The organism is Streptomyces sp. NPDC048506 (assembly GCF_040651315.1).
Taxonomy (GTDB): domain Bacteria; phylum Actinomycetota; class Actinomycetes; order Streptomycetales; family Streptomycetaceae; genus Streptomyces.
In genome coordinates this window covers 57,672-114,066 of record NZ_JBEZIX010000025.1, presented here as the reverse complement: position 1 = coordinate 114,066, position 56,395 = coordinate 57,672, and the positions used below count along the sequence as shown (strand labels likewise).

General features: G+C 70.5%; 54 protein-coding genes, 1 tRNA gene, 1 pseudogene and 1 riboswitch (2 of these 57 only partly in view). Of the genes and pseudogenes, 32 read left to right on the top strand and 24 right to left on the bottom strand.

Annotated features, from left to right (window positions below; genetic code table 11):
- The 7 genes and pseudogenes from AB0C96_RS21570 to AB0C96_RS21540 form a co-directional block, all read left to right on the top strand.
- Window positions 1–412, top strand: partial view of an FAD/NAD(P)-binding protein gene (locus AB0C96_RS21570; protein WP_362919286.1) — the 3' end only. 1,694 nt of this gene lie to the left of the window's left edge; only the last 412 of its 2,106 coding nucleotides appear in the window; its start codon lies off the left edge, out of view; it ends in the stop codon at window positions 410–412.
- A 78-nt stretch (window positions 413–490) separates the two neighbouring features.
- Window positions 491–955 (top strand): DoxX family protein, encoded by a 465-nt coding sequence (locus AB0C96_RS21565; protein ID WP_362919285.1) that lies wholly within the window; start codon window positions 491–493, stop codon window positions 953–955.
- Between the two features lie 222 nt (window positions 956–1,177).
- Window positions 1,178–1,825, top strand: coding sequence for a VTT domain-containing protein (locus AB0C96_RS21560; protein WP_362919284.1), 648 nt, complete (start codon window positions 1,178–1,180; stop codon window positions 1,823–1,825).
- Between the two features lie 61 nt (window positions 1,826–1,886).
- Entirely contained in the window at window positions 1,887–2,516 is a 630-nt protein-coding gene (locus AB0C96_RS21555) for an N-acetyltransferase (RefSeq protein ID WP_362919283.1), read from the top strand.
- Window positions 2,517–2,732: 216 nt separating this feature from the next.
- Window positions 2,733–3,908 (top strand): class I SAM-dependent methyltransferase, encoded by a 1,176-nt coding sequence (locus AB0C96_RS21550; protein ID WP_362919282.1) that lies wholly within the window; start codon window positions 2,733–2,735, stop codon window positions 3,906–3,908.
- Window positions 3,909–4,045: 137 nt separating this feature from the next.
- Entirely contained in the window at window positions 4,046–4,552 is a 507-nt protein-coding gene (locus AB0C96_RS21545; RefSeq protein ID WP_362919281.1) for a hypothetical protein, read from the top strand.
- A 46-nt stretch (window positions 4,553–4,598) separates the two neighbouring features.
- Window positions 4,599–5,485: pseudogene (locus AB0C96_RS21540) on the top strand (helix-turn-helix domain-containing protein).
- A gap of 22 nt (window positions 5,486–5,507) precedes the next feature.
- On the opposite strand, the gene AB0C96_RS21535 reads toward AB0C96_RS21540, so the two are convergent.
- Entirely contained in the window at window positions 5,508–6,083 is a 576-nt protein-coding gene (locus AB0C96_RS21535; protein ID WP_362919280.1) for a helix-turn-helix domain-containing protein, read from the bottom strand.
- Between the two features lie 196 nt (window positions 6,084–6,279).
- Between AB0C96_RS21535 and AB0C96_RS21530 the strand changes: the two genes are divergently transcribed.
- From AB0C96_RS21530 to AB0C96_RS21510, 5 genes are all read left to right on the top strand, one after another.
- Complete coding sequence (locus AB0C96_RS21530; RefSeq protein WP_362919279.1) at window positions 6,280–6,738, top strand: cupin domain-containing protein; 459 nt, start codon at window positions 6,280–6,282, stop codon at window positions 6,736–6,738.
- 63 nt (window positions 6,739–6,801) lie between these two features.
- A complete protein-coding gene (locus AB0C96_RS21525; protein WP_362919278.1) occupies window positions 6,802–7,458 on the top strand; it encodes a nucleoside/nucleotide kinase family protein in 657 nt (218 codons plus the stop codon).
- Between the two features lie 56 nt (window positions 7,459–7,514).
- On the top strand, window positions 7,515–8,225 hold the full coding sequence (locus AB0C96_RS21520; RefSeq protein ID WP_362919277.1) for a MarR family transcriptional regulator: 711 nt from the start codon (window positions 7,515–7,517) through the stop codon (window positions 8,223–8,225).
- Entirely contained in the window at window positions 8,222–9,070 is an 849-nt protein-coding gene (locus AB0C96_RS21515; protein WP_362919276.1) for an alpha/beta hydrolase, read from the top strand. Before AB0C96_RS21520 ends, AB0C96_RS21515 begins: the two co-directional genes overlap by 4 nt.
- A gap of 164 nt (window positions 9,071–9,234) precedes the next feature.
- A riboswitch (cobalamin riboswitch) is annotated at window positions 9,235–9,459 on the top strand.
- A gap of 27 nt (window positions 9,460–9,486) precedes the next feature.
- Window positions 9,487–10,665 carry a HoxN/HupN/NixA family nickel/cobalt transporter gene (locus tag AB0C96_RS21510; RefSeq protein WP_362919306.1) on the top strand — a complete coding sequence of 393 codons (1,179 nt, stop codon included), beginning with the start codon at window positions 9,487–9,489 and terminating at the stop codon, window positions 10,663–10,665.
- A gap of 12 nt (window positions 10,666–10,677) precedes the next feature.
- On the opposite strand, the gene AB0C96_RS21505 is transcribed toward AB0C96_RS21510, so the two are convergent.
- From AB0C96_RS21505 to AB0C96_RS21485, 5 genes are all read right to left on the bottom strand, one after another.
- Complete coding sequence (locus tag AB0C96_RS21505; RefSeq protein ID WP_362919275.1) at window positions 10,678–11,178, bottom strand: VOC family protein; 501 nt, start codon at window positions 11,176–11,178, stop codon at window positions 10,678–10,680.
- A 172-nt stretch (window positions 11,179–11,350) separates the two neighbouring features.
- Window positions 11,351–11,902, bottom strand: coding sequence for a DoxX family protein (locus AB0C96_RS21500; protein ID WP_362919274.1), 552 nt, complete (start codon window positions 11,900–11,902; stop codon window positions 11,351–11,353).
- Window positions 11,903–12,558: 656 nt separating this feature from the next.
- Complete coding sequence (locus AB0C96_RS21495; RefSeq protein WP_362919273.1) at window positions 12,559–13,113, bottom strand: hypothetical protein; 555 nt, start codon at window positions 13,111–13,113, stop codon at window positions 12,559–12,561.
- A 71-nt stretch (window positions 13,114–13,184) separates the two neighbouring features.
- Complete coding sequence (locus AB0C96_RS21490) at window positions 13,185–14,825, bottom strand: alpha/beta hydrolase (protein ID WP_362919272.1); 1,641 nt, start codon at window positions 14,823–14,825, stop codon at window positions 13,185–13,187.
- 3 nt (window positions 14,826–14,828) lie between these two features.
- On the bottom strand, window positions 14,829–15,008 hold the full coding sequence (locus AB0C96_RS21485) for a hypothetical protein (protein WP_362919271.1): 180 nt from the start codon (window positions 15,006–15,008) through the stop codon (window positions 14,829–14,831).
- Between the two features lie 41 nt (window positions 15,009–15,049).
- Between AB0C96_RS21485 and AB0C96_RS21480 the strand changes: the two genes are divergently transcribed.
- Together AB0C96_RS21480 and AB0C96_RS21475 are read left to right on the top strand one after the other, a co-directional pair.
- Entirely contained in the window at window positions 15,050–15,271 is a 222-nt protein-coding gene (locus tag AB0C96_RS21480) for a transposase (RefSeq protein ID WP_362919270.1), read from the top strand.
- A gap of 311 nt (window positions 15,272–15,582) precedes the next feature.
- Window positions 15,583–15,942 carry a hypothetical protein gene (locus tag AB0C96_RS21475; RefSeq protein ID WP_362919269.1) on the top strand — a complete coding sequence of 120 codons (360 nt, stop codon included), beginning with the start codon at window positions 15,583–15,585 and terminating at the stop codon, window positions 15,940–15,942.
- 455 nt (window positions 15,943–16,397) lie between these two features.
- Here the strand turns inward: AB0C96_RS21475 and AB0C96_RS21470 are convergent, their stop codons facing one another.
- Both AB0C96_RS21470 and AB0C96_RS21465 read right to left on the bottom strand, forming a co-directional pair.
- Window positions 16,398–17,819, bottom strand: a complete 1,422-nt coding sequence (locus AB0C96_RS21470; RefSeq protein ID WP_362919268.1) for a DUF234 domain-containing protein — start codon at window positions 17,817–17,819, stop codon at window positions 16,398–16,400.
- A 637-nt stretch (window positions 17,820–18,456) separates the two neighbouring features.
- Window positions 18,457–18,528: transfer RNA gene (locus AB0C96_RS21465), tRNA-Val, on the bottom strand.
- A gap of 265 nt (window positions 18,529–18,793) precedes the next feature.
- On the opposite strand from AB0C96_RS21465, the gene AB0C96_RS21460 reads away from it, so the two are divergent.
- The 7 genes from AB0C96_RS21460 (at window position 18,794) to AB0C96_RS21430 (ending at window position 25,674) form a co-directional block, all read left to right on the top strand.
- Entirely contained in the window at window positions 18,794–20,056 is a 1,263-nt protein-coding gene (locus AB0C96_RS21460; protein WP_362919305.1) for a hypothetical protein, read from the top strand.
- A gap of 280 nt (window positions 20,057–20,336) precedes the next feature.
- Window positions 20,337–21,086: a DUF4383 domain-containing protein gene (locus AB0C96_RS21455; RefSeq protein WP_362919304.1), complete on the top strand. Its 750-nt coding sequence runs from the start codon at window positions 20,337–20,339 to the stop codon at window positions 21,084–21,086.
- Between the two features lie 346 nt (window positions 21,087–21,432).
- Window positions 21,433–22,137, top strand: coding sequence for an FCD domain-containing protein (locus AB0C96_RS21450; protein WP_362919267.1), 705 nt, complete (start codon window positions 21,433–21,435; stop codon window positions 22,135–22,137).
- A gap of 171 nt (window positions 22,138–22,308) precedes the next feature.
- Window positions 22,309–23,454: a galactonate dehydratase gene (dgoD, locus tag AB0C96_RS21445; protein ID WP_362919266.1), complete on the top strand. Its 1,146-nt coding sequence runs from the start codon at window positions 22,309–22,311 to the stop codon at window positions 23,452–23,454.
- A gap of 285 nt (window positions 23,455–23,739) precedes the next feature.
- On the top strand, window positions 23,740–24,360 hold the full coding sequence (locus tag AB0C96_RS21440; RefSeq protein WP_362919265.1) for a bifunctional 4-hydroxy-2-oxoglutarate aldolase/2-dehydro-3-deoxy-phosphogluconate aldolase: 621 nt from the start codon (window positions 23,740–23,742) through the stop codon (window positions 24,358–24,360).
- On the top strand, window positions 24,357–25,430 hold the full coding sequence (locus tag AB0C96_RS21435) for a sugar kinase (RefSeq protein ID WP_362919264.1): 1,074 nt from the start codon (window positions 24,357–24,359) through the stop codon (window positions 25,428–25,430). Before AB0C96_RS21440 ends, AB0C96_RS21435 begins: the two co-directional genes overlap by 4 nt.
- Before the next feature lie 25 nt (window positions 25,431–25,455).
- Window positions 25,456–25,674, top strand: coding sequence for a zinc ribbon domain-containing protein (locus AB0C96_RS21430; protein WP_362919263.1), 219 nt, complete (start codon window positions 25,456–25,458; stop codon window positions 25,672–25,674).
- Between the two features lie 156 nt (window positions 25,675–25,830).
- Here AB0C96_RS21430 and AB0C96_RS21425 read toward each other — a convergent pair whose 3' ends face one another.
- The 3 genes from AB0C96_RS21425 to AB0C96_RS21415 all read right to left on the bottom strand — a co-directional run bounded on the left by AB0C96_RS21425 (window position 25,831) and on the right by AB0C96_RS21415 (window position 28,528).
- On the bottom strand, window positions 25,831–26,490 hold the full coding sequence (locus AB0C96_RS21425) for an O-methyltransferase (protein WP_362919262.1): 660 nt from the start codon (window positions 26,488–26,490) through the stop codon (window positions 25,831–25,833).
- Between the two features lie 248 nt (window positions 26,491–26,738).
- Window positions 26,739–27,398 (bottom strand): response regulator transcription factor, encoded by a 660-nt coding sequence (locus AB0C96_RS21420; RefSeq protein ID WP_362919261.1) that lies wholly within the window; start codon window positions 27,396–27,398, stop codon window positions 26,739–26,741.
- Window positions 27,389–28,528, bottom strand: coding sequence for a histidine kinase (locus AB0C96_RS21415; protein WP_362919260.1), 1,140 nt, complete (start codon window positions 28,526–28,528; stop codon window positions 27,389–27,391). The genes AB0C96_RS21420 and AB0C96_RS21415 overlap by 10 nt, the downstream gene beginning before the upstream one ends.
- Window positions 28,529–28,636: 108 nt before the next feature.
- On the opposite strand from AB0C96_RS21415, the gene AB0C96_RS21410 reads away from it, so the two are divergent.
- Window positions 28,637–29,275, top strand: a complete 639-nt coding sequence (locus AB0C96_RS21410; protein ID WP_362919259.1) for a DedA family protein — start codon at window positions 28,637–28,639, stop codon at window positions 29,273–29,275.
- On the opposite strand, the gene AB0C96_RS21405 is transcribed toward AB0C96_RS21410, so the two are convergent.
- From AB0C96_RS21405 to AB0C96_RS21395, 3 genes are read right to left on the bottom strand one after another with little or no spacing between them, the layout of a single operon-like run.
- Window positions 29,238–30,059, bottom strand: coding sequence for an HAD family hydrolase (locus AB0C96_RS21405; RefSeq protein ID WP_362919258.1), 822 nt, complete (start codon window positions 30,057–30,059; stop codon window positions 29,238–29,240). The two genes, AB0C96_RS21410 and AB0C96_RS21405, sit on opposite strands and share 38 nt — an antisense overlap.
- A complete protein-coding gene (locus AB0C96_RS21400) occupies window positions 30,059–32,623 on the bottom strand; it encodes a phosphoribosyltransferase (RefSeq protein ID WP_362919257.1) in 2,565 nt (854 codons plus the stop codon). Before AB0C96_RS21400 ends, AB0C96_RS21405 begins: the two co-directional genes overlap by 1 nt.
- A gap of 15 nt (window positions 32,624–32,638) precedes the next feature.
- Window positions 32,639–33,811: an HpcH/HpaI aldolase/citrate lyase family protein gene (locus tag AB0C96_RS21395; RefSeq protein WP_362919256.1), complete on the bottom strand. Its 1,173-nt coding sequence runs from the start codon at window positions 33,809–33,811 to the stop codon at window positions 32,639–32,641.
- Window positions 33,812–34,028: 217 nt separating this feature from the next.
- Between AB0C96_RS21395 and AB0C96_RS21390 the strand changes: the two genes are divergently transcribed.
- A complete protein-coding gene (locus tag AB0C96_RS21390) occupies window positions 34,029–35,219 on the top strand; it encodes a TerD family protein (protein ID WP_362919255.1) in 1,191 nt (396 codons plus the stop codon).
- Between the two features lie 82 nt (window positions 35,220–35,301).
- Here the strand turns inward: AB0C96_RS21390 and AB0C96_RS21385 are convergent, their stop codons facing one another.
- From AB0C96_RS21385 to AB0C96_RS21360, 6 genes are all read right to left on the bottom strand, one after another.
- Window positions 35,302–36,045, bottom strand: coding sequence for a Tellurium resistance (locus AB0C96_RS21385; RefSeq protein ID WP_362919254.1), 744 nt, complete (start codon window positions 36,043–36,045; stop codon window positions 35,302–35,304).
- Between the two features lie 98 nt (window positions 36,046–36,143).
- Window positions 36,144–37,274, bottom strand: coding sequence for a DUF475 domain-containing protein (locus tag AB0C96_RS21380; protein ID WP_362919253.1), 1,131 nt, complete (start codon window positions 37,272–37,274; stop codon window positions 36,144–36,146).
- Between the two features lie 52 nt (window positions 37,275–37,326).
- Window positions 37,327–37,902, bottom strand: a complete 576-nt coding sequence (locus AB0C96_RS21375; protein ID WP_362919252.1) for a TerD family protein — start codon at window positions 37,900–37,902, stop codon at window positions 37,327–37,329.
- Between the two features lie 190 nt (window positions 37,903–38,092).
- Window positions 38,093–38,668 carry a TerD family protein gene (locus AB0C96_RS21370; protein WP_362919251.1) on the bottom strand — a complete coding sequence of 192 codons (576 nt, stop codon included), beginning with the start codon at window positions 38,666–38,668 and terminating at the stop codon, window positions 38,093–38,095.
- Between the two features lie 169 nt (window positions 38,669–38,837).
- The gene (locus AB0C96_RS21365; protein ID WP_362919250.1) at window positions 38,838–39,296 is read right to left on the bottom strand and encodes a peroxiredoxin; all 459 of its coding nucleotides are present in this window, start codon (window positions 39,294–39,296) and stop codon (window positions 38,838–38,840) included.
- A gap of 147 nt (window positions 39,297–39,443) precedes the next feature.
- On the bottom strand, window positions 39,444–39,884 hold the full coding sequence (locus tag AB0C96_RS21360; RefSeq protein ID WP_362919249.1) for a DUF3052 domain-containing protein: 441 nt from the start codon (window positions 39,882–39,884) through the stop codon (window positions 39,444–39,446).
- Between the two features lie 517 nt (window positions 39,885–40,401).
- Between AB0C96_RS21360 and aceE the strand changes: the two genes are divergently transcribed.
- Window positions 40,402–43,134 (top strand): pyruvate dehydrogenase (acetyl-transferring), homodimeric type, encoded by a 2,733-nt coding sequence (aceE, locus tag AB0C96_RS21355; RefSeq protein WP_362919248.1) that lies wholly within the window; start codon window positions 40,402–40,404, stop codon window positions 43,132–43,134.
- 80 nt (window positions 43,135–43,214) lie between these two features.
- On the opposite strand, the gene AB0C96_RS21350 is transcribed toward aceE, so the two are convergent.
- Window positions 43,215–43,628, bottom strand: a complete 414-nt coding sequence (locus AB0C96_RS21350) for a peptidase inhibitor family I36 protein (RefSeq protein ID WP_362919247.1) — start codon at window positions 43,626–43,628, stop codon at window positions 43,215–43,217.
- Window positions 43,629–44,148: 520 nt separating this feature from the next.
- On the bottom strand, window positions 44,149–45,750 hold the full coding sequence (locus AB0C96_RS21345) for an MFS transporter (protein ID WP_362919246.1): 1,602 nt from the start codon (window positions 45,748–45,750) through the stop codon (window positions 44,149–44,151).
- A 125-nt stretch (window positions 45,751–45,875) separates the two neighbouring features.
- Here AB0C96_RS21345 and AB0C96_RS21340 point away from each other — a divergent pair, with 125 nt between their 5' ends.
- From AB0C96_RS21340 to AB0C96_RS21310, 7 genes are all read left to right on the top strand, one after another.
- Window positions 45,876–46,535: a TetR/AcrR family transcriptional regulator gene (locus AB0C96_RS21340; RefSeq protein ID WP_362919245.1), complete on the top strand. Its 660-nt coding sequence runs from the start codon at window positions 45,876–45,878 to the stop codon at window positions 46,533–46,535.
- Between the two features lie 325 nt (window positions 46,536–46,860).
- Complete coding sequence (locus tag AB0C96_RS21335; RefSeq protein WP_362919244.1) at window positions 46,861–48,078, top strand: alpha/beta hydrolase; 1,218 nt, start codon at window positions 46,861–46,863, stop codon at window positions 48,076–48,078.
- Between the two features lie 231 nt (window positions 48,079–48,309).
- Window positions 48,310–49,188 (top strand): DUF4429 domain-containing protein, encoded by an 879-nt coding sequence (locus AB0C96_RS21330; RefSeq protein ID WP_362919243.1) that lies wholly within the window; start codon window positions 48,310–48,312, stop codon window positions 49,186–49,188.
- Between the two features lie 115 nt (window positions 49,189–49,303).
- Window positions 49,304–50,698, top strand: a complete 1,395-nt coding sequence (locus AB0C96_RS21325) for a sensor histidine kinase (protein ID WP_362919242.1) — start codon at window positions 49,304–49,306, stop codon at window positions 50,696–50,698.
- Entirely contained in the window at window positions 50,695–51,375 is a 681-nt protein-coding gene (locus AB0C96_RS21320; protein ID WP_362919241.1) for a response regulator transcription factor, read from the top strand. Before AB0C96_RS21325 ends, AB0C96_RS21320 begins: the two co-directional genes overlap by 4 nt.
- 191 nt (window positions 51,376–51,566) lie before the next feature.
- The gene (locus tag AB0C96_RS21315; RefSeq protein ID WP_362919240.1) at window positions 51,567–52,733 is read left to right on the top strand and encodes an alpha/beta hydrolase; all 1,167 of its coding nucleotides are present in this window, start codon (window positions 51,567–51,569) and stop codon (window positions 52,731–52,733) included.
- A 172-nt stretch (window positions 52,734–52,905) separates the two neighbouring features.
- Window positions 52,906–54,144 carry an acyltransferase family protein gene (locus AB0C96_RS21310; RefSeq protein ID WP_362919239.1) on the top strand — a complete coding sequence of 413 codons (1,239 nt, stop codon included), beginning with the start codon at window positions 52,906–52,908 and terminating at the stop codon, window positions 54,142–54,144.
- A gap of 375 nt (window positions 54,145–54,519) precedes the next feature.
- Here the strand turns inward: AB0C96_RS21310 and AB0C96_RS21305 are convergent, their stop codons facing one another.
- Together AB0C96_RS21305 and AB0C96_RS21300 are read right to left on the bottom strand one after the other, a co-directional pair.
- Window positions 54,520–55,536: an aldo/keto reductase gene (locus tag AB0C96_RS21305; protein WP_362919238.1), complete on the bottom strand. Its 1,017-nt coding sequence runs from the start codon at window positions 55,534–55,536 to the stop codon at window positions 54,520–54,522.
- Window positions 55,537–55,543: 7 nt separating this feature from the next.
- The gene (locus AB0C96_RS21300; protein ID WP_362919237.1) at window positions 55,544–56,032 is read right to left on the bottom strand and encodes a MerR family transcriptional regulator; all 489 of its coding nucleotides are present in this window, start codon (window positions 56,030–56,032) and stop codon (window positions 55,544–55,546) included.
- A gap of 150 nt (window positions 56,033–56,182) precedes the next feature.
- Between AB0C96_RS21300 and AB0C96_RS21295 the strand changes: the two genes are divergently transcribed.
- Window positions 56,183–56,395, top strand: the start of a protein-coding gene (locus tag AB0C96_RS21295; RefSeq protein WP_362919236.1) for a serine hydrolase domain-containing protein. It continues 609 nt past the right edge of the window; only the first 213 of its 822 coding nucleotides appear in the window; it begins with the start codon at window positions 56,183–56,185; its stop codon lies beyond the right edge, outside the window.

Here is a 56,395-nt window from a genome sequence, read left to right as displayed (position 1 = left end):
CGGTCTGCTGGCCGACGGCGGTTGCCGTCCGCACATCGTGGACGGCTACGAGACCGGGGGGCTCGATGTGTCGCCGAGTCCGTACCGCCTCGTCGAGGCCGACGGGCGGCACCATCCGCGGCGGTTCGCGATCGGGGTGCCGACGGAGGGCGTGCACTGGGTGACGGCGGCGGGGGCGCGCCCCGGGGTGGGGTCGGTCACGCTCGCCGACACGGATGCCGTGGCGCGGGCGGCGCTGCGGGCCACGGTCGGGGGCCGCGGGAGGACCGCGGTCGGGGGCGCCGAGAGGGCCGCGGCCGGGGGCAAGAGGACGGCCGCGGTCGGGGGCGAGAGGACGGGTGCGGTCGGGGGCGACGGGACGGGTGCGGGACGGGCCGATTCGGACCAAAGGCCCCAAATGACCAAAGCTTGAACTTGCAAGTATTGTTAGGCGTCCCTAACCTGTTCCTCCGCGGTTCCCTCCGTCCCCAGAAGCCGTAGGAGTCCCCACATGTCCGCACCGCTCACTTCCTTCACCCAGAGGGCGACCCCGCACGCGCTCGCCCTCTTCCGCGTCGTCATCGGCCTGCTCTTCGCCTCCCACGGCGCGTCGTCGCTCTTCGGCGTCCTCGGCGGCGCCATGGGCCAGGGCGGCACCATCCCCACCGGCAGCTGGCCGGGCTGGTACGCGGCGGTGATCCAGCTGGCCGGCGGCATCCTCGTCATACTGGGCCTGGGCACCCGCGCCGCGGCGCTCGTCAGCTCCGGCTCGATGGCGTACGCCTACTTCTCCGTCCACCAGGGCACCGCGCTGTGGCCCATCCAGAACGGTGGCGAGGCCTCCGCGATGTTCTGCTGGGCCTTCCTGCTGATCTTCTTCACCGGCCCCGGCGCCTGGGCGCTGGACCGCGTCTTCTTCGGCAGCGACGAGCCGGCGGCGGCCCCGGCCGCCCAGCGCGAGCCCTCCGCCGCCTGAGACGGCGCCCCCGAGGCACCTTCAGCCCGGTAGCGGTTCCCCGGTCCTCCGGGGTCCCGTGCACGCCACGGCCCGTACGGCGCAGCCGCCGCACGGGCCGTGGCGTGTTCGTCGACCCCCGCCCCGTCACCCCCGAAAGCCAGGCGTACGCTGTATGGCTGAAAGGGCCGCCCCTGCCGCACCGAGCGACGTCGCGGCGGGGTTCGGACCGGGAGAAGGACGTTGTTGGAAGACCTGGGGCCGCTCACCGGCACCCCCTGGGTGTACGTGATCGTCAGCATCTCGATCGTTCTCGACGTGTTCGTCCCGATCCTGCCCAGTGGCGTCCTGGTGATCGCCGCGGCCACGACGGCCGCCGGGTCCGGCACCGCGGCCGACACGGTCGGCGACGTCGCCTCGTCGGTGCACGGCGGCTCCCACGTGGCCGAGGTGTTCTCCCTGGCACTGTGCGCGGCCACCGCCTCGGTGCTGGGCGACATGGTCGCCTACCGGCTCGCCTGGCGCGGCGGAGACCGCTTCGACCGGGCGATCGGCCGCTCCCGACGGCTGGCGGCGGCACAGCAACGACTCGGCGCGGCGCTGACCCGCGGTGGTGGCGGCATCGTCGTCCTGGCCCGCTTCGCCCCCGCCGGGCGCTCCGTGGTCAGCCTGGGCGCCGGCGTGGCACACCGCACGGTCCGCGAGTTCCTGCCCTGGTCCGCGCTGGCCGGCTTGGCGTGGGCCGCGTACAGCGTGAGCCTCGGCTACTTCGGCGGGCACTGGCTCGGCACGAGCTGGGTGAGCCCCGCCCTCTCGGTCGTCGCGCTCGTCGCCGCCGGCTCCGCCGCGGCCTTCCTCATCCGCCGGCCGGAGCGGCGCACGGCGCACTGAGCCGGCCGCCGGGCGGAAATCCCGTGGCCGATTGTCAGACCCGGCTGCGACGATGAAGGACATGAGCAGTACGCACGACACCGACGGCACGCACGGCGCCGACGGCACGCCCGACGCCGGCAGTAGAGGCGGCACGGGTAGCGCGGGCGCCGGTGCCCCGGTCGACCGGGGCACCGGCGTCACCGCCTGGCTTCCCCGCCCCGAGACCACCGCGGACATACCGGCCGTCCGCCGGATCAACCTCGCCGCCTTCGAGACGGCCGAGGAGGCCGATCTCGTCGATGCGCTGCGCCGCGACCCGGCGGCCTGGCTGCCCGGACTGTCGTACGTCGTCGACGCCCCGGACGGCACCCCGGCCGCCCACACCCTGCTGACGCGCTGTCATATCGACCAGGTACCCGCCGTGGCACTCGCCCCGTGCGCGGTACTGCCCGCGTACCAGCGGCGCGGTGCGGGCGGTGCGGCGATCCGAGCACTGCTGGAGGCGGCGCGGGCGGCCGGTGAGCGGACCGCGATCGTGCTCGGCCATCCGCCGTACTACCCGCGCTTCGGCTTCGCACCGGCCACCACCCGCTTCGGCATCCTGCCGCCCCAGCCCTGGCCGGACGAGGCGTTCATGGCGCTGTCCCTGGACGGCTCCACACCCCCGCGCGGCACGGTGCGCTACGCCGGAGCCTTCGGCATCGACTGACCGGGCCGGCGGACGGCCGCGGTGGCGCGGCAGCCGCCGCGCCACCGCGCCACCGCGATGCCTCGTGCCCGGACGATGCGGAGTACAGTCGATCGTCAACATCACCCCCGCTCACCGCCTCCGCGAGCGCCACCACGCTCCGCCGGCAGGCCGGGTTCCGCACCGCAGCGACGCCCCAGGGGACGGGCCCGCACCACACACACGAGGCACACTTCGGTGAACGCACCACCGGTCGTCGAATGGACCGAGGCCGACCGGCCCCGCTCCGCCCGTTGGCGTTCCGAGAACGGCTCCCCGCCACCCCGCCGGATCGTCATCGCCGACGACCGGACACGGGCCGACGATGCGTACAAGCTCGCCTGCGAGGGCACCGCGCTTTTGTGGCGCGGCGACTTCCACAACGCCCGCCAGCTGCTGACCGCGATGGCTCGCCGCATCGACCGCCGTCCCCGCAAGGCGCTGCCCGCCGACGTCACCCAGGCGTTCCACCGGCACCGCGCCGCCCAGAACCACCGCGCCCGCATCCTGGGCATGTTGCTGGTCCCGCTCGACGCGAGCTACGGCGTGCCGCTGCACCGAGCCCCTGACGTCCGCGAGGCCTGCACCCGTGCCTACGGCCCCGCGCAACCCGCACCTGCGGAGGCCGCCGACCCGGCGGAGCAGTCGGCCCCGGCCGCCACCCTCGTCTCGCTGCGCGAACTGCTCGCCCTCGTCGGCGCCAACGAGTGGCGCAAGAAGGGCGTGGAGATCCCGGCGCTCGGCGGCGACCGGATCCACCCGCACTACGGGGTCTTCTCTCCGGCCCGCGGCGAGTACGTCGACCTGGTCGCGCAGGCACCGCTGCCCTCGCAGGAGCTGGCGTTCGACATCGGCACCGGGACCGGCGTCCTCGCCTCGGTGCTGGCCCGCCGCGGCGTTCGCCGAGTCGTGGCCACCGACCAGGACCCGCGCGCACTGGCCTGCGCCCGCGAGAACACCGAACGACTGGGGGTGGCCGACCAGGTGGAGGTGGTCGAGGCCGATCTCTTCCCGGCCGGACGCGCCCCCCTGGTCGTCTGCAACCCCCCGTGGGTGCCCGCGAAACCGACCTCCCCGGTGGAGCACGCGGTGTACGACCCGGGAAACCGCATGCTGTACGGCTTCCTGGACGGCCTCGCGGACCATCTGACCCCGGCTGGCGAGGGCTGGCTGATCCTCTCCGACCTGGCAGAGCATCTCGGGCTGCGCCCGCACGCCGAACTGCTGGACGCCTTCGCCGACGCCGGTCTCACGGTCCTGGGCCGACTCGACATCACCCCGCGCCATCCCCGCGCCCGGGACACCTCCGACCCGCTGCACGTGGCCCGCGCCGCCGAGGTCACGTCACTGTGGCGGCTGGGGACCACGGACTGAGTACACACCCGCAGGAGCATCGCGGCCCGAGGCCATACGCCTCCTAATGCCGCGTCAGGCAACGTTCGCCCTGTCGGTGGGGATGGTTACCCTCGGACCGATCAACCGTGTGACATAAGCAGGAGGTTGCAGCCCTGATGACTGTGTCGTTTCGTGACTCGATGCTGGAGCTGTTGTCGGCGGCAGGTCCGGATCCGGACCACGCGGAGGCGATGATGCTCTACGGTCGGCTGGTCGGAACGTGGAAGATCAGCAACCGGTACCGGTTTGGTGATGGTCAGTGGCGCACAGCAGTGGGCGAGTGGCGTTTCGGCTGGGCCCTGGGTGGGAGGGTGGTGCAGGATGTGCTCTTCTGCCCGGAGTTCCACGACCGGTACCCTGGCACCACCATCCGTATGTACGACGTCACGACCGGGCTGTGGCAGATTACGTGGATCTCACCGAAGCTTCCTTCGTACTTCTCCCAGGTCGGTCGGCCTGACGGCGCCGGTGGGATGATCCAGGAGGGCACCGACTCCCAGGGCAGGCGCTCGCGGTGGACGTTCACGGAGGTCACGCCGACCTCTTTCCACTGGCAAGGGTTCAGCGCCGCCCCTGATGGCGAGTTCGAGTTGTTTCAGGAGATGCACGCGACACGCCGATAGTGCGGCATCCGCCGCGCAGGTGGCGTGGTCTCGGCAGGCCGCCCTGATGGCAGAACGAGTACGCGTCCGTGAGATCGATGACGACGAGGGGCAGCGCCTGCTGCGGATCGTCCGCAGCGGCACTGGGCAGTGGTGACCTGGCGGCGAGCCCAGATGGTGCTGCTGTCCGCGCAGGGCATGCCCGTGGCGAAGATCGCCGAGGTGACGTTCACCCGTGCGGACCGGGTCCGGGATGTGATCCATAACTTCAACGCGGACGGGTTCGAGGCGCTCTACCCGAAGTACAAGGGCGGCCGGCCGAGAACGTTCACGCTGCCCGAGCGGCGCGAGATCAAGAAGATCGCCAAGTCCAGGCAGGCCGAGCACGGCCTGCCGTTCTCGACCTGGAGCCTGGCCAAACTGGCCGACTTCCTGGTCGCCGAGGGGGTGGTCGACGACATCAGCCACGAGGGCCTGCGCAGCCTGCTCCGCGAGGAGGGAGTCTCGTTTCCACGCATAAAGACCTGGAAGACCTCCCGCGCCCCCGACTACGCGGCCAAGAAGGCCCGCATCGAGCACCTCTACGCGATCGCTGACAGCGAGGTCATAGCCGAGGACGGCGAGCCCGAAGTCGTCTTCTGCCTGGACGAGTTCGGGCCGCTCAACCTCCAGCCCCACCCCGGCCGGCAATGGGCCGAGCGCGGCGGCAGGCACAAGGACCCAGGCCGCGAGCCCAGGCCCCGACGCCGGGCGCTCTACACCCCGACCAACAGCTCCTGGCTCAACCGCATCGAAGCCCAGTTCGCCGCCCTGCGCTACTTCGCCCTCAACGGCACCGACCACGCCAGCCACAACGAGCAGGGCAGCATGATCCGCCGCTACATCATCTGGCGGAACAAGCACGCCGCCGACGAACGGCTACGCGAGGTCGTCGTCAGGGCGACCGTTGCCTGACGCGGCACTAGGCCATACACCTCTAGGGGCGCAGCCCCGCACACGCATTGCGGACGTAGCGCCGCCAGTCACCGGCGTCGTGCCGGATGACCGCCGCCAGCCCGCACACGATCATCACCACATCACCGACCTCGACGTCCTCCCGCACCGTGCCCTCCTCCTTGGCACGGGCGAGGAGTTGACCCGCGACCGTCTCGGCCTGTGCCCGCCCCTCCCCGGTCGGCTCGGAGGAACCGAACGCCGCCTCGATCGACGCGGACAGCCCGCGTTCGGCGTCGAGCACCTCCCCGATGTGCTCGACGTAGGCGGCCAGCCCCTCGGCGGCTCCGGTGCGCGGCAGACAGTGACTGCGCCCGAACTCCACGAGCTCCGCCTGCCGTTGCTCCCCCACGGCGGCGATCAGGGCCGCCCGGCTGGGGAAGTGCCGGTAGACCGTACCGATGCCCACCCCCGCGGCCCGGGCGACCTCGGGCATCTGCGCCTCGTCGCCGCGCGCACGGAACACCTCCCGCGCGGCGTCCAGGACACGGGTCCGGTTGCGCTCGGCGTCGGCGCGCGGCCTGCGCTGGGGGGCGGGAGGGGTCGAAGAGGGTGCCACAGCGCCGATGCTACTGCTACGCTCCACAAGCGGAATCGGATTCCGATTCCGCTTGTGGATTCCGCTTGAAATTCCTTTCAGCTCCACCGGCAAGCCCTGCACCAGACCACCAAGCACTCCCGCAACACCGACAAGTCCCGCACCACCCGAGAGGTCCCGCACCATCCGAGAAGCCCGGAGAGGATCAGCGATCACCATGCCCAAGGAGCGTTTCCTCGTACTACAGCCCGGCGAACGGCGGCCGGGGCGCGTCCCCCTGGCGCCCGGCCAGGACGTCAAGGCGCGCACCACCGACACCGAAGGCCGGCTCGCCATCCTGGAGAACCGACTCGACATCGATGTCCCGCTACACGTCCACCACCACGCCGATGAATTCGTCTATGTCCTCGAAGGCGAGATGGAGGTCGACTTCGACGGCACCACCCACCGCCTGACCGCCGGCATGTGCGCCCTGCTGCCGCACGGCGTCCCGCACGCCATGCGCAACGCCTCCCAGCCGCCCGCCCGCTGCCTACAGGTCTCGTCACCCGGCGGCTGGGACGCTTTCATGGAGGACGTGTTCGAGGCCGGCCCGGTCGCGATGAAGGACGGCCACCCCGATCTCGACCACCTCAACGGGATCGGCGCGAAGTACGGCATGGAGTACTACGTCTGACCCCGGGGCCGGCACACCACCGGCCGGCCGGCTCGACCCGCGATCGGGCACGATGGACGCACCATGGATCCCCGGCACCTCCTCTCCCGCGCCCATCGGCTGGCCGCCACCGCGACCCCGACCCGGCGCCGGCTGCTCGGCATCACCGGGCCGCCCGGCGCCGGAAAGTCCACCCTCGCCGCCCACCTGGTGGCCGAGCTGGCCGGCCGGGCGACGCTCGTCCCGATGGACGGTTTCCACCTCGCAGAGGCCGAGTTGCGCCGCCTCGGCCGGGCGGACCGCAAGGGCGCGCCCGACACCTTCGATCCCGCCGGCTACGCGGCGCTACTGGCGCGCCTGCGCTCGCCGGAGCCGGACACCGCCGTCTACGCCCCGACCTTCGACCGCCGCATCGAGGAGCCGGTCGCCGGCAGCATCCCGGTGGCACCGCATGTCCCGCTCGTCGTCACCGAAGGCAACTACCTCCTCCTCGACTCGGCTCCCTGGTCACGGATCCGCGGACTGCTCGACGAGGTCTGGTACGTGGACCTGGACGCTCCCGAGCGGGTCCGCCGGCTGGTCGACCGGCATGTGCGCTTCGGACGCCCGCGTGCCGAGGCCGAGCGATTCGTCCTCACCTCGGACGAGGCCAACGCCCGCGTCGTGGCGGCCACCCGCGACCGCGCCGACCTGGTCATCACCTTCTCCCCCGAAGCGGCTCCACGTCCGACGGAAGGGTGACCACTCAGAGCGACCACCCCCTTCCCAAATGACATCAGTGATGCCATCATGACATCATGAGTGTCAACGCGGAGGATGCCGGACGGAACGGAGGGAGGGGCGCCGGAGACCCGACGCCCACCCCCACCGAAGAACACACACCCACCGAAGAACCCAGGCCGCCCGAAGAACCGAGGCCCGCCGAAGAACCCACACCTGCCGCGGAGTTGCTGTACGGCGTCATCCGCCGCCTGTGGCCACTGCACCGCACGGTCGTCCGCGCAGTGGAGCGCGAGCTCCAGGCCACCGGCATGACCGCCGGCGAACACGCCCTGCTGGATGCACTGCGTACCGAAGGCCCGCGAACGGTCCCGCAGTTGGCGCGCTCGATGGACCTCGACAGACAGCCGGTGCAGCGTTGGGTGAACCACGCCGCGGAGCTGGACCTGGTCGTCACGGCCCCGAATCCCGCCCACCGCCGCTCGCCCCTGATCGAGCTCACCGCCCAAGGCGCGGAGGCGATACGCGGCATCCAGGAGTTCGAGGTGACGGAGCTGCGGCAGCGCCTGGCAGATCTGTCCACCGAGGACGTCCGCACCGCACTGCACGTACTCGACCGACTCGGCGAGGAGTTCCGGCACCTGGCGAACGGTGCGCGCATGTCGCCAAGCGAAACCGGCACTGACCACACTCCCGACAATCGCGATAGAAAAGACAGAAACCCCACTGACACCACCGGCGCTGCTGACCCCGCTCGCGCCCCCGGCAAAGGACGGTCCGGAGAATGACCCCGCCCATCACGGCCTGGTCCGAGATCGACAACGGCATCGTGCCGATCGACGACGGCGAGCTCTTCTACGAGACGGCGGGCTCGGGCCCCGCCGTGGTCCTGCTGCACGGCGGCATGCTCGACCAGCACATGTGGGACGAGCAGTTCTCCTGGTTGGTGAACTCCGGCCTCCGCGCGATCCGCTACGACTCCCGGGGCCACGGCCTGTCCTCCACGGTGGCCGGCGACTACGCCAACCACGACGACCTGTGCACCCTGCTGGACGCGCTGGACGTCCCCCACGCCGTCCTCATCGGGCTCTCCCACGGTGCACGGGTCGCACTCGACACCGCGATAGCCCACCCCGACCGGGTAACCGCCCTCGCGCTGGCCTCCCCCGGGATCAGCGGCCGTCCCTTCACCGACCCCTTCGTCCTGGAGCACATCGGGGAGCAGGTGGCGGCGATCGGCGCCCCGGACGGCGCGGAGCGCTACGTCGAGCACTTCCTACGGATGTGGGTGGACGGCCCGCACCGCGAACCGTCCGCCGTCCACCCCGGGTTCCGCGAGCGGATGCGCGCCTCGGCCGCGGCCAACGTCGAGGTGCATGCCGATGGCGTGGGCGCCGGGATGCCCCTGGAAGTCGGCGCGGCGGACCGCCTGGGCGAGATCGGGGTACCGACGGTGGTGTTCGACGGCGACCTCGACAGCTCGGACATCTCGGCCAACGCCCATGCAATAGCGCTCACGGTCCCCGGGGCCCGAAGAGTCCGCATACCGGGCGCCGCCCACATGGTCAACCTGGAGAACACCACGCTCTTCGACCACGAACTCCACGCATTCCTCTCCTCCTTGCACTGCTGACGCCTCCTCGCACTGCTGACGTCTCCTTGCCCTACTGACGCCGTTGACCGCCCTCCTTGGCCCGCCGGTGCCCGTGGCCACCGTCCACGACCTGGCTCTCTTCCGACCGGCCCGGCCGTGCACCACGGACGAACGGCGCCCGCCCGTCCCCTCCCGGTGAGCAGTTAGAGTGACCGGGCCGTGGTGTTCGGGAAGACCGGTGACGGACCTAGTGGTCCCAGTCCGGAGCGGCCCTCGCCACTGTGATCGGGGAGTTTCCAGCCCTTTCCGTATGCGCACGGCGCGCGTACGGCGCCACTGACCGCAGCCTGCGGCCGGGAAGGCGGGGGTGGGCGCGAGCGTCAGCGAACCCGTAAGCCAGGAGACCGGCCACGGCATCTCACGAACTGATCCACGAGGTGCTGGAGCGTGACCGGATGGCCCTGTCCACCGATACCCCGAACCCGACCACCCCTGTCGCCGTCGCGTTCCGCTGGCGCCGGCAGGACACCGTCCGTACCGCGGGCCTGATGGCCGTCATAGCCGGGCTGCACGTCGTCGCCTTCGGCGTGCTGTTCCTGCTCGTGGTCCCCCACCACTACTCCGTCGGCAGCCAGGTCTTCGGCGTCGGGCTCGGCATCACCGCCTACACCCTCGGCATGCGCCACGCCTTCGACGCCGACCACATCGCCGCGATCGACAACACCACCCGCAAGCTGATGGCCGACGGCAAGCGGCCGATCTCGGTGGGCTTCTGGTTCGCGCTGGGGCATTCGAGCGTGGTGGTTGTCCTCGCCGCGCTGATCGCCGGCGGTACCCGACTGGCCGGGACGCTGATGAACAACAGCACCCGCACCCACCAGCTGCTCGGCGTCATCGGCACCACCGTATCCGGCTCGTTCCTCTATCTGATCGCCGCGCTCAACCTGGTGGCGCTCATCGGCATCCTGCGGGTCTTCCGGGCAATGCGCGCGGGCCGATACGACGAGGCCGAGCTGGAAACGCACCTGGACTCACGCGGCTTCATGAACCGCTTCCTGGGCCGCTTCACCAAGTCCATCACCCGCCCCGGCCAGATGTTCCCGCTCGGCTTCCTCTTCGGACTCGGCTTCGACACCGCCAGCGAGGTGACGCTGATGGTGATGGCCGGCAGCGGCGCCGCGGCCGGCCTGCCCTGGTACGCGGTGCTGTGCCTGCCGCTGCTGTTCGCCGCCGGAATGAGCCTGTTCGACACCCTCGACGGCACGTTCATGAACTTCGCCTACCAGTGGGCGTTCTCCAACCCGGTGCGCAAGGTCTACTACAACCTCACCATCACCGGCCTGTCGATCGCCGTCGCCTTCTTCATCGGCACGATCGAGCTGGTGACCGTCCTCCACGACAAGCTCGCCCTCAACGACCCGCTGACCGGCTGGATCTCCGGCCTCAACCTCGACAACGTCGGCTTCATCATCGTCGGCCTGTTCGTGGTGGTCTGGGCCGCGGCACTGGCGTACTGGCGGGTGGCCGGAGTCGAGCAGCGCTGGGCGGTACGGGCCGAGCGGGCGAAGCCGGCTGCACATGGTGAGCCGGTACCGCAGGAGCACCCGGCAGCTGGGGCGACGCCGGACGCCTGAGGCCGACCGACCTCAGGTGGCCGAGCCGGCCGCGGCGCCCGTCACCAGGTCCGGGCCCCAGCGCTGCAACGCCACCGCCAGATCGAGCGGTCGCAGCCGGTCCGCCTCGTCGGGCCCCGGCCAGTCCTCCCGCGGGACCCGCCACATCACCTCGAACTCATTGCCGTCCGGGTCCCTGGCGTACAGGGACTTGGACACCAGGTGATCGCTGGAGCCGACGAGAGCCCCGCGCTCGGCGAGCTGCGCCTCGGCCGCGGCGAGCTCGCCGAGCGTGCCGACCTCCCAGGCCAGGTGGTAGAGCCCGACCCGCCCGGCCTCGGGCCCAGGCGCGTGCGACCCCACCGCGAACAGCCCCAGATCGTGATCGTTGAGCGAACCAGGCGCGCTGAGGAACGCGGCCCGCCCCGGTATCTCGACGTCCACCGTGAGCCCCAGAGCCTCGGTGTAGAACGCAACGGACCGCGCCAATTCGCGGACGTACAGCACCGCATGGTTGAGCCGTCGTACGGCCATGAATCCACTCCCTTATCGACTACCGCGACACCATCCGTGGCGCCACGCTCCTGACCTGCCTGCCGCTCCCGGCCCTGTCGCTCCCCCTCGCACTCCCCAGCACTCCTGCTCCCCAGCACTCCTGCTCCCCGGCGCTCTTGCTCTCCAGCTCTCCTGCTCCCTGCCCGGGGTCTCACGTCCGGACCAGCAACACCCCGCCGGCCATCACCGCGGCAAGCAGCAACGCGGCCACGCCGTACGCCAGCCGGTGCGCACGCAGACCGGGCAGGATGCGGTCGACGGCGTAACGCCCGGGGCCGGTCAGCGCCAGGGCCGCCGCACCGGCGGCGAGCAGCAGTTCGTACTCCACGCCCTTGGGTGCGAAGAATCCGCCGCCCCACTTCACGGCGAGCGCATTGATCATCGTGCCGACGACCGCCGCAGCGGCGAGCGGCGTCAGCAGCCCGACCACGAGCCCGAGCCCGCCGAGCGCCTCGCTCACACCGGCGACGACGGCCATGGCGCGGCCCGACGGGTACCCGCTCATCGTGAAGAACTGCCCGGTCCCGTCCAGCCCCGGCCCGCCGAACCAGCCGAACAGCTTCTGGGCGCCATGGGCCGCCATGGTCAGCCCGAGCACGAGCCGCAGCAGGAGCAGCCCGGTGTCATATCCGTGCAGAGCAGGCACAGGGCGCACCGAACCGCCGCCGCGCACGGACTCAAGGGTGCCGAGAGAGGACGTCATCAAGGACCTTTCCTGCCATCACTGACCAGCCGCCGCACCAGAACCGGCACACCGCCCGCCCCCGCCGAACCATTTACTTGAAGATTTACTTGAAACTTCAAGTCCGCGTTCCGACCATACACGCCACCTCCACCCCGAACAACAGCCCACCGACACCCCCGAACCCGACCCTCCCCCGCACACCAGTGACCCCCGGCCTGAACGAGCCGGAGGCCACTGACCTGACAATCCACCGCCAAGAACACCCAAGAATGCCCAAGAATGCCCACCCAACGAATGCGGACATCCAACCCCATAAGCCCCGAAAAAATCGAGCGCGGAAAGTTGCGCCACTTCACCCACGAGCACCGAACACTCCTGCCGGCGCCGACGCCACGAGCAGCCGTCACGGACAACCGTCATGGGCAGCCGTCACCAACTGCCGGGGCAAAAGCCTGGGACAGAGGCCAGGTACGAAAAACGGGGTACAGAAAACCGAAGACCCCAACCATGATTGATTCCGAAAAGCCCGCGCGGACCAGGGGAAACTACGCTCGGTAGTTCTCGCTGGTCCGCAGGGTTTTCCCGGTGTGCAGTGCCCTGGATGTGCCCGCCGAAGGCGCACTGCAGGAACCAGTCGGCGGGGCACCAACCGGGCCGGGCTGTCCGGGGATCGATCAGCCGAAGGGGTTGTCGGGGAAGCGGGTGGTGGAGGTTATGGGCCCTGCGGCGAGCGAGGGGGCTGCCGGGGCGATCGGGTTGGATTTCTGTGCGGGGACCGGGGCCGACACCTGTTCCTGCTTCACGCCGGGCGGCAGAAAGCAGGGAGTTTCCACGGAGAAGACAAGCGCGTTGCCGCGCCCGAAAGTTTCCACCGAGACAAAGAAGTTATCGCTGCCACCTTTGGCGTCCATGAGTGCCTGCGACGGCTCCTCACGGTAGCCACTGACCTTGTAGCCCTCGGCTTCGAGCTTCTTGCGCATGGGGCGCAGGGCCTTGCCATGCTCGTCCCCGTGGAGCTTGGCACGCACTGCGTAGGACAGGTCGAAACGGCCGTCATTGGCATGCTCGTGGTTTTCACCAAAACATTCGAAGAATTCCTTACTCACCGTTTTACCGTCGACCTGGAGGCCGTACTGACTGGCCAGTGAGGCGATCAGTTCGCGGGCCGAGCGTTCGGCTCCCTCTCTGCTCTTGACGGGTAGCGGATCGTTTTTCCCGGAGTCGGTCATACATCCTCCAGATGCGAGCAAGGCAACGAGTGTGAGCACGCTGATACGGACGGGGCGCCGGGTGCTGCCGGTCACCATTTCGGCCCCGTGGTCCCGGGTGGGTTGGGCTGCGGGTGCACGTGATACTCCCCCCTTGTAGGAGGCACTCCGGCGATGATGCGGCCCTGGTTGGCGAGGCTGTCACTGCGCTTGTCCCAATAGCCGCCGTGCCCCGAGGTGTCCACGTCGAAGACCTTGCCTCCGAACTCCTGGTCTGCGGGATTCTCTCCCAGGGTCTTGTCCGAGGCGACGGTGGAGACCATGTCGTCCGGTGCCCAGCCAGCCCAAACATGGTCCGGGTCCATCTGCAGGTCCTTGGCGTGGTCCACTGTCATTCCCGGGCTGCCAACCACAACGACATCGTCGGCATCGATGCCGTTGCCATGGGATGCGGCGTCGCCCACCACCGTCGAGCCGTAGCTGTGTCCCAGCACGGTCATATGGGCACGCTCGCCGGTGTGTGATTCGCGCAAGCCATGCGTGAAGCTCCTCAGGTCGCCAGCACCAGCGTCGGCACGCCCGGTCGTGGTCATGCTGCCGTCGACCTCGGGGGCGTCGTATCCGAGCCACGACACCACCGCGGTGCTCTCGCCACCCTTGTCCTGGGACGCCTTCTGCCGCCGGCCTACCCGCTCGATCTGCTCATCAACGTTCGTCAAGTCGTTGTCAGTGCCGGGTACTTGCACTGCAACGTTCCGCGCGGTGTCCGGATTTCCCTGGGACACCACGGCGCGCCCGTCGCGGGCCTTCGTGTCGATCCCCAGCACGTACAGCTGCTTGTTCTCGTCCTTACTGCCATCGGCCTTGTCGAGCGCGGTCTGCAGTTTCTGCAGGCCCTCGTACTGCCGCTGGTCGCGGATGCCCAACTCGCCGTTTTCCTTCTTCATCTCGTACTCCGCGAGCTGGAAATCCACCACCTTGCGGTTCGCCTCGTCACGGTCGGCGCTGGGTATACCGTCAAGCCAGCCGATCTTCTCGGGGTAGGCGTCGAGATATGACTGCCGCTCCTGTTCGGTGAGGCCCGACCACCACTTGGCGTTCTCCTTCGGGTCCTTCTTCGAAGGGATGGAATCCTCACTGAGGTGGGAGAACTCCGCGACCTTGCGGGCTCCTTCTTCGGCCTTCGACGCGCCGTAGTCCTTGTCGAGGTTGAAGGCGTCGATCTGCTGAAGGAGCTGCGTCCCGTCCCAGTCAGCGCTACTAGCGTCCCGAATGGTGTACTCGATGTCGTTCTTGTAGCCCTCCAGCTTGGCGACGCGCAGCTGATGCTCTTCCTGCTCGTCGGCGTCGGCGTTGCCGGGGGGACAGGCCCGGCCGTCCGTCACGTTGCCGTGGTCGTCGACGATGTACCCATCGAGTTCCGCGGTGCGCACACACCGGCGCAAGTCCTCCTGGGCTTCCTTCATCTTGGTGTGAACGGTGTCCAAGATGGTGGCGATGGAGGTGACGTCGGACTGCGCGGTGCCGAGCTGGCTCTCGCTCGTCTCCATCTTCATGAAGGCGTAGCGGGAGTCCACCCCCTGCCACCCACTCGCGTGCAGTGGTCCGGTCACCTTGTGCCGGTGCCGGACCTGAGCCTCCTCCAGCGCCTTGGCCAGCTTCTGCCAAGACCCGACTGCAGCTTCCAAATCCGAGAAATCCTGCTTGAGAAGTTCCTTGAAGTTCTCAGCCACCGGTCACCGCACCTGGAATAACTGGGCAGTGACGTCTTCGTTGAACTCGTGACCGTCGGCGGTGCGTCGCAGACGGGACGCCGCACTTTCTGGGTCGCCGCCGCCGATCCGCTTGGACAGCTCATCCAGCGCCATGCCCCAGTCATGAGCAACCCGCTGAGCCTTCCCCTTGATCGTGGACACCTGGAGACTGGGACCTGAGGTTCCAGAGGAAGTAGCACCAGGTGGGAAACAAGTACACGAAGCGGTACACCGAGGAGTTCAAGCGGGACGCGATCGCGCTCGTGGACTCCACGGGCAAGACGGTCACCGCGGTGGCCCGGGATCTGGGCATCAGCTCGGAGTCCCTGCGCGGCTGGTACCGCCAGGCCAAGACAGACCGGGGCGAGGGACGGCCCGGTGAGCTCACCACGGCCGAGCGTGAGGAGCTCAAGCGGCTGCGCTGACAGAACGCCGAACAGGCCAAGACGATCGAGGTGCTGCGAAAAGGACGTCTCGGTGCCCCACGCCACTGGGGCCACCTCCCAGGTAGCCGAGGCACGGTTCGAGGGGCAACGCCGTCTCAAGCGCTCCACCCGCAACCGGTACCGGGTCACGCTCGACGCCCATGTCATGCCCAAGTGCGGTTCCACCCCATTGGACCGCGTCCGATTCGAGGACATCGTCGAATGGCTGGGCGACCCGGCAGCCGGGCGTACGGGCAACGAACGCAAGCAAGGCGCCCGCTCCATCCGGAAGTGCTGCGTGGTGTTGAGCCGTGCGCCCACAGCGCGGCGCGCTGCGCGCGAACAACTCCCGGCGCCGCGTCTTCGCTCCTGCGGTGAAGCCCGCCGGCCTCGGCAAGCTCGGTGTGACGCCTCACAAGCTCCGGCACACTGCGGCCTCCATGGCCATCGCCAGCGGCGCCCATGTGGTCCAGACCATGCTCGGCTGCAAGCCGGCGAAGGTGACGCTCGACATCTACGGACACCTCTTCCCCGACCGCCTGGCCGAGGTGTCCGAGAAGATGCACAGGCGCCGCGCTCGCGACCTGGCCAAAGCGAAGACCGAGCCCAAGAAGACAGAGGAGAAGGCGCAAGGCGGCCAAGGCGCTCGCCGAGCTGGAGCAGGAGCATGAATCAGCGCTGGAAGCGGCGGCCCGACCACTCCGACATGCACTGAACGTGTACCGGCACGCAGGGGCCCCTCCGCGCATCCGCACGGAGGGGCCCCTGACCTGCTAATTCCTGGTGGGCACAGACGGATTTGAACCGCCGACATCTGCTTTGTAAGAGCCGTTGATCAGGGCTCGGCTGGAGACGCACAATTTCACCGTTCGCTCAGGCCAGAGCAGCATTCCTGCAGGCCAGCGGGAACATTCGGAGGGGAGAGTGGCGATCGAGAGGAGAAATTCTTACCCCATCTTTCCCTGCCTTGACTTGATCGTCGTTGACCTTCTATCCCCCGCCTGTCCCCCGGAGAAGGACGTGGGGATTGCCATCAGAGGTCGCTATGGCGCGTGAGGCCGGCGTGTCCCACGGAAGCCGAATCCGAATGATGGCTGGTGGCTCATATGCGAATGGCTGCTTGCTGTCAGGCCCAGGCGCCGAGCAGGTCCTCGGGGGTGAGGGTGAGAATCCCTTGAGCTCTGCAGCCGCTGCGGGTGACGGCGAGCAGGGGGGTGTCGTCGTCGGCGCCGGGGAGTTGAGAGCGGTGGGTGATGAGGCGGGAGAGGTCGCGGTGGTCGAAGGGCTTGTTCTCCAGCCACTTGATTGACCCGGCGAAGGTGATCTTCTTGGCGATGGGCGAGCGGTCCGCGCCGATGAGGTCGATCTCCGGGTTGTTGGTGCGGGTCCAGTAGCCGCCGACGACGTTGGTGTCTTCGGGGAGCCGGTCGTCGGCCAGGCGCCAGAGGGCTTCGCGGATGACGGGTTCGATGGCCCGGCCGCGCCAGGATGTCCAACTGGTGCGGATGGAGTCGAGAACGCGGTCGCCCCGGCCTCGTTCGACGGCGGGGATGCCGGGGCCGATGAAGGAGAGCCAGAAGCGCAGGTAGGGGTCGTCGATGCGGTAGCGGGTCTCGCGGCTGGGCCTGGTGGACAGGGGCAGATCAGCGGCGACCATGCGACGAGTGGTGAGCAACTCCAGGGAGCGTTTTACGGAGCCGGGGTTGAGGTCACCGGCTGCCCGGCCGATCAGGGTGAAAGTACGTTCGCCGTGGCCGATGGCGCCGAGCACGGTGCGGGCCTGCGCCTCGGTGGGGAATTCGGCGGCAAGCGTGCGCTCGCCGCTGACGAGCAGGGCCGAGGTGGGCTTACGCAGGGCCTGCTGTAGGTAGTCCCAGAGGCCGGCGCCGTACGGCCATTCCTCCAGGATCAGGGGGAGCCCGCCGGAGATCAGGTAGGCGTCGAAGGCGTCGGCCGGAGACAGGTCGAGCATGGCAGCGACATCGCGAGGGGTGAGCGGGGGGACGACCATCTCGGTGCCGCGCTGGTAGAAGGGTCGTCCGTAGGTGTTGAGCTTCTCCATCATGGCGATGTCGGATCCGATGAGGATGAGCAGCACGGGCAGCTTGGACAGGGTCCGGTCGAATGCCTTCTGCAGTGCGCCCTCGAAGCTGGGGTCCTCGCGTACGAGGTAGGGCATCTCGTCGAGGACGACCACGCTGGGTGCATCGGTGGGCAGAGCAGAGGCGAGCAGGCTCAGGGCCGCGTCCCAGGTCTGCGGGGTGGCGAAATCCGCGAATCGGCTGGCGTCCGGGAGGCTGGAGGTGGCCACCTCGGCAGCGAAGCCCGCCAGGTCCTCTTCCCGGGAGCCGCCGACGGCGGTGAAGAAGACATGCGGAAGGTCAGCGCGCTCCAGGAATTCCTCCACCAGCCGGGACTTGCCGACGCGTCGGCGCCCGCGGAGCAATACCGCACGTCCTGGCCGTCCGCTGCGCCCGCCGGTCTTCACGGGATTCAGCAGCTCGTCCAGCAGGCCGAGCTCGGTCTGGCGGCCGATGAATCCGTTCATGATGCCTCGCACGACTTAGGGGTGCCCAGGAAAGTTGCCTTGATGATACTTTCTTTTAGGCAAGCTTAGTGCCTGTTCCTGGCTCTGCCCGCTGCCCCTCCTCCCACTCCATTGCGAACGGGCTGCACACCGGCATGCCCCCATTCCCTGGCTCGACGAATGCGGTAAGACAGCCGTCTGAGCCGTCAGGAGACCAGCCGGCGCGGCCGTAGCGTCCGGGCACCAGAATTTGAGGCGCCACGGTTGCCGCAGCGCAAGCCAGGGGCCGTATCGGATGATGTCCGATACGGCCCCTGGAAGTCACCAAGGAGCGGATCGCCACGCTCGAAGGCCGGCTCGGCTTCCCGTTCCATACCGAGCTCAAGGTCTTCATCGGCACAACGGAGCTGCCGAGCTGCGGCCCGGCCCGGAGCAGAACACCTTCAGGCAGCCCCACGGCTCGGTCACTGCACCACTGGCAGCAGGCGTTCGCCTTGTCACGATCCCGGGACACCCTCATAAGCCCTTACGCGTCCTCGCAGGACGCAAAACGATGAGTACTGCTTCGTGTCCCCCGCCTGTCCCCCGCAACGCAAAAATGCCCTTCCGGATCATGATCCGGAAGGGCATTTAACTGCGTTTGCGCTGGTCAGCGCAGTGGGCACAGACGGATTTGAACCGCCGACATCTGCTTTGTAAGAGCAGCGCTCTACCGCTGAGCTATGCGCCCTGGCCGAGCCGACAGACTACCTTGCCGTCGGGGCCGAACTGCAAACCAGTACTCGAAGTGCGAACTTACCGGCCGGTGTGTTCGTTTCCGGTCAGTGGGAGAATGACACCCGGCCCTGGGGCGATCCGATCGGGAGAGGGAAGTGACGGCGACACACACGCAGCCGCATGAGCAGCGAGAACGCCGGCGCGTGCGTGGGGGCCCGGTGCGGGATGTGGTCGCGCTGGCGTTGCTGCCGCTGCCGTTGCTGGCGGCGTTGGCGCCGATGGCGTTCGCGGGCGGCGGGACCCGTCGTTGGTTCGGGCGCGGCGAGAGTCAGCGGGCCGAGGCACAGGCTGCGAAGGACGCCGCCGCGGCGGCGTTCTACGAGCTGGACACCGCGCAGCGGGATCTGCGGATCTCCATAGAAACGATCACCGCCGTCGACAGTTCGCCGCAGGCCCGGCGGGCCGCGGCCGATTACGAGGGTTTCGGCCGGCGGATCGACGAGGTGAGTCAGGGCTACATCACCGCGGTCGACGCCCATGACCTGGACCGTGACGACCTCGACGGCGCCGCGATGGCGCGGGCGCGGGCCGATCTCACCCGGGCCAAGGCCGAGCTGGACCGCGTCAAGGGCGAGCTGGACCGGTTCGCGCAGGGGCTGGGGCCGCTGCTCCAGTCAGCGGAGACGCAGCTGGCCCGGCTGGCCCCAGCCGTGGAACGGGCGCGGCAGGCGCTGCTGGCGGCGAGCAACGCGCTGGACGAGCTCCGGGCGAAGGGGCTGCGCGCCGATGATCTCGCGGCCCGGCTCGCGGCGCTCGGCCCGGAGCTGACCAAGCTCAATCAGGGCGCCGGGCAACACGGCGTACCGGAGACGATCCAGCGCGCCGACGAGGTGCTGCGCAAGGCGGAGGGCGTACGGGCCGAGGCCGAGCGGCTGCCGGCCCGGGCGGCGGAGATCGACAAGCGGCTGGTGTCGTTGCGGACCCGGGCGCAGGCGATCACGACGCGCGCCGAGAAGGTCGAGCCGGTCCTCAGCGAGCTGCGGCGTCGGTACAGCGCGGCGTGTTGGCAGGACCTACAGCACGTACCGGAGAGGGCCGCGCAGTCCGTGCAGCAGGCCGAGGTCAAACTTCGAGAGGCGCAGCAGGCACGGGACGAACAGCGCTGGGCGGACGCCACGAGCCTGCTGGCGACCGTCCGCGCGCTGCTCGACACCACCGACGAGGCGGTGTCGGCGGCCGGTGACCGGCTCCAGCGTCTCGATGCGGTGTCGTTCGACCGGCAGAAGGAGGTCGAGCGGACCCGCTTTGCGATCCGGGACGCACAGCGGCTGGCGATGGCGGGGCGTAGCACCCCCGATCCGCGGCATGCCCGTCCCCTGGACGACGCGGTGGCGCGGCTGGACCGTGCGGTCGCGGGTCTGGAGGGGCGGCATCCGGACTGGTGGCACTTCCTGACCGAGACCGAGGCGGTCCGGCAGACGGCGGCCCGGGTGGTGCAGGAGATCCGGGACGCCCGGGGCGGGGCCGGCGCCGGCGGCTGAGACCAGGAGGCAGGAGGGCCGGCCTGCGGGAAGCCGCAGCGGACAGGCCCGTGGGAAGCCATGACGCGTAGGCGCGCGGCGAGCCGCGGCGGACAGGTCAGTGGGTTGGTGGCCACGACGAGTAAGCCCGCGGCGAACCACGGGGAGCAGGTCCCGGGCCGCGATGGCGTGAAGCGGCCCGTGGGCGGATCCTGGAGATTGAGTACGGCCCAGGCGGCACATCTGCGCGAAGGAGGCCGGCATGGCTACTGGGGCTACTGGCCAGACCCTGCACGGGCCCATGGGGCGGTTCCACCTGCGGGGGAAGGGACGGCGCACCCACGCCCGGCTCGATGAGCATCTGCCCGTGGACCATGGGCTCAGCAAGGTCTACCGCATCGGCGCCGGGGTGATGGGCCTGGTACTGCTCGCATTCGGCATCCTCGGACTGACCCACAACATCGGCTTCTTCGACACCGGCGGCGACACCGTGGCCGGGCTGAACACCAACGGCGCGCTGAGCGTGCTCTCGATCGTCGTCGGAGCGATCCTCGTCGCCGGCATGGTGATCGGCGGGAACTTCGCCTCGACCCTCAACATCGTCTTCGGCGGGCTCTTCCTGCTGAGCGGATTCGTGAATCTGGCGCTGCTGCAGACCAACGCGAACTTCCTCGCGTTCCGGATCCAGAACGTCCTGTTCAGCTTTGTGGTCGGGCTGATGCTGCTGGTCTTCGGCATGTACGGGCGGGTCAGCGGCGGCCTCCCGTCCGACAACCCGTACTGGCGCGCCCGGCACCCCGAGGAAGCGGAACGTTTCGACCGTGGGGAGTGGCATCCGATATCCGGGATGACGGCCGGACGGCAGACGGCCCGCCTCAGGATGCAGGGCGCCTCGCACGCCGGCCTCGGCTCGCTGGGCCCCGGCACCAGCCACAGCATCAGCCACAGACGCGCGGGCACCGAAGCCGGCGGTGGCGCGGGCGGCACGGGCACCAGCGGAAGCACCGGAGGCAGCGGGGGCAGCGCAGGCACCGGAACCAAGGAGCGGTGAGCCGAGGCGGAGACCTCAGGGCGTACCGAGATGGAAGACGTCAGGGCGTACCGAGGTGGGATTGGGGTGCTCGGTACGCCCTGATGACCGGACGGCCGGGTACCGCCGGGCGGCGGCTCGACGATCAGGACGAGCAACCGCAGCCGATGCGTCCAGGGGCGGCGCGTCGGCATACGGCGGCAGCGGTGTGTGTCCCCCGCATGCGTACCTGTTGATGAGTGCCTTTACGTGCCCGTGCGGGAACGTGGGGCGCGGATGCCCGGTGCCCGGGTTGTCGGGGTGCCCGGGTGCCGGGGGACGTGGAAGAGAAGCAAGGGGACGCGGAAGAGAAGCAAGGAGCAGCGCCATGAGCCGGTCGGGGCGTCCCGCCTCCACCACCGGACACGGGGGCCACAACGCAACGGTCGAAACCCTCGCCAGGCGGATCTTCGACGGCACCTACGACGAGGGCCGAACCCTGGTCGTGTCGGAGCTGACGGCGGAACTGGACGTCAGTCAGACCGTGCTGCGCGAGGCGATCAAGGTACTGACCGTCAAGGGGCTCCTCGACACGGACCAGAACCGGGGCACGTTCGTCCGGCCCCGGGAGGAGTGGAGCCTCCTGGATGCGGACGTGCTGCGCTGGAAACTCGCGGCCGGGGTGTCCTCCGACTTCTTCGCCGATGTGCTCGAACTGCGCCGCTCCATCGAGCCCGCCGCGGCCGGGTTGGCCGCGGAGCGCCGTACCGATGACGATCTGGCGGCGCTGGACGCCGCGCTGAGCGCGATGGCCGCGACCGACGACGATCCGGCGCTGCTGGTGCGCGCCGACGCGTCCTTCCACACGGCGATGCTGATCGCGTCGAACAACCGCTTCTACGCGCAGATGCACCGGGTGATCGTGCCGGTGCTCGTCCAGCGCGACCGGGAGGTGATCGCCGCCGACGGCACAGTCGAGCATCCGCACGCGGTCCATGCCGCGGTCGTCGAGGCCGTGCGGAACCGGGACGTCGACGGCGCGTACATGGCAATGCTCGAACTGCTGGACAAGTCGGCGCGGGAGCCTCCGTAGGTCTACGGATGCCTACCTACGGACGCCTACGGAGGTCGGGTGCCGGTCGCGTCGTTTCGGGTGCCGGTCGCGTCGTTACGGCGACGTCCCTCACGGGCAGAACACCGCGCACGAGCCCGTCGCGTGCACCGCACGCCCCGCCCGCGTACGCCCGAAAGGACGGACCGCTCCATGAAGATCGGCCGCATCGAGACGTTCCTCGCCCCGCCGCGCTGGATGTTCGTGCGCGTGGAGACCGATGACGGCCTGGTCGGCTGGGGTGAGCCGATCGTCGAGGGGCGGGCCGAACCCGTCCGGGCGGCAGTGGAGGTGCTGTCGGAGTACCTCCTGGGTCAGGATCCGGCGCGCATCGAGGACCACTGGCAGGTGATGACCAAGGGCGGCTTCTACCGGGGCGGGCCGGTCCTGTCGTCCGCCGTCGCCGGCCTGGACCAGGCGCTGTGGGACATCAAGGGCAAGCGGCACGGCGCCCCCGTCCACCAGCTGCTGGGCGGGCCGGTGCGCGAGCGGATCCGTGCCTACGCATGGGTCGGCGGCGACGAACCACAGGCCGTCCGCGAGGCGATCACCGCGCAGGTCGAGGCCGGCTTCACGGCCGTCAAGATGAACGGCTGCGGACGGATGGGCCCGGTGGCCAACCGCGCCGAGGTACGCGCCTGCCTGCTCCGCGCCGAGACCGCCCGTGAAGTGCTCGGCGACGAAAGGGACTTCGGCCTCGACTTCCACGGCCGGGTCTCCCCCGCCAACGCGCGCAGGCTGCTCCCGCTGCTGGCCGAGTATGCGCCGATGTTCGTCGAGGAACCGGTCCTTCCGGATTACCCGCACGCCCTCCCTGATCTCGTGAACGCCTCCACGATCCCCCTCGCACTCGGTGAACGTCTCTACACCCGGCGAGAGTTCCTCGCTCCCCTGCAAGCCGGCGTCGCGGTCCTGCAACCCGATGTCTCGCATGCGGGCGGCATCTCCGAGCTGCGCCGGATCGCCGCGCTCGCGGAGGCGTACGGGGCGCAGCTCGCCCCGCACTGCCCCCTCGGCCCGGTCGCGCTGGCCGCCAGCCTCCAGGTCGCCTTCACCACCCCGAACTTCCTCATCCAGGAGCAGTCCATCGGCATCCACTACAACCAGGGCGCCGAGCTGCTGGACTACGTCGTGGATCCGGAGCCCTTCCGCTTCCACGGCGGATCGCTGCTGCGGACCGACCGCCCAGGACTCGGTGTGCAGGTGGACGAGTCGGCCGTGCGGGCGGCGAACGAGCGGGGGCACGCCTGGCGGAACCCGGTGTGGCGCCATCCGGACGGGGCGTTCGCCGAATGGTGACGGCGGGCCGGCACCCGGCACCCGGGACTCGGTACAGAGGGCCGAATGCCGAGGGCCGGGCGCAGAAGGCCAGGTGCAGACGGCCGGGTGCCGAGGGCCAGGCGCAGAGGTGGGGTACAGAGGTTGGGTACAGAGGTTGGGTACAGAGGTTGGGTGCAAAGCGCTGGGCGCATGGGCCCCATCGCCCCGGCCGGGCCGGAATAATTGAAGACGCCACCCCCTGCGCCCGAACGCCCCACCCCCGCAGTCCGCATGCGGCGGGGAGCGGAGAAAGTAGGAAACGCCATGGACTTCAGCGAAGCGCTCCGGACCGAGCGGCTGGTCGCCATCATCCGGGGCAGGGATGCGGAGGCGTCCTTCCGTACGGTCATGGCACTTGCGGAGGCAGGCCTCCCGCTGATCGAGGTCTCGCTCAGCGGCAAAGACGCGCTCACCGTGATCCGCCGGGCCCGCGCGGAGCTGGGCGACGCGGCCTGGCTCGGCGCCGGCACCGTCCTGACCGGCGACGACGCCCGGCGCGCCGCCGAGGCCGGGGCGAACCTCATCGTCACGCCCGGCCTGGGGGCGGGGCTGGAGGAGTCGGTGCGGCAGGGGCTGCCGACGCTCGCCGGCGTGCTGACGCCGTCCGAGGTGATCGCGGCCGAGGCGCTCGGGGTGTCGGCGCTGAAGCTGTTCCCGGCATCGGCCGGCGGGCCCGGATATCTGGAGATGCTCCGCGGGCCGTTCCCCGAGCTGCCGTTCGTGCCGACCGGCGGGGTGGACAGCGCGCTGGCCCAGGCGTACTTCGACGCCGGAGCGGTGGCCGTGGGCGTCGGCTCGCCGCTGGTCGGGGATGCGGCCGACGGCGGCGACCTGGACGAGCTGCGCAAACGCGCCGCGGAGTTCAAGGCGGTATGTGCCCGATGACGACGCCGGTCGAGGCGGCTACCGGGAGCGGGGGCGAGTGCCGAGAACCGCGGGGCGGCGCCGACCGCGCTCGGTTCCCCGGGCAGCCGGTCCGACCGGACGTCTTCACCTTCGGCGAGACCATGGTCGCCCTGCGCGGCAGCGGTCCGCTGAGACTGGGCGGCACGATGCATGTCTCGGTCGCCGGGGCGGAGAGCAATGTCGCGATCGGCCTGGTCCGGCTGGGGCACTGGGTCAGTTGGGCGGGCGCGGTCGGCGATGACGAGGCCGGTCAGCTGGTGCTCCGTACTCTGCGGGCCGAGGGCGTCAAGGTGTCCGGCGCCGCTGTCGATCCCGGCGCGCCGACCGGGCTGCTGCTCTTCGAACCGCGGCTGCCCGAGGTCACCCGGGTGCACTACTACCGGGCGGGATCGGCCGGCTCACGGATCGCGGCGGACTCGGTTGGCGGGGTCTTCGCCGCCGCCCCACCGCGCGTCCTGCACCTGACCGGCATCACTCCGTCCCTGAGCCCCTCGGCCCGTGCGGCGGCCGAACGCGCCCTCCAACTGGCGCGACAGCACGGTTCGTTGGTTTGCCTGGACGTGAACTTCCGGGCACGACTGTGGTCCGCCGAGGAGGCCGCCGGGGTCCTCGGCAGGTGGGTGCCCTTCGTGGACGTCCTGATCGCCTCCGACGACGAGCTGCCGCTGTGCCTCCCCGGCGGCGCCGCGGCACGGGAGGAGGCCGCCGCTCCTGTCGCCCTCGCGGCCCAGGCCAAGCTGCTGCTGGAGCAGGGCGTCGGCGAGGTCGTGGTCAAGCTCGGCGCGGACGGGGCGACGGTCTTCAGCCGGGACGGCTCGCTGCACCAGCCCGCCACACCGGTGCGAGCCGTGGACGCGGTGGGTGCCGGTGACGCCTTCGTGGCCGGGTACCTCTCGGCGTTACTGGACGGTGAGGGGCCGGCCGGGCGCCTTGCCCGCGCCGTCACCACCGGGGCGTTCGCGGTCGCCTCGCACGGCGACTGGGAGGGCGCGCCGACCCGCGCGGAGCTGGGCCTGCTGGGCGCGCCGCCCGGCAGCGTCGTGCGCTGAGCGGAGCCGCGGCTAATCTGTGGCCATGCCTCGTTATGAATACCGGTGCCGCCCGTGTGGCTCCACCTTCGAGCTGAACCGGCCGATGGCCGAGTCCTCCGCCCCGGCCGTCTGCCCCGAGGGCCACGAGGACACCGTGAAGCTCCTCTCGACGGTCGCCGTCGGCGGCACGGCGACCGCCCCCGCCCCGAGCGGCCGGGCCGGCGGTGGCGGCGGCTGCTGCGGGGGCGGCTGCTGCGGCTAGGGGCGTCCCCCTGGGCCTGTCCGGGCCGGCTGCCCCGCTCCATCGGCCCGGGGCAGCCGGGCATGCGACCGGGGACCCGGTGCCGCGGGCGCACCGCGCCTGGGACGTGCCCCGGCCTGCCCGGTCCGCACGGGCCACGCGGCGCCACCGCTACGGCTACCGCTTGCGCGCCAGCGTCACACCGTCCGCCACGGTGAGCATCACCGACTCCATGCGCTCGTCCGCCTTCACATGATCGTTGAACGCCCTGATAGCCAGGCCCGAACCGGTCGCCGCCGGGTCGACGGCCTCGCCGCGGTACAGGACGTTGTCCGCCACGATCAGGCCGCCGGGTCGCATCCGCGGCACCAGCTCGTCCCAGTAGGCGATGTAGCCGCCCTTGTCCGCGTCGAGGTAGGCGAGGTCGATGTGCGGCTCGGACGGCATCGCCCGCAGCGTTTCCAGCGCGGGCGCGATCCGCAGTTCGATGCGGTCCGCGACCCCGGCCTCGGCCCAGGCCTCCAGGCCGTACGCCGTCCACTCCTCGGACACGTCGCAGGCGATCAGCGTGCCGTCCTCGGGCAGCGCCTGGGCCATGGACAGCGTCGAGTATCCGGTGAAGGTCCCCACCTCGACGACGTGCCGGGCCCCGATCAGCCGCACGAGGAACGCGAGCAGCGGCCCCTGTTCCTCGGCCGACTGCATCCCCGCCGCGTCGGGGAACTTCTGGTGGGTGAGCTCCACGATGCCTCGCTGTACCGCGTCCAACGGCGGGTTGTGGGCGAGGACGTACTCGTAGATCTTCGGTGTGATCGGGGTGCTCTTGGACTCCGCCACTGACTCTCCTCTGTTCAAGGACCACGGTCTCGGCCGGTCACCGGACGGTGCAGCCAACTGCCTCGGCGAGACTATCGATTTCCCCCGGCACCAGCCGTCATCTCTCATCTCCCACCACTACCCCCTGTGGTACGTCCCGCCTTCCGCTCCTTCATCGCCCCTTCCTCCCGTCTCGCCCCGCCTTCCTTTCCCATGCCCCTCTTCCGTGCTGTCTCGCCCCGCCTCTCCGTCGCATCCCACCGCTCTCCTCACGTCCCCAGGTACCGCAGCACTGCCAGGACCCGGCGCGAGTAGCCGGACGCGCCGATCAGGTCGAGCTTGTCGAAGATCGCGTTCGCGTGCTTCTCCACGGCGCTCAAGGAGATGTGCAGCCGGGCGGCGATCGCCGCATTGGTGTGGCCCTGCGCCATCTCCGCGAGTACCTCCCGCTCGCGTGCGGTGAGCGTGCCCAGTGGGTCCGAGCGCCGGCTGCGCATCAGCAATTGCCGCACGACGTCGGGGTCGAAGGCGGCCTGGCCGGCGCCCACCCGCTCCAGTGCGTCCAGGAACTCGTCCACCTGGACCACCCGGTCCTTGAGCAGATAGCCCACCCCCTCGCTGTCCTCGGTCAGCAGCTCCGTCGCATAGCGGCGTTCGACGTACTGCGAGAGCACCAGCACCCCGACGTCGGGCCAGCGCCCCCGGATCTGCACGGCTGCCCGCAGGCCCTCATCCGAGTGCGTGGGCGGCATACGGACGTCCACAACGACCGCGTCCGGTTTCTGCCCCGTCTCCGCCGCCCGCTCCAGCACGGCGATCAGCTGATCGGCGTCACCGACCGCGGCGGTCACTTCATGGCCCTCTTCGGCGAGGAGGCGCACCAGGCCCTCCCGCAACAGGGTCGAGTCGTCGGCAAGCACTACGCGCACGGCAGCTCCGCGGTGATGGTGGTCGGTCCGCCGGCCGGGCTGTCCACCCGGAACCGGCCGTCGAGGGCGGCGACCCGGCGGGCCAGCCCGAACAGACCGCTGCCGGAGGAGTCCGCGCCGCCCTGTCCGTCGTCCTCGATGCATACGAGCACGGCGTCCTCGCCTCGGGCGACGCGGACCCTTATCAGCCCGGCGCCGGAGTGCTTGACGGCGTTGGTGACGGCCTCGGAGACCACGAAGTAGGCGACCGTCGCCACATCGGTCTCGGGCTCGACGGCGAGGTCGTAGTCGAGCAGTACGGGGATGGCCGAGCGCTCGGCGACCGTCTCCAGGGCCACCCGCAGGCCCGCCTCGTCCAGCACCGTCGGATAGACCCGCCAGGCCACTTCGCGCAGCTCGGTCAGGGCCTGACTGCTCTCCTCGTGGGCCTGGCGCAGGAGTTGCTCCGCCCGCTGCTCGTCCTGGCTGCGCAGCGCACGGCCGAGCAGCATCCCCAGCGCCACCAGCCGCTGCTGCACACCGTCGTGCAGATCGCGCTCGATGCGGCGGCGCTCGTCATTGACCGCGGCGATCACCCCGGCGCGGCTCGCCGCCAACTGTTCGATGCGGCGCTCCAGTTCCTCCTGATGGCTCGGGCCGAGGTAGCGGCGCGCGAGCTTGGACTCCAGGTCGGCGACTCCGAACGTGCCCTGGAGACTGAGGAAGAGGAGGAAGAGGCCGCCGACCGTTCCGAACGCGAGCGTGCCGGGGTGGTCGACCTCGGAGACCAGCAGGACGACGATCCAGGAGACGCCGTACGCCGCCCCGATCAGCGCCGCGCTCAGAACGAGGACGCCCAGCAGCCCCAACGCCCAGCGCAGTGCGAGGTATTGCAGAGCGCGGTGGTCGGCGTAGGCGTCGGAGGTCTCGGTCGTGAGGTAGATGCGGAGGCGGCGCCGACTGGCCTCGGTCAGGGCCCGTCCGCCGGCCGTCACGGGCCGCAGGACGGCGCGGCGGCCGCGCGGCCAGGCGAAGACGAGCAGCAGGGACAGGCCGGAGAGCACGACGAAGGGGAGCTCGGCCGCCGTCATCACGGCACCGAGCAACAGCCCTGTCGCCAGGCGCAATCCGCGCCGTGCAATTCCCAACATGATCAAAACGCTAGCCGCACCGCCGGTCCCGCACACTGCGGAAAACCGCAGTCTTTTGTGCGGTGTACCGCAATGTGCGGACGGGCGGGAATTCATAGCGTTGAAAACATGATCGAGAGCATCGGACACACCGCACCCGGCTGGATCACCGACCTCATGGACGCGCTCGGCGCGCCCGGCGCGGGTCTGGCGATCGCCGCAGAGAATCTCTTCCCACCCTTGCCGAGCGAGGTGATCCTGCCACTGGCGGGTTTCGCGGCCGGCCGCGGCAGTATGTATCTGCCGTCCGCGCTGGCGTGGACGACCCTCGGCTCGGTGGCCGGCGCCCTGGCGCTGTACGGCGTGGGCGCGCTGCTCGGGCGAGAGCGCACGATCGCCGTCGCCGCGAAGCTGCCGCTGGTCAAGGTCTCCGATATCGAGAAGACAGAGCGCTGGTTCCAGCGGCACGGCACGAAGGCGGTCTTCTTCGGCCGGATGATTCCCCTCTTCCGCAGCCTGGTGTCGATACCCGCCGGCATCGAGCGCATGCCGATACCGGTCTTCCTCGTCCTGACCACCCTCGGCAGCCTGATCTGGAACACGATCTTCGTCATCGCCGGCTACCTGCTCGGCGAGCAGTGGGAGGAGGTGACCGGCTTTGTCGACGTCTATTCCAACGCGGTCCTGGCGGCAGCCGCGCTGTCCGTGGCGACCTTCGTGGCCGTCCGGGTCAGCCGGCGCGGCCCGGGGGTGCGGCGGCGCGGATGAAGGCCCGTACGATCTCCTCGCCCGCGGCGGCGCCCCGCTCGTCGAGGGCGGTGACGTGCGGAGCCTGCCAGCCGGAGTCCGCCAGTTCGCCGTGTCCGGGTCGCCATCCGCGGTCAGCGGCCAGCAGCAGATCGGCGTCCAGCAGCGAGTCTCCGGCCGCGAGGACCTCGGTCGCCCCGGTACGGCGCGCGACCTCGGCCACGGCCGCGCTCTTGGTCAGCGGCTGCGGTACGGCATAGATCTTGCGGCCCTGCAAGGAGACGGTCCAGCCGCGTTCCTCCGCCCAGCCGGTGAGGTCCTTCACCCAGGTGTCGGGCAGCAGCGGACGCTCGACGACGAGATACGCGAAGAGGTCCTCGGCGGCCCGCTCCTTGCGCAGCCAGCTCGGGTCGGCGGTGCGGACGAGGTGGGTGCGCACCTCCTCCAGGGGCGCGCACTGTGTGGCGATCCGCTCGGTGACCGTGCGCTGCCAGTCGGGGTCCGACTCGCCGTGTACGAGCAGATGGCCGCCGTTGGCGCAGATCGCGAACTCCGGTGCCGGTCCGGGGAGGTGGATGCGCCGGTACTGCTCGCGGGTGCGGGTGGTGGTGGGCACGAAGGTGGTGCTGCCGGCCAGATCGGCGAGCAGTTCGGCGGCCGCCTCCGTCATATACGACAGCGGCTGGTGTTCGTAGGTCTCGACGCACAGCAGGCGCGGGGCCTCGGCGTCGGGCATGGCGAGGCTCAGCGCGGCGGCCGAATAGATCAGGGTGCGATCGAGATCGCTGGCGACGATCGTGCTCATCAGGAGGCCACCGCCTTGCCGTCAGTACCCGTAGCCCCGCGAGTGAAGCGGGGATGAATCAACCCGACACAGGTATAGGGCAGTTCGTCGACCTCTTCGACGGGCACGCCCCGTTGTTCAGCCAGGAGGCGCACATGATCGAGATCGGCCCCGGCGTCCTGCCGGGCCAGGATCTTCCAGGGGACCCGGCGCAGCAGTACGCGCGTGGTCTCGCCGACACCGGGCTTCACGAGATTGACGTCGTGGATGCCGTACTCCTCACTGATCCGCTCGACGGCCGCCCAGCCCGCCCACGTGGGGGACCGGTCGCTGGCGGCCAGCTCCTTCACCTCCGCCGCGACCTCCTCGGCCACGTCGTCGAAGCGCGCACTGACGGCGTCCAGGAACGCCCGCGACACGTCGGCGGCCGCCAGGTCGCGGTAGAACTTGGCGCCGTGGAAGTCGTCCGGGCCCACGAGGTCGTCGCGCAGGACGGTGCGCGATATGAGGCCGGAGACAGTGGAGTTGAGGCAGGCGGACGGGATGAGGAAGTCGTCGCGGGTGCCGTAGGTCTCGACGCAGCCGCCGGGGTCGGCGAGCACGGCGATCCGCGGGTCGAAGCCCGGGAAGTCCACCAGGGCCCGGGCGAGTTCGCGGGTGATGGCGCCCTTGCCGGTCCAGCCGTCCACGAACACCACGTCCGCCGGATCGTGGTGGGCGGCCAGCCAGCGGAGCGCGGTGGTGTCGATCCCCCGGCCACGGACGATCGAGACCGCGTAGTGCGGCAGGTCCAGGCCGTGCGCATGCCGCGCCCAGCGGCGCATCAGCACTCCCACAGGGGTACCGGCCCGCGCCAGCGACACCAGCACGGGGCGCCGAAGGGGGTCCCCCCGGCGCTCTCCACGCTGGGGACGTTCGGCGAGCACGGTCTCGGTGACCGTCCCGACGGCGCGCGCGATCCGTCTCGCGGAGGTCCGCAGCGCGCTGTGAAAGAGCGCCTGGTACTGCTCGCTCGGCTGGTACTCGACCGGCAGCGACTCGGCGTAGTGGGCGCCGCCGCTCTGAATCGCCTCTTCGCGCTCCTCGGTGGGCGCTTCCAGGGTGATGTCGGAGAGGTCCTGCAACAGCCAACCGACCTCGTCGGCGTCGTAGGAGGAGAAGGCGGGGCCGCGCAGCGGCTCGGGGAGGGGCATGGATCGGGCCTGGGGTTGCGGGGCGTAGGAGGGTATGACGGCGAGCAGCAGCCGGTCGGTGTGCTCGGCGAGGCGGTCCAGCAGCCCGCCGGACGCGTGCAGTTCGGGGTGGTCGCCGTGCGAGTCCACGACGGCGACGATGGCGTCGAAGCGGTGCCCTGGGTCGGTGCCGGCCGCGACGTTGTAGGCGTAGCGCTCCCCCGGCCCGTCGGCGGGCCGGTCGTGGGCGGGGAAGGACAGCCGGGTGCGGATGGCGTAACCGGGGTCGTCCACGGCGAGCACCGGCGAGCGGGTGGTGGTCGAGAAGTAGACGCCCGGACCTGCGGTGGTGGCGGGCCGCTCATCGGTGCGCGACGTGGCGGCAGCGCCCGTCCCCTCGCTCACCAGGGCGTCCAGGGCCTCGGCCAGCCGCAGCGGTGCGTACATCAACTCCTCGTTGCCGAGGACGAGGATGCGGCGGGCGCCGTCCAGCTGCTGCACGAGCCGGGTCGCCATACCGGGCAGGGCGGCCTCCAGGCGGTCGCGGTGGTCCGGTGTAAAGCCGTGCCGCCCGCCGTCGGGCAGCCCGGCCGGCCAGTCGAGGTCGACGCGTACGGCCGCCGCGCGGCGGGCGGCGGATCCGGACGCGCCGCCCGGTTCGGCCGCCGGCCCCCGGCCGGCCGCGGTCTCGTGCTCGGCGACGAGTCGCCGGCCACGATCCAGGACGTCCTCAGGCAGCCGTACGCCGCCCGAGGTCAGTGCCACCAGGTCGACGCGGGCGCCCAGTTCCGCCGCGAACTTCTCCAGCCGGCTGCGGTCCGTGTCGGAGCGCATGTCGACGAGGGCGACGACGACGTATCGCTCGCGCGGGAAGCGGGCGTGCAGCGCCTTGATGGTGTTCAGGACGGTCCGGCCGGTGGAGAACTCGTCGTCGACGAGGACCAACGGGCCGTCACCGGCGAGGAGTTCGTCGTCCTCGGGGAGCAGCAGGTGCGAGGTGGCATGGCTGTGCTCCTCCTCGAAGCCACCGACCTGCGCCACGCCGTCGACCGGGCGACGGGTGGAGTGCAGATAGGGCGCGAGCGCCAGGCCGTCGGCCACCGAGTGGCCCAGGCCGGTGGCGGTCTCGGCGTATCCCAGGACGACGGAGCGGGCGGCGGCGTCCTCGCCCAGCAGCTCCCGCACCCGGTGCCCCAGCCGGAAGCCGGCGCCGTGGACCACTCCGGGTCGCTGTGGCACGTGCTTGCCCAGCACGTTGGACACGAGCAGATGGGCCCGCTTCGGGTTGCGTCGCAGCGCCAGCCCCAGCAGCTCCGGCAACTCGTCCCCACCGCTCAGCGAGACCCCGAGCCGGCCGGCGACCCACTCTCCCGTCCACACCACGCGTTCCGTCTCCTCCGTCGTACCGTTCATATCTCTCGCCGCGGCTCAGCTCTGCGGCAGGCTCGCCGCCAGCAGCTCCACGAAGCCGATGCCCTCCCGGGCGACTCCGAACGCCTCCGCGCGCAGCAGGGTCCGCTCGGCCCAGGCGCGGTGCGGCTTCACCTCGTTCATCTTGTTCGTATAGGCGGAGCGCAGCACACCGCCATCGCATCGTTCCGGCCGCAGGATGTCCACGGCGTCGCTGTACTCCTCGTGGCTGACCACCGAGAGGGCGTGCACCGGCGCGACGTGCGAGGGATGGATGCAGGTCTTGCCCTGGAGTCCGTTGGCGCGGTCCAGTTCGATCTCGCGCAGCAGGCCGTCCATGTCGTGCTCGATCAGCGCTGTACGCAATTCCTCGGCGCGCCCCAGGAACGGGCTGCGCCGCAACTGTGGCTTGAACATGCGCTCGTGCAGCCGGAAGTACTCCCAGACCGGGCCGGTGACCGTGAAGCCGGTGCCGTCGGCCCGGCCCAGCACGTTCACCACGTCGGCGATCACGGAGGCGACGATCTGGACGTCGTAGGCGGTCATGTCGGGTGCTCTGCGCAGCCCGTAGGCGGAGCAGAAGTCCGTGACGCCGAGCCGCAGCGCCAGGACCCGGTCCCGGTATGCGTCGACGGTCCGGGCAATGCCCCGCAGGGTCTCGCAGCGGCTCTCCAGATGCAGCAGTCGCGGGGACTCCAGCACCGGCATCGCGAACAGCCGTCGGCCGCAGGCGTCCTCCGCCGCGGCCAGCGCCTCAAGGAACGGGATCCCGCGCTCCCGGGTGAACTTCGGAAGCACGAAGCCGGACAGCCTGCGCACCGCCGGCCCGATACGGCGTACCAGATCGGGTATCTGGCCGGGGGCACGGACGCGGATGAACAGCAGCGGGAGGTCCGCGCCGGCGTCGGCCGCCTCGTCGAGCAGGCCCAGTTGGCGGACGAGGTTGTCCTCGCCGGCCTCGACGTCCCCGTCCCCTATGGCGTCTTCCAGACACAACACCATCGACATCACGCCACGTCCGGCCTGCTTGAGGACATCGTCGGCCAGCCGGGGGCGGGTGGCCGGGCTGTAGAGCGTGGCACCGAGGGCAACCGCGAGCGTGCGGGCCGGAGAGTCGGCGGTGAACTCCACCGGCTCCTGGTGGAACAGTGTCTTCCGGATGTCGGGCGAAAGGTGCCCAAAATGACGCATATGACTCCCCGTGTACATGCGGGACCCGGGCACCCCCGCTGCGTCTCGCTGTCTGGATCCAGCCGGTAATCGTACGTGTGTGGGGGTGTGGTTAGTTCCCGCGTGCGTGAAAATCACGTAACCCGTGTGAGGCGTACAGGTATCCGTGAGCACGCACCATGCGCGGTTCGCGGCCCCCGCGTTGTCCCTCCGACCTCAGGGAAGGCAGGATTGCGGCATGACGCACGCGATGCTGAAAGGGTCGAACGTACCCCTAGAGGCCACGGCTGTCCGGGCCGTCCTGCGCTGGACCCCCGGCGCCGGTGTCCCCGATGTCGACGCCTCGGCCCTCCTGGTGGGGCCCGAGGGACGCGTGCGCTCCGATGAGGACTTCGTCTTCTACAACCAGCCACGGCACCCGAGTGGCCTGGTCCGCCATCTGCCCAAGACCCGGGTCGGTGACGGCCTGACCGACACCATCGAGGCGGACCTGGCCACGCTGGACCCGTCTGTCGACCGGGTGGTGCTGGCCGCCTCGTCGGATGGCGGCCCCTTCGCGGGCGTAGCGGATCTGCGGGTTCTGCTGTACGACGCGGTGGAGAGCGAGGGCGAGCCGATTGCGGTCTTCGACGTAGCGCCGGAGACCGGCGATGAGACGGCCCTGATCTGCGGGGAGCTGTACCGCCGCGCCACGGGCTGGAAGTTCCGCGCCCTGGGACAGGGGTACGAGAGCGGTCTGGTCGGCCTGGCGACCGAGTTCGGGATCTCGGTGGAGGAGAACGACGCGATCGCCGACGACGGCTCCACCCCGGCCGCCGCCTCGCAGGCCCCGGCGGCCTCGCAGGCCCCGGCGGCCTCACAGGCCCCGGCGCCGGCCCCCGGCTCGGAGCCCACGGAGGCCATGCCCGCGCCCGCGCAGAGCGAGCCGGCGGCCGCCGGTCCGTCCGACGCGCCCTCCGGGCCCACCCCGGTCACCCCCACCACCCCGCCGCCGAGCCCCTGGCCGGAAGAGGCCTCGGGCCCGCCGTCCGCGGCCGACCCGCAGCCCCCTCGGACAGCGGACCCGGACGCCGTCACGCAGCACGTATCGGACGCGATGCCGGAGCCGCTCTCGGCGGCGCCACTGCCGTCCGCCGCCGCAACGCCCCCGGCGCCCCTGGTGCCACCGGCTCCGATGCCCACCAGTGGGGGCTACGGCTATCCGCCCAACGTTCCGCCACCGCCCGCGCAGCCCCCGGCCCAGCCCGCCTACGGCTACCCGGGACCGCCACCCCAGTACCAACCCCAGCAGCCGCCCGGGTACGGCTACCCGCCGTACCAGCCGCATCCGACCACCGCGGGGTACGGGTATCCGACGCATCAGCAGTCCTTCGTGCCGGATCCGTCCTTCGTCCTGCCGCCCCAGGGCCCTCAGTTCCAGCGCCGTTGAGGGTGGTCGCCACCCCCCGAGCGGCCGGGCGCGCCGGTTCGACGCGGCGCGCCCGGCCGGGGAGGCGGCTCACACCGGCGCCTCACACCTTCGACTTGTAGCCCCGGCCCCATTGCAGGCCCCAGCCGTACAGCCGGTCCAGCTCCGCCTGGAAGCCGTAGACGTACTTCACCTCGCGGCGCACGGCCAGCTCGCCCTTGGTGTTCTCCAGCATGAAGACAGCGCAGGAACGGGCCTGTGGCGCCCGTTCGTCCAGCTTGACCTCCACCCGCGGACCGGAGCTCGGGTAGAGCGTCACCACCGCGTGCGTGCGGTCGAAGGCGGGTGTGCCGTCATAGATGTAGACGAAGATCAGCAGCCGCTTGATCTCCTCGCGGTGGTCCAGGTTGATGTAGAGCGTCTCGCCCGTCCCGGAACCGAACCGGTCGTCGCCACTGAGCTTGACGAAGGGCGGGCCGTTGAGGTCGCCCAGGAAGTCGCCCAGCGGCTGCACCACGCCCTTGGTGCCGTCATTGAGTTCGTACATGCAGGCCAGGTCCAGGTCCACGTTGACCACGGCCGGCCCTTGCGCCTGGACGACCTCGGGCTTGAACAGCTTGCCCGGGTGCCGCAGCAGGCTTCCCCTGTTCTGTCCGCCCCGTTCGTACAGGTCCGAGGTCCTCATCTGCCAGTGCAGGTTGACCCGCAGATGTCCGGTGGCCGCGCCCTGCTTGGTCAGTGAGACCACCGGATGCCGCTTCGTCAGCTCGACGACGTACGAAGCTCCCCCGCTGTCGAAGTCAAACTTCTGGGCGCCACCGCGCCACAGATTCCCCAGAAATGACACTTTTCCCACCCCCTTGTTCGGCCCCAATCACTGCGGGGCGGCCCGAGGTCTGCACCTCAAAGCCGCCCCGCTGAGAGCGTTCCTCAATCAGCGCCGCGTCACACTCCGGAGGTGACTTCCGACTTGGCTCCCGCCGGGTCCCCCGGCGTGCCCTCGCGCCGGTTACGGATCACCGACGAGGCGAAGGAGAGACCGATCAGCACGACGCCGACCAGGCCGGTGATGACCTCGCTGATCTCGTACTTGATCGTGATGAGCAGGATGACGGCCAGCGCGCCGATCGCGTAGTGCGCGCCGTGCTCCAGGTAGACGTAGTCCTCCAGGGTGCCCTTGCGGACCAGGAAGACGGTCAGGGAGCGGATGTACATCGCGCCGATGCCCAGACCCAGCGCCATCATGAAGATGTCGTTGGTGATCGCGAAGGCGCCGATGACCCCGTCGAAGGAGAAGGACGCGTCGATGACCTCCAGGTAGAGGAACATGAAGAACGCGGCCTTGCCGGCCAGCCCCAGCGCCGCGCCGGTGCCCTGCGTCGTCGGCTGCGCCGAGGCTTCGTCGCCGTCGCCGTCCTCGTCGTCCTCCAGCTTGCCCTCGAAGTAGCCGGAGATACCGCCGACGACGAGGTACGTGATGAGGCCCGCAACGCCGGACAACAGGACCGTGGCGGTCTTGTCACCGCCGCCGTGCGCGACGTCGGTGGCCACCGTCATCGCGGTCACCAGCAGGGCGACCAGCGCGATGATGACGGACAGCATGTCGAGCTTGCCCATCTTGGCCATGGGCTTCTCGATCCAGGACAGCCACTTGTAGTCGCGCTCCTCGAAGATGAAGTCGAGGAAGATCATCAACAGGAACATCCCGCCGAAAGCCGCGATGGCCGGGTGGGCGCTGGTGACCAGTTCCTGGTAGTGCGCCTTGTCGTTGATGGCGAGCTTGACCGCCTCGATCGGGCCCAGTTTCGCGGTGATCGCGACGATGACGACCGGGAATACCAGTCGCATGCCGAATACCGCTACGAGGATGCCGACAGTGAGGAAGATCTTCTGCCAGAAGGCGTTCATCTTGCGCAGGATGCCTGCGTTGATCACGGCGTTGTCGAACGAGACCGAGATCTCCAGTACGGACAGGATCCCGACGATCGCGAGCCCCTGCCACCCCCAGAGCACGCCGGCCAAGGCGAGGCCGAGCACCGTGATGGCGAACGACCAGCCAAAGGTTTTCAGGAGCACTGCCTACCCAATCCCTCGCTGTGTGGGTCCCCCGCGCGCAGCGCGCGGCGCTTTACGAAACGTTGACCCCGAAGTCTAGAGCGATGCCCCGCAAGCCTGACGCGTACCCCTGGCCTACCGCCCTGAACTTCCATTCGCCGTTGTAGCGGTATACCTCGCCGAAGATCATTGCGGTTTCGCTCGATGCGTCCTCGCTGAGGTCGTAACGGGCGAGTTCGCTGCCGTCGGACTGATTGACGATGCGGATGAAGGCGTTGCTGACCTGGCCGAAGCTCTGTCCGCGCAGATCCGCCTCGTGGATCGAGACCGGAAAGACGATCTTGTCGACCTGCTCGGGCACCTGCGAGAGGTCCACCAGGATCGACTCGTCGTCGCCCTCCCCCTCACCGGTGAGGTTGTCTCCGGTGTGCTCGACGGAGCCCTCCGGGCTCTTGAGGTTGTTGTAGAAGACGAAGTACTCGTCCCCCAGCACCCGACCCGACCGGCACAGCAACGCGCTGGCGTCGAGGTCGAAGGGCGCTCCGGTCGTGGACCGCGCGTCCCAGCCGAGGCCGACCATGATCTGTGTGAGATTCGGAGCGGCCTTGGACAGGGAGACATTGCCCCCCTTGGCGAGCGTCACGCTCATCGTTCGCTTCCTCCCCGGTGTCGGTACGGGCCGTACCCGGGCGCGGCCCGCCTCCCTTCAAGCGCGTCCGGCGCCGCACTCCCCGGACGGGGCGTACGGCGCCGGACGCGGTCACTCTGCTGCACGGGCCGGCGCTTCGGCAGCGCCGCCCCCGACCTGACCTGGACGATCGGATCCCGGATCCGGTCGCTCAGACGTTGACGCCGAAGTCCTGCGCGATACCGCGCAGGCCCGAGGCGTAGCCCTGGCCGATGGCCCGGAACTTCCACTCCGCGCCGTTGCGGTACAGCTCGCCGAAGACCATGGCGGTCTCGGTCGAGGCGTCCTCGCTCAGGTCGTAGCGCGCCAGCTCCTTGTTGTCGGCCTGGTTGACCACGCGGATGAAGGCGTTGCGGACCTGGCCGAAGCTCTGCTGGCGGGTTTCGGCGTCGTAGATCGACACCGGGAAGACGATCTTGGCGACATCGGCCGGCACGCCGGCGAGGTTCACCTTGATCTGCTCGTCGTCGCCCTCGCCCTCACCGGTGATGTTGTCGCCGGTGTGCTCGACCGAACCGTCCGGGCTCTTCAGGTTGTTGAAGAACACGAAGTTCTGGTCGTTGGCGACCTTGCCCTGGTCGTTCGTCAGCAGGGCGCTGGCGTCCAGGTCGAAGTCCGTACCGGTGGTGGTACGCGCGTCCCAGCCCAGACCGACGACGACGGCGGTCAGATTGGGGGCTTCCTTCGTCAGCGAGACGTTGCCGCCCTTGCTGAGGCTGACTCCCACGAGTCCTCCCATAGATTCGAGGGGTACGTAAAGATTTGCGCCCCCATCGTGCATGGCATCGGATCAACGATTTGATCCTAGTGACCGGTTCCCACCGATTGCAGATATCGCACCTGGACGGCTGTGGATGTCGGCCAAGGGGATGCCGGCACGGCGGGGGCGCGCCGGCTCAGAGGGTTTCGAGGGCCTTGACGTACTCGTTCAGGTCGCGGGCGTCGGGCAGGCCGTTGACGACCGTCCAGCGCACCACGCCCTCCTTGTCGATGATGAAGGTGCCGCGCACCGCGCAGCCCTTCTCCTCGTCGAAGACGCCGTACGCCCGCGAGGCCTCGCCGTGCGGCCAGAAGTCCGACAGCAGCGGGTACTCCAGGCCCTCCTGCTCGGCGAAGACGCGCAGCGAGAACGGGGAGTCGTTGGAGACGGCCAGCAGCTGGACGTCGTCGTTGACGAACGTGGGCAGCTCGTCGCGGAGCGCGCACAGCTCGCCGGTGCACACGCCCGTGAAGGCGAAGGGGTAGAAGAGGAGGACGACGGACTTCTCGCCGCGGAAGTCGGAGAGCCTGACCAGCTCGCCGTGCTGGTTCTTCAGCTCGAAATCCGGAGCCTTCGTGCCGACCTCGATCGCCATGGGTGGGTCCCTTCCGCTCACGCTCAACAGAACGCGACCAACCCTACGCGCCGGGGTGGACGGCGGGGGAACCCGTACGGAACGGGGCCGAGCCCCCTCCGGAACAGGGCGGAGGGGGCTCGGTGGCGAACGTCCGGGCGGGGCGACTCAGCGCTTGCCGGACTTGGCCGCCTTGGGCGTGACCAGGCGGCTGCCGGTCCAGTCCTTGCCGGCGTTGATGCTCCGGGTCTGCGACAGGCCCGCGGTCTGCGCCGCTTCGTTGATGTCGCTGGGCTCGATGTAGCCGTCTCGGCCGGTCTTGGGCGTCATCAGCCAGATCTCGCCGCCCTCGTCGATCAGACCGATGGCATCCACCAGCGCGTCCGTGAGGTCGCCGTCGTCATCGCGGAACCACAGCAGCACGACGTCGGCCACATCGTCGTAGTCCTCGTCGACGAGATCCTGGCCGATCACGGTCTCAATGGCTTCGCGGAGATCCTGGTCGACGTCATCGTCGTAGCCGATCTCCTGGACCACCTGTCCGGGCTCGAACCCCAGCTTCGCTGCCGGGTTGGTCCGCTCCTCCGCGTGGTCCGCGGTCGCGCTCACGGATTGCCTCCTGTCATGTTTCGGTAATGCTCGGGGACCCCGCGCGTGCGCGGAGCATTGGGCGTAGTCCACACGGGCCGGGCGGATCGCGCAAGTACCCGGCGGTCCAGACCGCCGAAACGGTGACGTTTGGAGGCGTCTCGCCGCATCCGCGACCCCAACGGAACGCCCGCCAGTGATTCACACCACAGCGTTCTGTCGATTTTATGGGGTAATCGCGCGCGACTGGTCCCTTCGGGGGGTGGAGGGGGTCGTTCCGGATCTTGTCCGGGCGCCGCACGTCCGTACGCGAAGCACTTTCGACATGGGCGTATGGTTGCGATTTGGCCGACCTGAGAAATCGGCTTTCCCCGCGCCTATCTCTCAGCGGGTGGTTACCCATCGGTAGAGGTGACGTATCCCTGTGGCTCGGTACACGATGGAAGACGGCGCGACACCAAGGCAGAGACAGCATTCGTCCCGTGCGCAGCAGCAATAGCGAGCCGAGCACGTCACGACCCGAACACGAAGGAACAGCGTGGCTTCCGGATCCGATCGAAACCCGATCATCATTGGCGGCCTTCCCAGCCAGGTCCCGGACTTCGATCCCGAAGAGACCCGGGAATGGCTCGACTCGCTCGACGCGGCCATTGACGAGCGAGGCCGGGAACGTGCCCGCTACCTCATGCTCCGGCTGATCGAGCGAGCCCGCGAGAAGCGTGTGGCCGTGCCCGAGATGCGCAGCACGGACTACGTCAACACCATCGCGACCAAGGACGAGCCGTTCTTCCCGGGCAACGAGGAAATCGAACGCAAGATCCTCAATGCGACCCGCTGGAACGCGGCCGTCATGGTGTCCCGAGCCCAGCGCCCCGGCATCGGCGTCGGCGGCCACATCGCCACCTTCGCCTCCTCCGCCTCCCTCTACGACGTGGGCTTCAACCACTTCTTCCGGGGCAAGGACGGGGGCGACGGCGGCGACCAGATCTTCTTCCAGGGCCACGCCTCGCCCGGTGTCTACGCCCGCGCCTTCCTCCTGGACCGACTGGACGAGGCCCAGCTCGACGCCTTCCGCCAGGAGAAGTCCAAGGCCCCCAACGGCCTGTCCAGCTACCCGCACCCGCGGCTGATGCCGGACTTCTGGGAGTTCCCCACCGTCTCGATGGGCCTCGGCCCGCTCGGCGCGATCTACCAGGCCCGGATGAACCGCTACATGGAGGCGCGCGGCATCGCCGACACCTCCGCGTCGCACGTCTGGGCGTTCCTGGGCGACGGCGAGATGGACGAGCCCGAGTCGCTCGGCCAGCTGTCCATCGCCGCCCGCGAGGGCCTGGACAACCTCACCTTCGTCGTCAACTGCAACCTCCAGCGCCTGGACGGCCCGGTCCGCGGTAACGGCAAGATCATGCAGGAGCTGGAGTCGCAGTTCCGCGGCGCCGGCTGGAACGTCATCAAGCTGGTGTGGGACCGCAGCTGGGACCCGCTGCTCGCGCAGGACCGCGACGGCATCCTGGTCAACAAGCTCAACACCACCCCCGACGGCCAGTTCCAGACGTACGCCACCGAGAGCGGCGCGTACATCCGCGAGCACTTCTTCGGCGACGACCACCGCCTGCGCGCGATGGTCGCGAACATGACCGACGACCAGATCCTGCACCTGGGCCGTGGCGGTCACGACCACAAGAAGATCTACGCGGCGTACGCGGCGGCCAAGGCGCACAAGGGCCAGCCGACCGTGATCCTCGCGCAGACCGTCAAGGGCTGGACGCTCGGTCCGAACTTCGAGGGCCGCAACGCGACCCACCAGATGAAGAAGCTGACGGTCGCGGACCTCAAGGGCTTCCGTGACCGGCTGCACCTGCCGATCCCGGACAAGGACCTGGAGGACGGCCTGCCGCCGTACTACCACCCGGGCCGCAACTCCCAAGAGATCCAGTACATGCACGACCGCCGCAAGGGGCTGGGCGGCTATGTGCCGACCCGTGTCGTGCGTGCCAAGCCGCTGCCGCTGCCGGACGACAAGGCGTACGCGAGTGCCAAGAAGGGTTCGGGACAGCAGAAGATCGCCACGACCATGGCGTTCGTCCGGATCCTGAAGGACCTCATGCGGGACAAGGAGATCGGCAAGCGGTTCGTGCCGATCGCGCCCGACGAGTACCGCACCTTCGGCATGGACGCGTTCTTCCCGTCGGCCAAGATCTACAACCCGCTGGGCCAGCAGTACGAGTCGGTGGACCGCGAACTGCTCCTGGCGTACAAGGAGTCGCCGACCGGCCAGATGCTGCACGACGGCATCACGGAGGCGGGCTGCACCGCCTCGCTGATCGCGGCGGGCTCCGCCTACGCCACGCACGGCGAGCCGCTGATCCCGGTCTACGTCTTCTACTCGATGTTCGGGTTCCAGCGCACCGGCGACCAGTTCTGGCAGATGGCCGACCAGCTCGCGCGTGGCTTCGTGCTCGGCGCGACCGCCGGCCGGACGACGCTGACCGGTGAGGGTCTTCAGCACGCCGACGGCCACTCCCAGCTGCTGGCGTCGACCAACCCGGCCTGTGTCGCCTACGACCCCGCGTACGGCTACGAGATCGCGCATATCGTCAAGGACGGTCTGCGGCGGATGTACGGCGAGAACGCCGAGGACATCTTCTACTACCTGACCGTCTACAACGAGCCGATCCAGCACCCCGCGGAGCCGGGCGACGTCGACGTCGAGGGCATCCTCAAGGGTCTGCACCGCGTCAAGCCCGGCGAGCAGGGCGAGCACGCCGCCCAGATCCTCGCCTCGGGCGTCGCGGTCCCGTGGGCGATCGAGGCCCAGCGGATCCTCGCGGACGAGTGGAACGTCAAGGCCGACGTCTGGTCGGCGACGTCCTGGAACGAGCTGCGCCGTGACGCGGTCGACGTCGAGGAGCACAACCTGCTCCACCCGGAGGAGGAGCAGCGCGTCCCGTACGTGACGCAGAAGCTCCAGGGCGCCGAGGGCCCGAAGATCGCGGTCTCGGACTGGATGCGTTCCGTCCCGGACCAGATCTCCCGCTGGGTCCCCGGCACGTACCAGTCGCTGGGCGCCGACGGCTTCGGCTTCGCGGACACCCGTGGCGCGGCCCGTCGCTTCTTCCACATCGACGCGCAGTCCATCGTCCTGAGCGTGCTCACCGAGCTCGCCAAGGAGGGCAAGGTCGACCGCTCGCTGCTGAAGCAGGCCATCGACCGCTACCAGCTCCTGGACGTCTCGGCCGCCGAGGCCGGGGAGGCCGGCGGCGACGCGTAACGCCGCCGCGGGCCGCACCGCCCGCTGAGGTACGACGCCCCCGACAGCGCCCTGCTGTCGGGGGCGTCGCGCGTCCGGCCTCATTGCTCCCAGACCTTGAACGCCCTTACCTGGTAGGGCGATTGGGGCACCCAGCTGCCGCCGCCGGGGTAGGTGTCGAACTCGCCGGTCTCGGCGCACTCCGCGCTCTGGTACGTGGTGACCGGCCGGCCGGTGCGATTGGCGAACGAGGCGGCGCTGCTGCCCTTGGGCAGCGGGATGCAGCTCTCGATGTCGATGTCGGAGAGCTCGTAGGTGCGCCGCCGGCCGCGGTAGTCGGGCGTCGGCCAGACGCACAGCTGGCCTGCCGCGCAAGCGGCCGAGGAAGCGCCGGCGCGGTGGGTGGTGGCCGCGTGCGCGGCCGGACTGCCGAAGGCGGGCGGGACGGCGAGCACCGCGGTGAGGGCGGCGAGGCCGGTGAGGAGCCCGGTGGTGTGGGACGTGCACAGACGCATAGGAATCTCTCCCCCGTGGAGTACGACGGTGGCGTGCCGCAGGGGCCGGTTGCCCGCTGCGGGTGCTTCGGCACCGAGCTTGGCGAGGGCGCGGAGCGATTGCCAAGGCCGTGGCCGCCCGGCCACCCGGATCAGGTATGTGGACGAGCGGGAGGGGGCGGAGCGGGGCGCCGGTGCACGGTGTTGACGGGTGAGGGGGAGGCCCGGGTGGGGCGCGGAACCGTTCCTCCCCGCGCCTGCCGAAGGATCCGTGCGCACCGGCGGCGCCGGGAGGGCCGCGCTCGGGGCGGTGGGTTCCCCGTGCGGGCTCATCCGAAGGAGGGATTCGGCTCGTCGGCGGGGCCCAACTGCCGCTGGGGTCACGGTGGATGGGCCGGACGGCGGCCCGGATCGGCCGGTTGACGCGCGGTGCGGGGAGCGGCAGCGAGAACGACGGCGCGCGGCCGGCCGAGCGGGTGCTCGGCCGGCCGCGCGCCGGGGGATGCGGGGGGGGCGCCCCGCGCCGTGCGAGAGACGCCGGTCAGATGTGGCCGACGCCGGCGCCGGCCTCCGCGTTGGCGCCACGCTTGGTGAAGACCGCGACGACGGCGGCGACGATCGCCACCCCGCAGGCCACCGTGAAGGCCAGGCCCATGCCGGACACGAAGGTGTCGTGGGCGACGGTGGTGATCTTCTGGGCGAACTCCGGCGGAGTGCCCTTCGGGATCGGGGCGATGCCGGCCGAGACGGCGTCGGACAGCTGGGACGCCTTCGCGGGCGGGACCGGCGGAAGGCCGGCCGACCGCCAGTTGCCCGGGAGGTCGTTGTCGACCCGGGAGGCCATCACGGCGCCGAGCACGGCCGTACCGAGGCTGCCGCCGACCTGCATCGCGGCCTGCTGGAGACCACCGGCGACACCCGAGAGCTCCAGCGGGGCGTTGCCGACGATGACCTCGGTGGCACCGACCATGACGGGCGCGAGGCCGAGGCCCAGCAGCGCGAACCACAGCGACATCGGGCCGGTGCCGGTGCCGGTGTCCAGGCCGGACATGCCGTACATGGCGACGGCGGTCAGGACCATGCCGGCGACCAGCGGGATCCGCGGGCCGAACTTGGTGATCAGAGCGCCGGCCAGCGGCGAGCCGACGATCATCATGCCGGTCAGCGGAAGGAGGTGGAGACCGCTGTCGACGGGCGTCATGCCGTGCACGTTCTGGAGGTAGAACGTCACGAAGAACAGGCCGCCCATGAAGGCGAAGGCCATCAGCACCATCAGGACCGTACCGGCCGTCAGCGGCAGCGAGCGGAACATCCGCAGCGGGATGAGCGGTTCGCGGACCTTGGTCTCCAGGACGGCGAACAGGACGAAGAGCACCACCGCGCCGATCAGGAAGCCCCAGGTCTTCATGTCGCCCCAGCCCCATTCCGACGCCTTGATCAGCGGCCAGATGAGGCAGAACATCGCTCCGGAGAGCAGCACGATGCCCGGGACGTCGAACGAGCGCGGGGCGTTCTCGGCGCGGTGGTCCTTGAGGATCACCAGACCCATGACCAGGGCCAGCACGCCGACCGGGACGTTGATGAAGAACACGGACTGCCAGTTGACGTGCTCCACCAGCAGTCCGCCGACTATCGGGCCGCCGGCGGTGGAGGCACCGATGACCATGCCCCAGATGCCGATGGCCATGTTGAGCTTCTCGGCGGGGAAGGTGGCGCGCAGCAGGCCCAGCGCAGCGGGCATCAGCAGCGCACCGAACAGGCCTTGCAGCACACGGAAGACGATGACCAGCGCGACCTCGTGGGAGAACCCGATGGCGCCGGAGGCGGCGGCGAAGCCGAGGATGCCGATGAGGAAGGTCTGGCGGTGGCCGAAGCGGTCACCGAGCTTGCCCGCCGTGATCAGCGACACGGCGAGGGCGAGCATATAGCCGTTGGTTATCCACTGGACATCGGCGAGCGAGGCGTCGAGTTCCTCCTTGATGGCCGGGTTGGCGATGGCGACGATCGTGCCGTCCAGGGCGACCATCATGACGCCGATGGCGACGGAGAACAGGGTCAGCCACGGATGGCCTCGCAGCCCCTTCGGGGGCTCCGGTACGGGACGTTCCGGCGCGGCGACGGCGACCGGGGTCTGAGAACTCATACGTCGAGGCTAATGTCAGCCACTGACAGTTGACAAAGCAATTCATGAGTCGGTAACTGTCATCTAGCTCACAGGTAATCTGAGCAGCGAGAACACCACCAGGAAGATCGGAAGGGCGGCGCAGGATGGCGACCCCGACGCCGCACACCCCACCCACGGGCGGCCTCCGCGAGCGCAAGAAGCAGCGCACCCGCGACGCCCTCATCCGTGCGGCACTGGAGCTGTTCACGGAGCAGGGGTACGACGCGACGACGGTCGACGAGATCGCGGAGGCGGTGGACGTCTCCCAGCGCACCTACTTCCGCTACTTCGCCAACAAGGAGGACGTCGCCTTCGCCGTCCAGGAGATGGTCGAGGCCCGCTTCCTGGAAGAGCTGGCCGCGCGGCCGGCGTCCGAGTCCCCGCTCACCGCGCTGCGCAGCGCGGTGATGACGGCGTGGGACGAGATCGGCAGCGCCATCGAGTCGGTGATCCCGGTGGAGCTGCACATGCGCTCGTACCGCATGATCGAGTCGACGCCCGCACTGATCGCCTCGCACCTGCGGCGCTCCTCCGAGCTGGAGGAGCAGATAGCGCGACTGATCGCCCGCCGCGAGGGACTGGACGTGGAGACCGATCCGCGGCCGCGGGTGCTGGTCGCCGCGTTCAGCGGGGTGATGCGGGTCGCGGGCAAGGTGTGGGGCGAGGGGCCGGAGTGCAGCGTGGACTCGATCCGCGAGCTGACCCAGTCCTACCTCGACCACATGGTCCCGGCGATCGACGACGACTGGCGGGGCCGGCACTGACCAGGGGCCGGCACTGACCAGGGGCCGGCCGGACCCTCCCTGCCGGGCCCTCCCCCGCCAGGCCTTCCCTCGTCGGTCGCAGCACCGACGGCCCGCGGCATCACCCGTCCCGACACCGCACTCGGCCGCGGCCTCCGGTAGCGACCCCCGGTGACGACCACCCGCCGCTGCGCAACCGATTAATCTCCCCATGAGACCGCTTCTGCACGACTGAGCGCGGCAAATCGACGGACTGTGTCCGGTTTGGTCGAAATACCCACCGTGAAACGTGATATCACTCACGGCCGGCACAGCCACCCTGTTACGTCTCCTAGGGTGGCTCGCGGTGAATTCCTTCTCGGGCCTCGGCCCCTCCTCCGGTTTCCTGCAGTCCACTGCCTGGCGTGCGGCGCTCGCCCTGGTAGTGGTGTTCGTGATGCTCGCCATGACGGGCTTCACGGCCATCAGAGGCACCAAGGAGGACGCCGACCCGCTGGCCACCGCCAGAACCTCCTGGAAGCACACCACCTTCCTCGGGCGCCCGCTGCCCGACCCCAAGGCCGCGCCGGCCGCCCTCCGGGCCTTCTTCGCCACCCTGAGCCGGGCCGAGCAGCAGCAGCTCGCCGCCCGCTATCCGCTGGTCGTCGGCAACATGGGCGGCGCACCCGTCCAACTCCGTTACCACGCCAACCGGATGGCGATCGACGACGCCCGCGCCGTCGAGAAGCGGCGGACGACCGACCACCGGCTCACGCCCGTCGGACGCCAGGAGGCGGGCCGGCTGATGCACCGCCTCGAATCGCTGATGAGCCCCGAGCGGCAGATCCTCGCGTTCGATCCGGCCGGCGGCGGCCGGGCCGCCGAGGTCTTCGGCAACCTCCCGGCGGCGGACCGGGTCTCCGTCGTGGTGCCCGGCGTGGACACCAACCTCACGACCTTCGAGCGCACCGCGCGGGCCACCACCGCCCCCGTCGGCATGGCCGGCGCCCTGTACCACGCCGAGCGGAAGGCGAGCCCGGACAGCCGCACCGCCGTGATCGCCTGGGCCGACTACACCTCGCCGTCCGGACTGGGCGTCGAGGCCGCCACCGGGCAGCTGGCCGAGGCCGGCGCGGTCCGGCTGCGCGCCCTGGTGGCGTCGCTGCCGTCCTCCGACACCGTCTCGCTGTTCTGCCACAGCTACGGGTCCGTGGTGTGTGGCGTCGCCGCCCGTCACCTGCCGTCCAACGTCGAGGACATCGCGGTGGCGGGCAGCCCCGGCATGCGGGCCGGCAGCGTCTCGGGCCTGGGTACGCACGCCCGGGTCTGGGCGATGCGGGACTCCGACGACTGGATCCAGGACGTGCCGTACCTGGAGGTCGGCGGGCTCGGCCACGGCGCCGACCCGGTCGATCCGTCCTTCGGATCGCGGATCCTGTCGGCCGACGGCGCCGTCGGACACGCCGGCTACTTCGCACCGGGGACCCGCAGCCTGCACAACTTCGCCCTGGTCGGGGTGGGCGCGACCAGCGCCGTGCAGTGCGCATCGGACGATCCGCAGTGCAGCACGGGCCTGGCCGCCTGACGGCCGGACCGTGGCACGACCAGCGGACCGCAGGCACGGCCCGGCGCCCGGGGACGGGCCGTGCCTGCGGGAACCGCGCACCGCGGCGCGGGCGTCAACGGGACATGGGCGCATGCGTCGCACCGGACCTGCGGGGCAGCACGGGCCGCGGGACACACCGGGTTTCGGCAGGCGCCCTCCAGGTGTCCGGAGGGGGGACGGGCGGGCAACCGCCCGCATACGATGAGCCACATGGGTGATGTGCTGGCCGGTTTTCACGCCGTCTGGGAGTTCGACACGGACTCCGTACTCATCCGCTTCGAACGGGGGATCCGCAGGCCGAAGCTGTTCCAGGCGCTCGGCGAGCGACGCATTCCGTACGAGGCGCTGAGATCGATCGAGGTGACCGAGGGCAGACGCGGCACGGTGGTGCTGCACGCCGTGCCCCGGCCGGGCGCCGATCCGCTGATGGAGGCGGCGAACGGCCAGCTCAAGGAGGACGCCGACCCGTACCGTCTGGTCCTGCCGGCCGACCGCGGAACGCTGGCCGAGTACTACGCCGACGAGCTGCGCACGGCACTGGGCCCAGTGGCGAAGGAGCCCGCCGAGCACCATCTGGTGGCCGCGCCGGAGCCGCCACTGCACTTCAAGGCGTACGACGGCAAGGCCTCCTTCGACGGCCGTTCGGTCGCCTTCCGCTGGTTCTGGACGGGCGCGTCGTCCGCGAAGTGGAAGTGCGGCGACCAGACCTTCACCGTCGGCGAGCTGGCCGGGGTCGAGTGGCGCTCGCCGGAGATCTTCAACGGCTATCTGCGGCTGCTGGAGCGCGGCGCGCGCGAGCCGGAGGCGGGCGAGGCCGACCAGGACCCGGCCGCCGTGGTGTTCGGGCTGGGGTACGGGCCGGTCCACGAATCGCTGCCGTTCGCCGCCTCGGTGCTTCAAGCCGTCCGCGCGGCGGGGACCGAGGAGGCACCGGAGGACGAGCCGGTGCGCCGCCGCACCGGGGACGCGCGCCGCGACCCGGCGGACATCGCGGACCGGATCCGGCACCTGGGCGAACTCCACGACGCGGGGCTGCTGACCGACGACGAGTTCAGCATGAAGAAGGCCGAGTTGCTGGCGGAGCTCTGACGGTTGTGCCGGATGACCCGGCACCGGCCGGCGGAGTTCATACCGTGGTACGGGGTGGGGCCCGCACCCTGGTATGACGCCGCGGCGGGCGGGCTCCGCTTACATTGGCTGGGCGATGAACGGATCACCTCCCACCCCCGCACAAACGCCACACGAGCCGGCCGGCGGCACCGCGCGCGGATCGGCCCGCACCCGGGCGCTGCGCGCCGTACGCCAAGGGCTGCGCATCCTCGCCGTCGAACTGGGCACCCCGACCGAACCCGGCACCCCGCTCTTCGGCACCGTCCACAGCCGCTGGCTCCGCCGGCTGCCGTACCTGGTCGCGTTCTGCTTCGCGGTCTCCCTGCTGCCGTCGACCGCGAACGTCCTCGGCAACGACTACGGCCTGAACGGCGGGCTGGTCGGGGCCCTGGCCACCGCGCAGACCGTGCCGCTGCTGCTGGCGGTGACCCGTCCGCTACAGGCCTGGTGGGTGATCTTCGCCGCGGACGTGCTCGGCGCCGTGGCGCTCATCAGCGCCGACGGCACCGCGGGCCGGGCCTGGCCCTGGACGCCCCCGGTGATCGTCGGCTACCTCGCGCTGATGTTGGCGCTGTCCCTACGGGAGCGCCGCCGCACCCTGATCGCCGTCTGGCTGACGACCGGCGCGGCGGGCGTCCTGCTGGAGCCGGCCGCACCCGACGGCAGCCAGAGCACCCTGGTGCTGATGTTCGTCCTCACCGGTGTGATGCTGCTGATGGGCGCCACGCTGCGCGAACGGGGCGACGCCCAGCGGAAGTTGATCGAGCAGGAGAACATCAGCGAGGCCGAACGGGCCCGCCGTACGCTGCTGGAGGAGCGCACCCGGATCGCCCGCGAGCTGCACGACGTCGTCGCCCACCACATGTCGGTGATCACCGTCCAGGCGGACAGCGCTCCGTACCGCATCAGCGGCATCCCCAAGGAGGCCGAGGACGAGTTCGGGGCCATCGCGGCGACCGCACGGGAGTCGCTGGCGGAGATGCGGCGACTGCTCGGGGTGCTGCGCAGCGAGGAGACCGAGCGGCACGGCGGCCCGGAGAAGGCCCCCCAGCCCGGGATCGGGATGCTGCCCAAGCTGGTCGAGGGCACGGTACGGGCCGGTGTGCCGGTCGAGTTGGTGCTGCCCGAGGAGCCGGTGGTGCCGGAGCCGGCGGTGGACCTGTCCGCGTACCGCATCGTCCAGGAGGCGCTCGCCAATGTGGTGCGGCACGCCCCGGGTGCGCAGACCCGGGTGTCGGTGACGACGGACGGTGCACGGCTGACGGTGCTGGTCGTCAACTCCGCGCCGCCCGCGCCGTCCGCGCCGCTGGAGGCCACCGGCACGGGCCACGGCCTGGTCGGTATGCGGGAGCGGGTGCGCCTGGTGGACGGCTCGCTCGACACCGGGCCGCTGCCCGACGGCGGTTTCCGGGTCGCCGCGCAACTGCCCCTCTCCCCACCGCCCTCCCCCGTGTCCCCTCTCTCAGCGAAGGAATCCGACTCGGTATGACCACCCGCGTGATCATCGTCGACGACCAGGCCATGGTGCGCGCGGGGTTCGCCGCGCTGCTCGCCGCACAGAGCGACATCGATGTGGTGGGCGATGCGCCCGACGGAGTGCAGGGTGTGGCGCTGAGCCGGCGCGCGCACCCCGACGTGGTGCTGATGGACGTCCGGATGCCGGAGATGGACGGACTGGAGGCGGCCCGGCAGCTGCTCGACCCACCGGCAGGTGTCACCCACCGTCCGAAGGTGCTGATGCTGACCACGTTCGACGTCGACGACTACGTCTACGAGGCGCTGCGAGCGGGCGCCTCCGGGTTCCTGCTGAAGGACGCGCCGCCGGCCGATCTGATCTCCGCGGTGCGGGTGGTGGCGGCCGGTGAGGCGCTGCTCGCACCGTCGGTGACCCGCCGGCTCATCGCGGACTTCGCCCGCCAGCGCCCGGCGCCCCGCAAGGACCGGGCCTCGCTGCGGCTGAACGGCCTCACCCCGCGGGAGACGGAGGTCCTGGAGCTGATCGCCCGCGGGCTGTCCAACCAGGAGATCGCCGAGGCGCTGATCCTCGCCGAGCAGACCGTGAAGACCCATATCGGCCGAGTGCTCGCCAAGTTGGAGCTGCGGGACCGCGCACAGGCCGTGATCTTCGCGTACGAGTCGGGGCTGGTGGCGCCCGGAGGGCGGTAGTCACCGCTCGCCCGCAGAACGGTGGCGACCGCCCCCTCCCTGCCGTGGCCCGCCCCTCCTCCTTGAGGACGAGGGGCGCTCCGCACCCCCTACCCCGGTATCACCCGGGAGTTGGCTCCGCGGTGTGACGCAGCGTCATACACCCTCTCCCTACGTTTCCCTCCGCCACACCAACGGGAGAGGGAGACACCATGTCCGTGCTGGGTACCGCGATCCGTCGCAGCAGGCGCACGCTCATCGGCGCCGCGCTCGCGGTGACCCTGGTCGCCGGGACCGGCGGCTGGGCGGCCGGGACCGCGCAGACCGCCGTCACCGGCCCCGCGCCCGGCGCCGCCGCCTGGCACGCCGACCGGTCGCTGGGGGTGCGGCCGCCGGACCCGGCGACCGCACGGCCGGCGGACCTGGCCCGCTTCTTCGGCTCGTTGACCGGCGCCCAGCGGCACGCCCTCGCCGTCCGGCACCCGCTCACCGTGGGCAACCTCGACGGCGCACCGGTCGCCCTGCGGTACGAGGCCAACTCCCGTGCGATCACGGCGGAACGGGACCGCCAGCTGGCCCGCGCCACCGACCCGGCCGGCACCCTGGAGGACCACCGGGAGGCCAGGAAGGCGGCCGACCGCTGTGCCGCGCTGCTCGCGCCCGGTCGCCACATCCTCGCCTTCGACCCGCGCGGTCGCGGTCAAGTGGCCGAGGTCTACGGTGATCTGACGACCGCACAGCACCTCGCGGTGGTCGTTCCCGGGTCGGACATCGACCTGGGCTCGTTCGACCGCGCCAGGGACCCGTACGGCACCCCGGCCGGGATGGCCAGGTCGCTGCGCGCCCAACTGGCGGCCGACGCGCCGGGGACCCGCACCGCGGTCATCGCCTGGGCCGGCTACACCACTCCGGTCGGCCTCGGTCCGGACGCCGCGACCGGCCGGCTCGCCGAGGCCGGTGCGCCGCGGCTGGCCCGTCTGCTGTCCGGGCTGACGGCCGTCGGTGCGCCGGCACCGGCCGTGCTGTGCCACAGCTACGGCTCGGTGGTCTGTGGGCTCGCGATACCGCAGGTGGGCCGCGGCGGCCTCGCCGACCTGATCGTCTTCGGTTCCCCGGGCATGCGGCGGGACAGTGTGGCGGAGCTGCACACCACGGCGCGGGTCTGGGCGGCGCGCGATGCGTCCGACTGGATCGGCGACGTCCCCAACGTCGAACTGCTGGGCCTGGGGCACGGCGCCGACCCCACCGACCCCGCCTTCGGCGCCCGCCGGGTCTCCGCCGAGCAGGCCGAGGGCCACACCGGCTACCTCGCCCCCGGTACGGACTCGCTCCGGAACTTCGCGGCCATCGTGCTGGGCCACTACAGCGACGTGCACTGACACCGCGCCGCACCGGCTGGGCCCGCACTCCGCGCCCACCGCTTCAAGGAAGCAGATCGCTTCACCGCAGCGGACCGCCTCGCGGCAGCAGACCGCCTCACCGCAGCGGACCGCCTCACCGCAGCGGACCGCTTCGAGAAACCACACCGCTTCGAGGACTCAAGGACGCCCCATGGACACCGCACTCCTCGCGCCCCTCAGAGGCGCGGCCCACAAGACCGTCCGCGCGATCGACGACCGCACGCCCGCCGACCGCGATCGGGCCATCGACGGGCTGCGCGCGCTGGCTCTGCTCGCCGTGCCCACCGGCCACTGGCTGCTGGGCGGCTTCACCCTCGACGGCGGCGGGGCGCTGCACAACGCCAGCCCGCTGACCGCCATCGGCGCCCTGGCGCCGGCCAGTTGGGTACTCCAGATGCTCGGCATCTTCTTCCTGGTCGGCGGCTATGCGTCGGCGCTGTCGTTCCGGCGCGCCATCGAGCGGGGCGGGTCGGCCGGTGCCTGGCTGCGCGGCCGGCTGATCCGACTGGGGCGCCCGGTGCTCGGCGTAACGGCCGTATGGGCGGCGCTGCTTCCCCTGCTGTACGGGCTCGGGGTGCCCGAGGCGACGCTGCGGACCGGGGCGACGCTGGTGATCCAGCCGCTGTGGTTCGTCGGGGTGTACGCGGGGATCACCGCGCTCACCCCGTACTGCGTCCGGGCGGCGCGGTGGTGGGGGGCGTGGGCGGCGGCGCCGCTGCTGGCGGCCGTGGCGGTGGTGGACTTCCTGCGCTACGGACCGTTCGCGGAGGCCATGCCGTCCTGGCTGAGCCTGCTCAACCTGCTGCCCGGCTGGATGTTCGGGTATCAGCTCGGGGTCTCCTGGGGCGAACGGCGGCTCGGCCGGCGCGCGGCGTGGGTGCTGCTCGGCGGCGGGGTCGCGCTGTTCGCGGCGCTGCTGGTGTTCTTCCACTACCCGGCGAGCATGGTGGGCGTGCCCGGTCAGGACCGTACGAACTCGCATCCGCCGTCGCTGCTGGTGCTGGCGCTGGCCGCGGCCCAGTCCGGCGCCGCGATCCTGCTCCGGGACCGGCTCGCCCGGCTGTTGCGGCGGCCCGCCCTGTGGGCACCGGTGGTGATCGTCAACCTGTCGGCGATGACGGTCCTGTGCTGGCACCAGACGGCGATGCTGTCGGTGGCCGTGCCGGCGTCGTTCCTGGGCCCGGTGGCCGGGCTGACGGTCGCGCCGGACACGCTCGGCTGGATCGCGGTGCGACTCGCCTGGCTGCCGCTGTTCGCCGTCGCGCTCGTGCTGATCAGCCGGAGCACCCGCCGCTTCGAGGCGCCCTGGACCGGCGTCACCCGGGCGCGCCGGGCCCTCGCGGCGGTCCTGGCCGCCGGGTTCGCACTGTTCGCGCTGGGGTTGGCGTAGGGGCGCCGGGTTCCGGGGCGGGGCTCGGGGCTGGGCGTGCGGGGTGGGTGTGGGGCCGGGCCTGGGGGCCGGGCCTGAGAGCCGGGCCTGGGGGCTCGGCCTGGGGGCCGGGCCTGAGGGGGGAGGCCGGGCCCTAGGGGTAGGGCGAACACTTCCCGTAGGGGGTGGATGGGCCCCCTCGGGGCCACAACCGGGCGCGGGCGGGAGGTATTCCCGCGCCCCCAACTGCCAGCCAGAACACGGGCGTTACCGAACCCGCCGCGCCCGGACGCGCCCGCCCGCGCCCACTCGCGCCCGCCCGCGCCCACTCGCGCCCGGACGCACCCCGCCCGCTCCCGGACGCGCCCCGCCCCCGCCCGCGCCCCGGACGCAGTCCTACTCGCGCCCCGCCGACGTCAGCGTCATGTCGGCGTAACGCTCCCCGTGCACCTGGCCGGCGATCGGCTCCAGCTGTGCCAGGTCCTCCTCGGTCAGCCGGATGTGGGTGGCGCCGGCGTTCTCCTCCACGCGGGTGCGCTTGCGGGTACCGGGGATCGGCACCACGGCCAGGCCGCGGGCCGTGGCCTGCTGCTGCAACCAGGCCAGCGCGATCTGCCCCGGCGTCGCGCCGTGCGCCTCGGCGATCTTGCGGATCGGCGCCAGCAGCGCGGCGTTGGCGGCCGCGTTGTCGCCGGTGAAGCGGGGCTGCGAACGGCGGAAGTCGTCCGCGGACAGCTCCTTGTCGGCGTTGACGAACGCACCGGTCAGGAAGCCCCGGCCGAGCGGCGAGTAGGGGACCAGGGCGACGCCGAGCTCCGCCGCCGTCGGGACCACGTTCTGCTCGATGTCCCGGCTGAACAGCGACCACTCCGACTGCACCGCCGTGATCGGGTGCACGGCGTGCGCCTCGCGCAGTTCGGAGCCCGTCACCTCGCTCAGCCCGAGGTACTTGACCTTGCCCTCGGCCACCAGCTCGGCCATGGCGCCCACCGACTCCGCGAGCGGGACCTTCGGGTCCCGGCGGTGCATGTAGTACAGGTCGATCTCGTCCACGCCCAGGCGCCGCAGGCTGCCCTCGACGGCCTGCCGGATGTAGGCGGGGTCGTTGCGGATGGTGCGCTTGGTCGGGTCGTCCGGGTCGGTGGCGATCGCGAACTTGGTGGCGAGCACCACCTCGTCGCGGTGCGCTTGGATGAACGGGGCGATGAACTTCTCGTTCTCCCCCATGCCGTACATATCGGCGGTGTCGTAGAGCGTGACGCCCAGCTCCCGCGCGCGCTCCAGCGTGGCCCGCGCCTCGTCGGCGTCCGTCGGGCCGTAGGCGGCGCTCATGCCCATGCAGCCGAGGCCCTGCACCCCGACCCGGGGGCCGCCGGCGCCCAGCTCGACCGTGTCGATCTTCTTCTCACTCATGGAGACCTCAGAACCTCTCGGACGCCCGGCGGGCGTCGGCGTAGATATCGATCTTGTAGTCGAGTAGGTCCAGCGTGCTCTGCAACTCCGCTATCCGCTGCCGTACGTCCTCGCGGTGTGCGGTCAGCAGCTGTTCGCGCTCGGCGAAGGTGCTCTCGCCCACGCGCACCAGCTCGGCGTAGCGGACCATGTCCGCGACCGACATCCCGGTCAGTCGCAGTTTGGTCACCAGGCTCAGCCAGTCCAGGTCGCGGTTGGTGAAGCGGCGCTGCCCGGTGTGCGTGCGGTCCACGTGCGGCATCAGGCCGATCCGCTCGTACCAGCGCAGGGTGTGCGCGCTCAGGCCGGTGTGCTCGGCCACCTCACTGATCGTGTACCGGTCACGACCGGTGGGCCGTGGATGCGTCGGCGTGATGCCGCAGGCCTGCACCTTCGTCGGCAGTCCGCCGGTCGCGGTCGCACCGCTCGTCACCGGTTCGTGCTGCGTCACCGTCATGCCCCGTCTCCCCTGTTACGCCGGAAATGACCCGACTCCTTCGCCGGGTGCCTCTCGACGTCTTCAACGCTAGAGACTTGGAGCGCACTCCAAGCAAGCGGTGATCACACGCAGACTTGACCGGATTTTGGGAACGTTAGGCTCGGGGACATGCAGAGCCTCCGGATGATCGAGAACTGGCCGGTGCCCACCGCCGCAGCCGCCGTCGTACGAGCCGACGGGGTGGTGGCCGGATCGTACGGGCCCCTGGACCACCGGTTCCCGTTGGCGTCGGTGACCAAGCTGCTGGCCGCGTACGCCGCGCTGCTGGCCGTCGAGGAGGGCGCGGTCGAGCTGGACGAGCCGGCCGGGCCCGAGGGTTCC

Bases quoted from the DNA above. Each gene is read 5' to 3' on its own strand.
- AB0C96_RS21565 (WP_362919285.1), top strand. From the start codon at position 491: ATGTCCGCACCGCTCACTTCCTTCACCCAGAGGGCGACCCCGCACGCG.
- AB0C96_RS21555 (WP_362919283.1), top strand. From the start codon at position 1,887: ATGAGCAGTACGCACGACACCGACGGCACGCACGGCGCCGACGGCACG.
- AB0C96_RS21545 (WP_362919281.1), top strand. From the start codon at position 4,046: ATGACTGTGTCGTTTCGTGACTCGATGCTGGAGCTGTTGTCGGCGGCA.
- AB0C96_RS21530 (WP_362919279.1), top strand. From the start codon at position 6,280: ATGCCCAAGGAGCGTTTCCTCGTACTACAGCCCGGCGAACGGCGGCCG.
- AB0C96_RS21525 (WP_362919278.1), top strand. From the start codon at position 6,802: ATGGATCCCCGGCACCTCCTCTCCCGCGCCCATCGGCTGGCCGCCACC.
- AB0C96_RS21520 (WP_362919277.1), top strand. From the start codon at position 7,515: ATGAGTGTCAACGCGGAGGATGCCGGACGGAACGGAGGGAGGGGCGCC.
- AB0C96_RS21515 (WP_362919276.1), top strand. From the start codon at position 8,222: ATGACCCCGCCCATCACGGCCTGGTCCGAGATCGACAACGGCATCGTG.
- AB0C96_RS21510 (WP_362919306.1), top strand. From the start codon at position 9,487: ATGGCCCTGTCCACCGATACCCCGAACCCGACCACCCCTGTCGCCGTC.
- AB0C96_RS21505 (WP_362919275.1), bottom strand. From the start codon at position 11,178: ATGGCCGTACGACGGCTCAACCATGCGGTGCTGTACGTCCGCGAATTG.
- AB0C96_RS21500 (WP_362919274.1), bottom strand. From the start codon at position 11,902: ATGACGTCCTCTCTCGGCACCCTTGAGTCCGTGCGCGGCGGCGGTTCG.
- AB0C96_RS21495 (WP_362919273.1), bottom strand. From the start codon at position 13,113: ATGACCGACTCCGGGAAAAACGATCCGCTACCCGTCAAGAGCAGAGAG.
- AB0C96_RS21470 (WP_362919268.1), bottom strand. From the start codon at position 17,819: ATGAACGGATTCATCGGCCGCCAGACCGAGCTCGGCCTGCTGGACGAG.
- AB0C96_RS21460 (WP_362919305.1), top strand. From the start codon at position 18,794: ATGGCGTTCGCGGGCGGCGGGACCCGTCGTTGGTTCGGGCGCGGCGAG.
- AB0C96_RS21455 (WP_362919304.1), top strand. From the start codon at position 20,337: ATGGGGCGGTTCCACCTGCGGGGGAAGGGACGGCGCACCCACGCCCGG.
- AB0C96_RS21450 (WP_362919267.1), top strand. From the start codon at position 21,433: ATGAGCCGGTCGGGGCGTCCCGCCTCCACCACCGGACACGGGGGCCAC.
- dgoD (WP_362919266.1), top strand. From the start codon at position 22,309: ATGAAGATCGGCCGCATCGAGACGTTCCTCGCCCCGCCGCGCTGGATG.
- AB0C96_RS21440 (WP_362919265.1), top strand. From the start codon at position 23,740: ATGGACTTCAGCGAAGCGCTCCGGACCGAGCGGCTGGTCGCCATCATC.
- AB0C96_RS21435 (WP_362919264.1), top strand. From the start codon at position 24,357: ATGACGACGCCGGTCGAGGCGGCTACCGGGAGCGGGGGCGAGTGCCGA.
- AB0C96_RS21430 (WP_362919263.1), top strand. From the start codon at position 25,456: ATGCCTCGTTATGAATACCGGTGCCGCCCGTGTGGCTCCACCTTCGAG.
- AB0C96_RS21415 (WP_362919260.1), bottom strand. From the start codon at position 28,528: ATGTTGGGAATTGCACGGCGCGGATTGCGCCTGGCGACAGGGCTGTTG.
- AB0C96_RS21410 (WP_362919259.1), top strand. From the start codon at position 28,637: ATGATCGAGAGCATCGGACACACCGCACCCGGCTGGATCACCGACCTC.
- AB0C96_RS21405 (WP_362919258.1), bottom strand. From the start codon at position 30,059: ATGAGCACGATCGTCGCCAGCGATCTCGATCGCACCCTGATCTATTCG.
- AB0C96_RS21400 (WP_362919257.1), bottom strand. From the start codon at position 32,623: ATGAACGGTACGACGGAGGAGACGGAACGCGTGGTGTGGACGGGAGAG.
- AB0C96_RS21395 (WP_362919256.1), bottom strand. From the start codon at position 33,811: ATGCGTCATTTTGGGCACCTTTCGCCCGACATCCGGAAGACACTGTTC.
- AB0C96_RS21390 (WP_362919255.1), top strand. From the start codon at position 34,029: ATGACGCACGCGATGCTGAAAGGGTCGAACGTACCCCTAGAGGCCACG.
- AB0C96_RS21375 (WP_362919252.1), bottom strand. From the start codon at position 37,902: ATGAGCGTGACGCTCGCCAAGGGGGGCAATGTCTCCCTGTCCAAGGCC.
- AB0C96_RS21365 (WP_362919250.1), bottom strand. From the start codon at position 39,296: ATGGCGATCGAGGTCGGCACGAAGGCTCCGGATTTCGAGCTGAAGAAC.
- AB0C96_RS21350 (WP_362919247.1), bottom strand. From the start codon at position 43,628: ATGCGTCTGTGCACGTCCCACACCACCGGGCTCCTCACCGGCCTCGCC.
- AB0C96_RS21345 (WP_362919246.1), bottom strand. From the start codon at position 45,750: ATGAGTTCTCAGACCCCGGTCGCCGTCGCCGCGCCGGAACGTCCCGTA.
- AB0C96_RS21340 (WP_362919245.1), top strand. From the start codon at position 45,876: ATGGCGACCCCGACGCCGCACACCCCACCCACGGGCGGCCTCCGCGAG.
- AB0C96_RS21330 (WP_362919243.1), top strand. From the start codon at position 48,310: ATGGGTGATGTGCTGGCCGGTTTTCACGCCGTCTGGGAGTTCGACACG.
- AB0C96_RS21325 (WP_362919242.1), top strand. From the start codon at position 49,304: ATGAACGGATCACCTCCCACCCCCGCACAAACGCCACACGAGCCGGCC.
- AB0C96_RS21320 (WP_362919241.1), top strand. From the start codon at position 50,695: ATGACCACCCGCGTGATCATCGTCGACGACCAGGCCATGGTGCGCGCG.
- AB0C96_RS21315 (WP_362919240.1), top strand. From the start codon at position 51,567: ATGTCCGTGCTGGGTACCGCGATCCGTCGCAGCAGGCGCACGCTCATC.
- AB0C96_RS21310 (WP_362919239.1), top strand. From the start codon at position 52,906: ATGGACACCGCACTCCTCGCGCCCCTCAGAGGCGCGGCCCACAAGACC.
- AB0C96_RS21305 (WP_362919238.1), bottom strand. From the start codon at position 55,536: ATGAGTGAGAAGAAGATCGACACGGTCGAGCTGGGCGCCGGCGGCCCC.
- AB0C96_RS21300 (WP_362919237.1), bottom strand. From the start codon at position 56,032: ATGACGGTGACGCAGCACGAACCGGTGACGAGCGGTGCGACCGCGACC.